Source organism: Streptomyces sp. KL116D (assembly GCF_030766975.1).
Classification (GTDB): Bacteria; Actinomycetota; Actinomycetes; order Streptomycetales; family Streptomycetaceae; genus Streptomyces; species Streptomyces longispororuber_A.
The window spans coordinates 1-42,208 of the sequence record NZ_JASERH010000112.1 but is presented as its reverse complement, the minus strand read 5'-3'; the positions used below and the strand labels follow the sequence as shown (position 1 = coordinate 42,208).

Here is a 42,208-nt window from a genome sequence, read left to right as displayed (position 1 = left end):
TGCGGGGTGACGCCGACGCAGCGGCCCGCGGCGATCGCGTCGAGGCCAGTCGTCCACGTCGGCCGTGTACTCCACGGCGGGGCGCGCCGCGCGCGGCCACAGCCCGACCGTCGTGGTGCCGGTGCGGCGGTCCACCGCCAGGGTGCGGGCCCGGATCTCGGCGAGCGGCACGGACCGCCGGCGCGCCCACGGGTCGTCGGAGGGCCATCGCCACGTAACGCCGCTCGTGGCACCGTGGCGTGGCCACCGCGTACCGGCTCGGGTCGACCCGCCGCCGTGCGCACGACCGCGAGAATCGCAGGCGCCCTCGGCGAGCCCGGCCGTGGGGCTGTTGTGGCGGACCAGGAGCAGTTCGACGTCCGGGTAGCGCTCCCGCCAGCGCCGCTGGAACTCGGCGGTGTGCCGGCCGAGCAGGCCCCACGCGTGCCCGATGCGCAGCCGGGTGTGCCCGGTCGTCGCCTCCTGACCAGGTCGTCGGCGTCGGCCAGCAGGTGCCGGGCCCGCTGGATGGCCTGCACCCCGGCCGTCGTCGGGAGCGATCGCCCGGCTCGTCGGTGCAGCAGGCACACCCGGAGGACGCGTTCCAGGGCGAGCGGGGTGCGGGAGACCGCCGCCACCAGTGACGTGCCCAGCTTCGATCGCGGCGTCGGTGAAGCTGCCCGGAAGGTCGACGATCGCGATCGGAGCACCGCAGTGCGCTTGAGCTCCAGCCGCGCCGCCCGCCCGGCGTCGTCGCTTCTCGTGATGCATACGGTCAGCGTATAGACAGCGCGCCGGATGCATTTGCGTGTCAAGCGCACGATTTATCGTCGGACCGTGGACCTGAGACACGGCCCGTACACGGACAGTCGACGGCGCACCGGCACCACGGGCGCGCGGCAGCAGTCTGGCGCTCATGCTCGGCAGCGGGGCTCTCGGAGCCAGGTGGGCGCGTCGCTGGCCGCGCTCGCCCCGTCATCGGCCCGGTGGGCGTGGTGGCCGTACGCCAGTGGTGGCCGCCGCCGTCCTGCTGGCGGCGGGGCGGCCCCGGCCGCGCGCGTTCACCGCGGCGCAGTGGCGGCCGGTGCTCGGCCTCACCGTGGTGTTCGCGACCTGAACCTCACCCTGTACACGGCCATCGACCGGATCGGGCTCGGTGCTCGCGGTGACGCTGCGGAGTTCCTCGGCCCGCTCGGCGTGGCGGCCCTCGCCGGCTCGCGGCGCCGCACCGACCCGGGCTGCGCGCTCACGCCGCGCTGCCGCCGCCGCGGGATCGTGGTGCTCACCCGGCCGCAGGGCCGGCACCGAAACTACCTCGGCATCGGCCTGGCCCTGGTCGCCGCCGCCTGCTGCTGGGCCGCGTACATCCTGCTCAACCGCACGGTCAGGGGCGCGGCCGCCGGGGCTCGCCGGGTCGGCCGCGGCGGCCGGCGTCTCCCGGGCTGCTGTACGTGCCGGTCGGCGTCGCGGTGCTCGTGCTGCACCCGCCCACCGCGCTCGCGCGCTGCTCGGCGCGCTCGCGGCGGTGCTGGGTCCTCCGCGGTGCCGCGTTCCCCGCCGACCTGCTGGCACCGCGCCGCGTGCCGGCCCCGCTCCTTCGGCGTCTCTCTGCATGAGCGTCAACCCGGTCTACGCGGCCCTGATCGGCCTGCTGGTCCTCGGGCAGCGGCTCGACGCCGCGTCCTGGGCGGCGATCGCGGTGATCGTCACGGCCAACGCGGTGGCCATCGGGACGTCGGCCCGCCGCTGACCTGCGTCACCCGCGGGTCGCGGCCCCGCAGCGCTCGCCGTCGGACTCGTTCATCCGCTGGTCCATCGTCGTACTGCGGTCGTACGGGTCGACGGACGGGCCGTCGCCCGCCTGCCGTTCGGAGCCGAACTCGGGGACGAGACGGCCGCCGGAGGTGTCACAGCCTCCGTTGGTCGTGCACGCTGTACGAGACGGCGGAGAACGTGCCGGGCTCCGTGACGATCTTCGCCGGGTCGTCCCAGCTCATCACGACCTCGCGCCGCACGATCGTGCGGGCCACCTCGGTGCTGTCCCGCCCGGGCCGCGTCACCGGGTACATCGTACGTCACGTCGGTGCGCACCTCGACCGCGCCGCGCTCGCCCTCCTCGTACGTCACCCGGCCGCGGGTCTTGATCACGTCGCCGACGAGCCGGGCCTTGGTCCGGTCGAAGCGGCTGAACAGGAGCAGCGGGTTGTTCTTCCGGCTCGGCGAGGTCAGGGACGTCGTGAGGAACTTCTGTACGTCGCTCTGGTGCGGGCTGGAGGTAGTGACGATCGCTCTTCGCCGGCCGCCCGCCGCGTTGCAGCGTCCGGGTCGAGGCTGGACGCGACGAGGGAGGTCCCGGCTGCGCTCCAGCGTCCGCGCCACCTGTGCCTTGCTCATCCAGCCGGTGGCCCGGGCCGACGGCATCCCGATCCCGGCGGCGCCGTCGCCCCCAGCGTGCGGCGGGCGACCTCTGAACGGCTCGCGTCCAGGGTGGGCGTCCCGGCGGCCGCGGGCGGCGGACCGGCGGGGGCGCGCGGACTCCGCGGCGAGCGGCGCGGCGTCCTCGCCGCCGCCCCGAACCAGCCGGTCACCCGCCCCGGGTCCAGGGCCACGACCACCAGCGCCACGGCGGCCAGCACGCCGAGCACCGGCCAGATGCGTCTGCGGCGGGGCGCGGCGGGCCGATGGCTGCGCCACTCGGGCGGCCCCGGTTCCTCCCGCAGCCGCCGCGTCACCATGCGGGCCCGCGCCGACGGCTCCTTCGGGGCGTCCTGCACCCCCTCCTCCGACTCCCTGAGGAACTGCTCCCATTCCTCGTCGGACACGGACGAACCGCCTTGTTCACCTGCGAGTTCACGCTGCACATGCCGACGTCACGGCGACGTGCCGGACACATACGTGCCCGACCTGCGGCGAGCCGACCCGCAGGGCCAGGCCGTGGCGCGGACTGCTGGAACCGCGGCCCGCCCCGGGGACGTCAGCTCCCTGAACGGCGGGTAGTCCGTCTCGTAGCCGAAGTAGCGCGGCCCGGCCAGCGCCAGACCGCCGGTGACGTCCAGCGCGCGGGTCACTGCAGCGGGCGGCGAGCACGGAGACGCGCAGACCGTAGCGGAGCCCTTCCGTGGTGACCGGCTCACCGTCTCGCTGTCCAGGACGCAGATCAGGTCCGGCGTCGTCGCGACGGTCACCCCGTCCCGGGTGGCCAGCAAGTGCTCGTTCTGGAAGTCGAGTTCGAGCACCCCGGTCCGTGTCGGCGCCGGTCCCGTCGATCTTGGCGCGGCCCCGTGCGAAGCACCCTCCGTGCGCCGCGAGACGTCGACCACCTTGCCGGTGAGCAGCGGCGCCGTCGGCACATCGTGACGGCCGCCGCCACTGCGGTCGCTGTGCTCGGCGCGCGCCGTGCGGACCCGCGGCGCCGAGGTTCTCGGCGAGGGTGAGGGTCGCCGGGACCAGCCCGTCGGCCAGCTGAATTCGCCGCGCAGCACCGTGTCCGCACAGGAGATCTGGCAGCCCAGCTCCACGCAGACCGCACGGGCGATCGCCTCCGCCGCGTGGTTGTCGGTCGCCTCCACGATGATCGTGTTCCCCTTGTCGTCGGCCAGCGCCATCGGGGGGAGTTGGAGACGCCGATCAGCCCAGGCAGCACCATCTGCGCCTCGGGGAAGGCGCGGCCCATCGCGTCGCCGTCGACGATCGGCAGCCCCGCCTCCGGCGGCGCAGGCGATCGGCAGCATCAATTGACGCCGCCCACCTCGATGGGCGCGATGTGGAGTGGCCGGACGGCCGAGTGCTTCTCCAGGGCGCACCCAGCGCAGCCAGTTCCTCGCCGCCGTTCGGGACGCGCTCCAGCAGCACGGTGGGCGCCCATCCGGAGACCGGCACGACCGTCGCGTCGGCCGGCACCTCGTCGATGTCGACATTGGACCGACCCGTTGCGCCGGATCGCCTCCGGGCCCGGCAGCTTGCCGATGTACGGGTCACCGCCGCCCGTGCCGAGGATGCCGGCGCCGCGCGCGATGTCGTCCAGGTTGTCGAGTGGTCGCTCTCACGCTCTCGCGCGGGCCGCTCCGGTCTTGATGTATGGTTCAGGTCGAGGTCGCCGACCGCGCCGGCCGGATGCGGGTCGCGCCCGCCGGGCGGATAGGCGAGACCTCCTCGATGTCGACGACGCGCGCACGCCGTGCCGCGCCGCGCCCGGCAGTCTCGGCGCGGCCCACGGCCTCCTCGCGGGCGCTGCGCGAAGCACCTCGGCTCCCGCGCGCTTCGACAGTGGAAGGCCGGTCGACCTCGCAGCGCCGACCTGGGCGATGGCCGCGCCGGCCGCGTTTCAGCGACGCCGAGATTGCCCGGGCAGCCGCACGTCGTCGAAACCGGGCAGCGACTCAGTACGCGACGAGCCCGCCGCCTGCACCGCGACCACCGGCAGCGGCGCCAGCTCGACGTGCGCATCCGGTCGACGCTCTCCGCGAGCCGCCCGGCGATCCTGGCCAGGGCGCGGTCGACGAACTCCCGGTCCAGGTGGGCCACCCGGGACGCGTCACCGATGTCGGCGCCCCCGCGGCCACCGCCAGGTCGGTCGCGGTCAGGGTGGCGCCGCCGAAGACCAGCGCCTCCTCGGTGAGGCCCGGTAGCCGACCGAGCGCGCGGGCCCGTCTCGCCGTCCTCGCCGACCAGCGACCGCCGCCGATGCCGAGCGAGAGGACGTCGGGGATGCGGAAGTTGGTGCGGATGCCCGCCGCCTCGCTCTCCCCGGCCGCCTCGCGCGGGAAGCCGCCCTGGAGGATGCCGACGTCGGCCGTGGTGCCGCCGACGTCGACCACCGCGCAGTCCGCGAGTCGGACAGGAACGCCGCGCCGCGCATCGAGTTCGTCGGGCCCGACGCGAACGTCGCCACCGGATAGCGTACGCGCGAAGTCCACGTGCCCATCAGCGTGCCGTCGTTCTGCGTCAGGAAGAACGGCGCCGTGATCGACACCTCCGCGGGGCCCTTGCCGAACGACTCCACGATGTGCGTGGCCAGATCGCGCAGCGCCGCGTTCACGATCGTCGCGTTCTCCCGGGCCAGCAGCCCGATCCGGCCCAGCTCGTGGGAGAGCGAGAGGTGACGCCGTCGCCCAGCTCGGCGCGCTGGGATCTCGGCGGCCCGCCGCTCTCGTCGTCCTCCGCGACCGGCGAGAAGACTGAGCGAGATCACGACCGAGCGCAGGCCGCTTCGCGGCGATGTCCGCCGCCGTCCTGCGCAGTTCGTCCGGGTCGAGCGGGAGGCGGGCGGCCGTCGAACTCCCGGCCGCCGTGGCACAGATAGCCGTGCCCGCCGACCGCGGCGCGCTGCCGCTCAGGGCCAGTCCGTCATCGGCGGCAGCGCCGTCGCCGGCAGTCGAGCCGGACCGCCGCGACGGGTGCGAGCCGGGCGCCCCTCGATGAGCGCGTTGAGGAAGTGGGTGGTGCCGATCATGACCGCGGACACCTGGTCCACGGGCGGGTCCAGGGCCCGGATCGCCGCCGTCACGCCGGAGGTGATGTCCGGCGTCGTCGGAGACTTGGCGGCCGAGATCACCCGGTCGTCGTCCCCGAGCGGGGGCGGCGTCGGTGTTGGTCCCTCCGACGTCGATTCCGATGCGCATGCTGCTGCTTTCCTTGGTGGGTGCGGGAGTTGGTCGCGTACGGAGGGTCAGGCCGCCGCTTCTGCCTCGGCCTGCGCGGCCGGAGCGGGCCGGCTGGGTCACCGGCGAGCTCACGGGCGCCGCGCACCAGACCGAGTGCGCCGCACGCCACGTGGCGAGCCCCGCGAGGGACGAGCGAGTTGAGCGCGGGGATGCCCCACCACTGGTAGTGGTCGCCGAGCCAGCCGACAAGGGAGGCGAGGGCCCGCAGCGCGATCGTGGCGGGCGCAGGACGGCTCGGTGTCGGGCGGCCGGCCCAGCGCGCGCAGGCGTCGAGCTGCGGGCCGCCACCGCTTCACCACGAGGTACTTCGGCGACCATGATCCTGGCGACCGCCGGGGTCAGGACCACCGCAGGATCGTCAGGAGAGTCCGTGAAGTGGTCGAGGATCCCGGCGGCGGCCGCGGGCCGAGCCGAGCGCGACGACTGACCGTCGTCGCCACCCGCCCAGCCGGATCCCGGACAGCGACTCGACTGCGCTGGTCAGCCCGAGCGCCGAGGAGTACAGGTTCCAGTTGTTGATCTTCACGGTGGCGGAGACCAGCACGATGACCCCGACCACGCCGGAGCTGGACGTGATGATCGCGATCAGGTCCGAGGACTTCACGGCGTACGCGAGCAGCACCCCGGCCAGACCGAGCACGTACTCGCCCAGCGAGATGCCCACGAGGGTCTTCATGCTTGACGACGTCGCCGGTCCGAGCGTGTTGTAAGCGCGTCGTGTCGGGCGTCGTGACCGCCTGGTGCTACTGAGCCCGCGACGATGCGCGGCGCCCGCGTGCTGATGCGCAGATGTGCGCGCCGAACGGCGCCAGGCCGACCAGCCGGTGAAGCAGTGCCGCGATCAACACGGTCAACTGCCGCCACGCGAGAGACACACCGGAGGTGATGGCGGGCCGCGACGTGACGGACCGCGTCCAGCCCATCGCCAGGCCGCGCAGCACCCAGCAGCGTGACCGACCCGCAGACTCGAGCTACTGCTTTGCGCAGCGAGACTCTGGACGGCGCGATCGACCTGGCGAACACCGCGGTCTGCACGCCAAACCCTGGCCCACGATGGCACCGCGATGACCAGAGGCCGATGACTCGTCGACCCACCGCTGAAGCCGGTCCAGCGCACCAGCACCGACGTCGACAGGCCCTCGCGCATGCCGGCGATGCCGACGATGAGAGTGCAGACGACCCTCCAGGATCACCGAACCGAGCGTGGCAACGCTCAGAACGCGCCGGAGCGACAGCGCGCGCCCAGCGTCGCGCCGAGCAGGAATCCGGGTGAGGTCGGAGAGCTGGCCGAGGCGCTGCACGGCCACGTTGAACCAGGAGTAGCGGGCGGACGTCGGGACCCGTTCGAGCGGGTAGTCTCGTCCCGTGCCGGCGGCGGGTCCGGTCTCGGGCGCCCGGGCGGGCGCCGTCGTCGAGTTCGTCATGGGGGACAGTCCTTGAGGGAATCGGGACAGGGCAGGGAGCACGGCGGGCGTGACGCCGAAACCACCGTGTGGCGAGCGGGAGTTGTAGGCTGCGAGGGGAGCGGTCGGGCTTACAGGGTGCGGGCGGGCCCGACGCGCGGGGCCCGCAGGAGTACCGCACCCGGCAGGTACGGCACGTACTCCTCGGGATCGAGCACGGTGCGCACCCGCCGGGGATCGGCCTTCGGCCCGCACGGCACTGGCTCCGGGCCAGCTCGCGCACCCTCGTCCCGTACGGCGTCCAGCGCGTCGGGCCGGCGCACGATCCGCTCGCAGGAGCCGCCCACCGGGAGGCCGCGGCGCCGAACGCGCCCGCCACGTCGCCGTGTTCGGGACGCACCACGTCACAGCCGGGCAGCGCCGCGTCCGGCACCCGGTGCGCGCCGCCGCCGACGAGGACCACCGGGAGACGGCCCGCGGCGGGCTGCATCCGGTCGGCCGCCCTCGGCGATGTCGCGGTGCGCGGCGGCGTCGACGGTGAGCAGATCGGGGAAGCGCAGGATCACCGACGCCGCCGATGTGCTCGCCCGGCGCGGCCTCGCGCGGATAGCCGCCGCTCAACACGCCCACCCGGCCCGCCGTTCACCGACGTCGACGACGACCGCGTCGCCCACCCCGAGCGAGCAGCCCGGCGCCGCGCAGCGTGCACGCGGGGCCGGAGCCGAGGCTGAGACCGGGCTGGCGGCGCAGGTAGTCGAGGCTCATCAGGGTGCCGTCGTGCCGGGTGACCAGCACGCCGGCGCCCGGCGCGAGCCTGAGGCCGGGCAGTGCCGCCGTCAGCTCGTCGGCGACCCGCCACGAGCACGCAGAGTGCCGCGTCGAGCACCGTGGCGTTCTCGCGCTGGATCAGGCCGAGCGCGCCGATCTCGCCGGACAGCAGCACCGGGCACGTCCGGCCCGGCCCGCTCCCGCAGGGATCCGGGCGGCGGCCCGTTCCTGGGCGCCGTCCGCGGGCGAGAACACCGAACTGACCGCGAACGCCTCGGCCCGGCCCGCGAGCCCGGCCCCCGAACGCGGCGACCGCCGCCTCGTCCAGCGGGGCCCCGTCCAGCGGCGCCAGACCACTGCCGCCCGCCACGTTCGCCACCCCGGCGCACACCGCCGCGCGCAGCTCCTGGGGCCAGCCGAACAGCGGCCGCACGGTGTCGGCGGCGGCGCCCCGATCCGCAGGACTCCCACCTGCGCGAGCCCGGACCGCTCGGTCACCGCACGGGCCGCGACCCGCAGCCCCACGGCCAGTGTCACGGCGCGGGCCCGCACCTCGGCCGGCAGCTCCTCGACGGCGGCGACCAGCGAACCGATCGCGTCGCCCGGCCGGGACGGCACCTTCACGGCGGCCACCGGGCGGGTGTCGTCCAGCAGCACGGCGTCGGTGCTCGTGGGACCGACGTCCACTCCGACGGTGACGGTCACGGCGCCACCTCCCGCTTCAGACCGGTGAGCCCGAAGGCATCCGGGCCGGCCAGCCGCAGCCCCGCCTCCGTGTACCAGACGGCCGCCGACGGGAACGTCACGAGCCGCACCCGCAGCCCGTACCGCACCTCCTCGACCGGCACCGCCCAGCCGGTGCGCGCGTCGATCAGGGCGATGACGTCCGGCACCAGCGCCAGCGCCCGGCCGTCCTCCATCGCGGCCACGAACTCGCTGCGCGCCCGCAGCAGCACTGAGCCGCCCCGCGTCGGCACCGGTGCCCTCCAGGAGGACGGAGGCGGCACCGTCACCGGGCCGCTGCACCGACGCGACCTTCCCGGTGAGGACCGGGTCGAGACCCTCCCGCCGCGGCCGAGCGCGAGCGCCGTCGTCACCGAACCCCTGCACCGCGTGCCGGGCGGCCTGCCCGGCACTGAGCGGATAGTCGGCGGAGACCACGCGCCCGCCGAACACGGCGACGACCGGCCGCGCCAGCTCCTCCAGGAACGCGCCGTCGACGTCGTCGAGGACGACGGTGCGCCCGTACTCGTCGGACAGCACGGCGGGGGAGGGCGACAGACCGGCGAGCTCCAGCACGTTCTGGTCCAGGCGCGGGAAGGCCCGGCCGATGGAGTCCGCGTCGAGCAGCGGCACCCCGAGCCGGGCCGCCCACGACACGGTGAAGCAGCCGTTCTGCCCGCCGATCTCACCGCACATCACGGCCGCGACCGGCCGCCCGTGCAACTGCTCGACGCGTGCCGCCAGCCGCCCGGCCTCCGCCCGCCCGCCGATCCGCTCCGCGGCGACGGCGGGCGAGCCGACCAGGCTGACGGGCAGCACCAGCGCGTCCTGGGGCAGCTCCTCCGGCGCCACGACGGGCACCGGACCGCACTCCTCGATCGCCTGCGCGGCGACGGGCAGCGTGTGCGCGACGGGGCCGCCGCCCCCGGAACCGAGGACGGCGCAGCCCCGCGCGAAGTCGGTGAGGGCCTGCGCGTCCAGATGCATGCCCTCAGCGTACGGAGCCGCGCCGCCCGTCCCATGGGCCGACGGCCCAAGGTTGCGCCATGCGGTGTGCGCGCAGCACACTTCCGGCATGCCGACCCTCGCCGAGCTGCTCACCGCCCCGGGCCTCACGGGCCTGCACCACCTGGCAGGACCGCTCGACGCCGCACCGGTGACCGGCGTGCTCGGAGACCGCGCCGACCGCATCCCGGCGGTCCCGCCCGGCACCGTCGCGATCCTGCTGTCCGCCGTCCCCGGCCACCTGCTCGACGTGGCGGTACGACGCGGCGGCGGCCGGCGCCACCGCGCTCGTGCTCGCCGGGGACACCCGACGGCGCGCCGCCCTCCTGCGCACGCCCGACGCGTACCCTGGGCGTCGTCCCCGGCGCGTACCTGCCTGCCGCCCCGCCCCGCGCGGGCCTCGGACGACGCGGCCCGCGCCACGCCCCGCTCCTCGCCGACCGCGGCCGGGTCGCCGTCCTGAGGCCACCGGCGATCTCGCCGCGCTCGTCGTCGCGGTCGACCGGGCCGTCGCCGGGGACGCCGCCGACGCACTGGGCCCGGGTCGCCGCCGCCGCGCAGCAGCTGCCCGGGGGACGCGGGCGACCCGGAGCGGGCCGCCGCCACGGCCGCATGGGCCCTCGGCGTGCCCGTCGAACGCCGCGCCCCCGGGCCCGGCGAGACGGGGCGAGCGCACCGGGGCCCGACGGCGAGATCGCCCTCGCGGCGCCGGGACCGTCCCGGCACGCCGGCACCGCCGCCCGCTGCGTCCTCGGCATGGCCGTCCTCGCCGCGGCCGGCTGGCCACGGCGACCTGCCCGTACGCTCCCGGGGGACACCTCCGCCGAACTCCCTCGCCGCGCCGCAGGAGCGCACCGCGGGCTCGCCGCGCGCGGCCGGGCGCTCGGCCTGCCGGTCGACGGCCACCACACGGCGCTGCGCGTCGAGCGCGCCGGGACCGCCGCCCGCCGACCGCTACCACCTCCTCGACAGCCTCACCGGGCAACTGCTCACCTGGCCGCGCGCCCCCAACGACGGCATCGCACTGGCACGCGGCCCTCGTCGACGACGCCCTCGTGCTGCTCGGCACCCGCGCGGCGGCGCCCGGCCCCGAGGCCCGCAGGGCCGCCCTCGCCCTGGCCCGGCGCACCCTCGACACGCTCGGCGCCCACCACCCCTCGAGGCCGGGCTGCGCGGCGGCCTCGGCGCCGCGCACCGCGGCCCCTCGGCATCCGCACCTCGGCCCGCGAGGCCCGCGCGGCCCTCCTGGCGCCGCCCGACGGCACCTCGGTCAGCGCCCACGACGCGGCGGGCCTCGACCGCATGCTGCTGGAGTGGTACGCCTCCGACACGGCCCACGAGGCGACCACCGAACTCCCTCGCGCCGGTCCTGAAGCTGGGCCGGGACAAGGCGGAACCCCTTCTGCGCACCCTCCAGGCCTACCTCGACCACAAACAACTCCCCGGGCCCGCGCCGCCGACCTGCTCCACCTCCACCGCAACGCCGTCGGCGCCCGCATCCGCCGCATCACGGACCTCACCGGCGCCGACCTCACCGACCCTGGACACCCGCCTCGCTCCTCCAACTGGCGTGCCGGGCACGGCTGCCTGGGGATGCGGTCCCTGAGGCGCCCCGGACGCCCCGGCCTCCCCTGGACCCCCTGGAATCCCTGGGCTCTAGAGCCAGTCCCGCCGCTTGAAGATCATGTACTAGGCTGACGCAGACGACCCCATGAGGCCGATCGCGAACGGGTACCCGAAGTGCCAGCCCAGCTCCGGCATGTTCTCGAAGTTCATGCCGTAGATCGTGCCGACGAGGGTCGGCGCGAAGAGGATGGCGGCCCACGACGAGATCTTCTTGATCTCCCCGTTCTGCTCGAACCCGGCCTCCGCCAGCGCCCGCATCTCCGCGTTCTGCTGCTGCGTCACCAGCGTCGCGTTGACCGTCAGGATGTCGGTGAGCGCCTGGCGGAAGCCGTCGACGCGTTCGCTGGTGTGCGTGACGTGGTCGGCGACGTCGCGCAGGTAGCGCTGGAGCTCCTCGTCCGTGCCGTACTTCGCGAAGCCCGCCATCAGGCCGTGCAGCATGCCGACCAGCGGGCGGGTGGAGCGCGCTGGAACTCGACCATCTCGCGGGAGAGTTCGTAGATGCGGCGGGAGACCTCAGGGGGCGCCGGAGAAGACCTCCGTCTCGATCTCGTCGACGTCGTTCTGGACGCCCGCGACGACCGGGGCGTAGCCGTCGACGACCGCGTCGAGGATCGCGTACAGCACCGCCTCGGGGCCCAGGCGGGAGCAGGTCGGGGCTCTCTCCATGCGGCGGCGGACCGCCGAGAGGTCGGGGGCCGCGCCGTGCCGCACGGTGATCACGAAGTCCGCGCCGACGAACACGTGCAGCTCGCCGAAGTCGACCTCCTCGGGGGCGTCGAGGTAGCGGGGCGGCGCGCAGGACGACGAAGAGCGTCTCGCCGTACCGCTCCCAGCTTCGGCCGCTGGTGGGCCTCCAGCGCGTCCTCGACGGCGAGCTGGTGCAGGTCGAACTCGGCGGCGAGGGACTTGAGTTCGGCCTCGGTGGGCCGGGCCAGACCGATCCACGCCATGGTGCGGGGCTTCTGCGCAGCTGCCGGTAGGTGTCCGTCAGCGTCGCGGGGCTCGCCACCCGCACGCCGTCCCGGTACAGCGCCGCGCACGATGCTGTCGGCGCGGCTCCCGCCGCGGCGGCCGGTTCGGGGGCCGGTGCGGTGGGCGGCTCGGTGCGCGGGCGCGGGTCCGTCCCCCGGCGCCAGGTGTAGCGGCGTCCGTCCTGCCGTCGCGGCATCGCCGCCTCCTTCCGTCGGGTTGCGGGCAGCGTAACCAGCGAAGGTGACGCACCGGCAGCGGCATCGCGGACAGTGGCTGACCGCGACTCCCCGCTACGGTCCCCGTATGACGACGAAGCCGATGACCGCACGCGCACTGGGCCGGGCCACCCTGAGCGGCAGCTGCTGCCGCGGCGCAGCCCGATGAAGACCGAGGAGGCCGTCGCGCACCTCGTCGGACTCCAGGCGCAGGAGGTCCGCTCGCCCTATCTCGCGCCTCGCCGCCCGGCTCGACGGCTTCACGCCCGCCGACCTCTCCGACGCCCTGGAGGAGCGGCGCGTCGCCCGGATCGTCACCTCTGCGCTCGACGATCCATCTGCACACCGCCGACGACTGCATGACGCCGCGTCCGCTGGTGCAGCCCTGCCCGCGAGCGCGAGCTGCGGATGTTCCGCAAGGGCCTGGCGGGGGTGGACCTGAGCGGCTGCACAGCTGTCGCGGACCTACGTCGAGGAGGAGCCGCGCACCCCGAAGCAGATCAGGGAGCACCTCCTGGCGGAGCGGCCCGACGCCGACCCGCAGTCCCTGTCGATCGCCGCCCGCTGCGGCCTGCCGCTGGTCCAGGTCACCCCGCGCGGACTGTGGCGGCGCAGCGGCGGCGTGCGGCTGACCACCGCCGAGCAGTGGCTCGACCAGGAACCTGTCGCGACGCCCGCGCCCGACGACACGATCCTGCGCTACCTCGGCGCCTTCTGACCCGCCTCCGTGAAGGGACTTCCAGCAGTGGGCCGGGCTCACCCGCACCAAGGAGGCCTTCGGAGCGGCTGCGGCCCCGCCTCGTGACGTTCCGCGACGAGCACGGCGTCGAGCTCTTCGACCCGCCCGACGCGCCCCGGCCCGACGAGGACACACTCCCGGCGCCGCCCCGGCTGCTCGCCGAGTTCGACAATCTGCTCCTGTCGCACGCCGACCGCACCCGCGTCGTGCACGAGGCCGACCGGGGCCGCAACTGGCAGGTCAACACCGCCTACTTGACGTTCCTCGTCGACGGGATGCTCGCCGGCCTGTGGACGCTCGCCGAGTCCGCGACGGGATCCACCCTCACCCTCGAACCCCTTCGGGAAGCTCACCCGCGCCCAGCGCGACGAGCTCGTCGCCGAGGCGGAGCGCACCGCGGCCGTCCTGGAGGCGCCGGGCCCGGTCACCGTGGACTTCGGCACCGTACGCACATGAGGACGCGGGAAGGCTCAGTCCGCGCGGCCCGTCGCCGCCACCGTCACCCCGAGGCCGATCAGCGCGAAGCCACCCGTCCCGCCGATCATCGAGAGGCGTCGGTCCGAGCGCGCGAACCAGGAGCGCGCCGCCGACGCGGTCAGCCCCCACAGCGTGTCCGTGACCAGCCCGATGGAGATCGGGATCAGGCCCAGCAGCAGCATCTGCCGGGACCCGGCCCGCGTCGTGGTTCACGAACTGCGGCAGCACCGCCGCGAAGAACACGATGCCCTTCGGGTTGGTCACGCCCACCAGGACCCCGTCGAGCACGGTCCGCAGATCCTCGCGGGCGGGCCCGGCCGGCCCCTGGATGTCCGACGCCTTCATGTCCCGACGGTGCCGGAACGCTCTGGACGCCCAGGAACACCAGATACGCGGCGCCCGCCAGCTTCACCGCGACGAACAGGCCCGCCGAGCGCTCCACGAGCGAGCCGATGCCCAGCGCCACCGCGACGACCAGCAGGTACGAGCCGACGACATTGCCCAGCGCCGTCGCCACCGCCGTGCGCCGCCCTGTGCGCGAGCGCCCGGCCGATCACGAACAGCACGCTCGGCCCCGGGATCACGATCACCAGCAGCGACATCGCCGCGAACGCCAGACACCGGTCGGTCGACACCATGGGCAGCCCCCATCCCTTCCAAGACCAGTGAAGACCATCCCACTGACAACGGGCCCCGGTCCCGCGTTCTAGGGTCCCGTCATGGAACTGCGTCAGCTCGCCTACTTCGTGACCGTCGCGGAGGAACTGCACTTCGGGCGCGCGGCCGAGCGGCTGCACATCGTCCAGTCCGCCGTGAGCCAGCAGATCCGCCGGCTCGAACGGGAGCTGGGCACCGACCTGTTCGACCGTTCGCCCCGGCAGCGTGCGGCTCACCGGCGCCGGCGAGCGGCTGCTCCCCGAGGCGCGGACCGTGCTCGCCGCCGCCGAACGGGCCCGGGCCGCCGTCGCCCGCCGCACCGTGCTGCGCGTCGGCACCAGCACCGGGCCTGGCGCACACCTGGACCGGGTGCTCGACGCCTACGCGGAGCTCGCACCGGGGACCGGCGTCGAGCTGGTGTCCGCGCCGGCGCGGAGCGGACGGCCCAGGTGCGCGACGGCGCCTGACGCGGCGTTCTGCGGGCCGGGCCCGACGGCCCGGAACCGGTGGCAGGCCTGCGCGCCGTGCCCGTGTGGCAGGAGCCGCTGATGGCGGCGCTCCCGGCCCGGCACCCGCTCGCCGCCGCACCGGACGTCGCGTCGTCGCCGACCTCGCCGGACTCCCGCTCGGCCTCACCGAACGGCGCAACCACCCCGCCCTGGGTGGACCTCGTCGTCGGCGCCTGCCACGACGCGGGGCTTCACCCCCGCGCGCGGGCCGCGCACCGGCACGCTCCAGGACACGCTCGCCACCATCGGCGCCGGGGCGAGCCCCCTGTGGACCGTCGTGTACGCCTCCCACGCGCGCGTCGTGCACAGCTCCCGCGTCGCGTTCGTACCGTTCCGGTCACCCGGGCTCGCCCTGACCACGGTGCTCGTCGTCCGGGACGGGAGGGGGGACAGCGACGACGCGCCCTCGCCGCGTTCCGAAGCCTGCTCGAAACCGCCGCCGAACAGCGACGATCACGATCACTGATCGCTGCGGTCGCGATCTGCCCCTTGGCCGGGGCCCGGCGCCGCGATGGACTGGATCCGTCAGCGGGAGCCCCCTGACCACCGCTCCGAAAGGGAGTTCAGTCATGCCGATCGTCACCGTCCAGCAGGGTCCGCGCGACGTCGAGGCCAAGCGCGAGCTGGTCAGGCGGATCACCGACGCCTTCGTCGACTCCTACCAGATCCCCGCGGAGACCGTCAGCGTGTGGATCCACGAGGTCCCGAAGAGGACAGCTGGGGCTCGGCGGGCAAGCTCACCGCCGACAGTAGGCACGTGACGGCCGCGGCGCGGGCGGGGCCGCTACGGCAGCAGCCCCGCCCGCCGCGCCGCCACCACGGCCTCGCCCCGGGTGTGCGTGCCCAGCTTGCGCATCGCGGACCGGAGGTAGCCCTTGACGGCCTCGGGCGCAGCCCGAGCCGCTCCGCCGCCACCGCGTTCGTCGCACCCCCGCCACCCACGCCAGGACGTCCACCTCGCGCGGCGCGAGCACCACCGTCGCCGCCCGCTCCAGCGGCGCGGCGGCCGACGCCAACCGGCCGCACACCGCGAGGAGTTCACCGCGCAGCGCCGGGTCGACGATCCTCGGGGCGAGCGCCCGCAGCGCCCCCGTGCGCGCTGACCTCCTCCACACGCGGCGGAGCCCTCGGCCGCCGGGGCGGGACGCGGCGGCCAGCAGCGTCTGCGCCTCGTCCCGGACGAGGAGCGCCTGCTCCATCGCGGGCCGCCGCCACCCGCGTTCAGCGCCCGGTCGCCCAGCGGCTGGGCCGCGCGCAGCGCCGTACAGCACCCCCGCACCCGGCGCCGTACGACGACGGGCACCCGCAGGACCGAGCGCAGGCCCTCGGCCGCGACCGCCGTGTCGTACTCGTGGCTGATGTGCCGCGAGCCCTGGTAGTCGGTGACGGCGCAGGCCCTGGCCAGGGAGAGGGCCTTGCCGCCTGAGCCGTTGCCCGCGGCGATGGCGAGACCGCACAGCGCGGACGTCGTCGCCCCGCTCAGCTCGGCGATCCGGACCTGGCCGGTGCCCGCGGTGAGCCCGCCGAACGCCACCGGCAGCCCTCGTGCCCCGGCGCAGTCGCACCAGCGCCGCGCGCATCTCTGCCCCCTCGGCGGGTCCTGCGCTCACGTTCCATCCTTGCCGTGCCGGTCACCCCCGTTCGGGGGTGGCGAGATCTCCATCACGGACTACACGATGAGGACACGGTCCGCAATGACGCGGGACGCGGGACATGAGGACTCCAGGAGCGCACATGACGACGGCGAACGGACCCACGCAGCAGTTCCGTACGGCCCGTGACTTCCTGTTGCAGCACGCCCAGGACTACGAGACGGCGTACGAGGGCTTCGCCCTGGCCCCGGCCCGACCGGTTCAACTGGGCCCTCGACTGGTTCGACGTCATCGCGGAGGGCAACGGGCGCACGGCCCTGCACATCGTCGAGGAGGACGGCCGCGAGATCACCATCTCGTACGGCGAGATGTCCGTGCGCTCGGACCAGGTCGCGAACTGGCTGCGCGCCCAGGGGTCGGGGCCGGCGACCGGATCCTGCTGATGCTCGGCAGCCAGCAGGAACTCTGGATGACGATGCTCGCCGCGATGAAGCTGCGCGCGCGTCGTCATCCCGGCGACGCCCTGCTGGGCTCCGCCGATCTGCGGGACCGGATCGAGCGCGGCCGTGCGGCGCACGTGATCGTGCGCGCCGAGGACGCGGCCAAGTTCGACGACGTGCCCGGCGACTACACCCGGATCGCCGTCAAGGACACGGGCGCGGACCCCGTGCCCGGCTGGCTCGACTTCGACGACGTCTTCACCTCGGGCACGAGCGCGCACTTCGAGCCCGACGGCGACACCCGCGCCGACGACGCGCTGCTCTCTACTTCACGTCCGGGACGACGGCTCCGCCCCAAGCTCGTCGAGCACACCCACGTGTCGTACCCCGTGGGCCACTTGGCGACGATGTGACTGGATCGGCCTGCGCCCCGGCGACGTCCACCTGAACATCTCCTCGCCGGGCTGGGCCAAGCACGCCTGGTCGAACTTCTTCGCGCCGTGGAACGCGGAGGCGACCGTCTTCCTCTACAACTACACGCGCTTCGACGCGGGCCGGCTGATGGCCGCGATGGACCGTGCGGGCGTGACCTCGTTCTGCGCGCCGCCCACCGTGTGGCTGCATGCTGATCAGGCCGACCTCACCCAGCTGCGCACGCCGCCGCGGGAGGTGGTCGCCGCCGGCGAGCCGCTCAACCCCGAGGTCATCGAGCAGGTCAAGCGCGCCTGGGGGCGTCACCATCGGGACGGCTTCGGGCAGACCGAGACCGCCGTACAGGTCTCAACAGCCCCGGCCAGCTCCTCAAGTCCGGCTCCATGGGACGCCCGAGTCCCGGCTTCAAGGTCGAGCTCCTCGACCCGGTGACCAGCCGGCCCGGCGCCGACGAGGGCGAGATCAGCCTCGACCTGTCCGCCCACCCCGTCGGCCTGATGGTCGGCTACCACGGCGACCCGGGCGCACCGCGGAGGCGATGGCGGGCGGCTACTACCGCACCGGCGACATCGGCTCCCGGGACGAGGACGGCTACCTGACGTACGTGGGGCGCGCCGACGACGTGTTCAAGGCGTCCCGACTACAAGATCAGCCCGTTCGAGCTGGAGAGCGCGCTCCTGGAGCACGGGCGGTCGCCGAAGGCGGCCGTCGTGCCCGCCCCCGACGAGCTGCGGCTCGCCGTCCCGAGGCGTACGTCGTGCTCGCCGAGGGGGTACGAGACCGGGCCCGGACACCGCCAAGTTGCTGTTCGAGCACTCCCGCGCCGTGCTCGCCCCGTACAAGCGGGCTGCGCCGCATCGAGTTCGGTGAACTGCCCAAGACGGTCTCCGGCAAGATCCGCCGCATCGAACTGCGCGAGGCCACGGCGAAGGGCTCGGCCGCCGGAGTACCGCGGGAGGACTTCCGGTGACGGACCAGCAGCAGGAACTCTCGTACGCGCACGGGACCAGCGAGGTCCCGCTCCTCGGCGACACCGTCGGCGGCAACCTCAGCGCGCCGTCGCCGCCTGGCCGGGACCGGGAGGCGCTCGTCGACGTGCCCAGCGGACGCCGCTGGACGTACGCCGAATTCGGCGCGGACGTCGACCGGTTGGCGCGCGGGCTGCTCGCGCGCGGCGTCGCCAAGGGCGACCGGGTCGGCATCTGGGCGGTCAACTGCCCCGAGTGGGTGCTCGTCCAGTACGCGACCGCGCGCATCGGCGCCGTCATGGTCAACATCAATCCGGCCTACCGTGCTCACGAACTCGCCTACGTGCTCAAGCAGTCGGGGGTGTCCGTGCTGGTGTCCTCGCCCGGGCACAAGGGCACCGACTACCACGCGCTCGTCCGCCAAGTAGCGCCCGACTGCCCCGAGTTGCGGGACCGCGTCTTCATCGGCGAGCACAGCTGGGGACGCCCTCTTCCTCGGCGGCTCCTCGGTACCGGACGAGCAACTGGCCGCCCGTGAGGCCGAGTTGTCCTGCGACGACCCGATCAACATCCAGTACACCTCAGGGCACCACCGGCTTCCCGAAGGGCGCCACGCTCTCCCACCACAACATCCTCAACAACGGCTACTGGGTGGGCGAGACGGTCGGCTACACCGAGCAGGACCGGGTCTGTCTGCCCGTGCCCTTCTACCACTGCTTCGGCATGGTGATGGGGAACCTGGGCGCCACCTCGCACGCCGCCTGCATCGTCATCCCCGCGCCGTCCTTCGAGCCGGCGGCGACGCTGCAGGGCCGTGCAGGAGGAGCGGTGCACGTCGCTGTACGGCGTGCCGACGATGTTCATCGCCGAGCTGAACCTGCCGGACTTCGCCTCCTACGACCTGAGCAGCCTGCGCACCGGCATCATGGCGGGTTCGCCGTGCCCGGTCGAGGTGATGAAAGCGGGTCGTCGCCGAGATGCACATGGCGGAGGTCTCCATCTGCTACGGCATGACCGAGACGTCCCCGGTCTCCCTCCAGACCCGCCGCGACGACGACCTGGGCGCCGCACCGGCACCGTCGGCCGCGTCCTGCCGCACATCGAGGTCAAGGTCGTCGACCCGGTCACCGGGGGTCACGCTGCCGCGCGGCGAGGGCCGGCGAGCTGTGCACCCGCGGCTACAGCGTGATGCTCGGCTGCTGGGGGAGCCGAGAAGATCCGCCGAGGTCGTCGACGCCGGACGCTGGATGCACACGGGCGACCTGGCGGTGCTCCGCGAGGACGGCTACGCGCAGATCGTCGGCCGCATCAAGGACATGATCATCCGCGGTGGGGAGAACGTCTATCCGCGCGAGATCGAGGAGTTCCTGTACGGGCATCCGCGGATCGCCGACGTGCAGGTGGTGGGCGTACCGCACGAGAAGTACGGCGAGGAGGTGCTGGCCTGCGTGATCCTGCGCGATCCGGCGGGCCGCTCACCCTCGACGACGTCCGCGACTACTGCCGCGACCAGCTCGCCCACTACAAGGTGCCGACCCGGCTGCGCGTCCTCGACGCGTTCCCGATGACCGTCAGCGGCAAGGTCCGCAAGGTCGAACTCGGGAGGGTACGGCGAGTTGTAGGACCATGGCGGGTGCCGGGCGTCACAGGTCCCGCCGCATGCAGACCCTCGGCCACCGGTCGAGACCGTGCGCCGCCTCGGCCGCGCGGATCCGGCGCAGGCCCGGCGTGAGCTCGGCCGCGGCGAGCCGGCGAAAGCCCAGACGCTCGTAGTACGGGGCGTTCCACGGCACGTCGGTGAAGGTGGTGAGGGTGAGACCGGCCAGGCCCCGGTCGCGCGCGCAGTCGGCGGCGTACGCGACCAGGGCCCGGCCCACCCCGCGCCGGGCGGCGTCGGGTGCACGGTGACCTGCTCGATGTGGAAGGCGCCGTCCACCGGCTCGCCGACCAGGTACGCGATGGCGGGCCCCGACTCCTCGTCGACGGCCACCCAGGCGTGCCCCGCGTCGGCGTACCGGGTCAGCTCGGCCACGGTGGGCGGCTCGTCGTCGGCGATCGCGTCCATGCCGAGCGTGCGGAAGACCTCTCCGCGGCCGTCTCGATGTCCTGGAGGCGGGGGCAGGTCGGGGCGAGGTGGCGTCGCGAATGATCACCGGGTCAGTATCGCCGCGCCGCCGGGTGGCGCCCCAGCGCTTTACGCGCCGCCCGCGATGAGTTCGTCCGCCGGGCTGTTCACCGGCTGGGGCACCCGGCCAGATCCAGGACGAAGAGCGGGACGCCCAGGTCGTCGGCGCGGGTGCGGGCCTCGTCCGCGTATCCGGCCAGCGAGAAGTAGACGCACGTCGCCGACTCGGTCATCGACTGGAGCCACAGGCACTCCACGTCCCGCACCGTCGCGGGCCGCACCGACAGCTCCCGCCTGGGCGACGACGCCGCGGGCCGCGAGACCGATGCCGGACGGCGGGCGCTGGTCGGCGCGGCGGACGTCCCGGTAGCCGAGCCAGCGCAAGTAGAGCGCCGCGGCGGTCACCGCGTCCCGCGCCGTGCGGATGGCGACGGGCTGGAACGCGGGGGCGGGGCGTCGGCGCCGTCCGGGAGCAGCAGGATGTGCGACGGCGTCGCGGGCGCATGGTCGTCGCTCTGCACCGGGACGCGCAGCACCGTGCCGCAGTCGCAGCCGACCTCGGGCACCGGCCACCGGTCCCGGCGGCCGCACGCAGCGCAGCGTGACCCAGTCGTCCGCCCAGGTGCGGTCGCTGACCGGTTCCGGCCGCGGCGCCGCGCACCAGGGCGCAGGGCCACCGGGGCGCCGCAGGCTCACGGCAGTACGGCGGGCGTGCAGAGGTGCTCGCGCCGGCACGCCGGGCACCCGCACGCACTGGGTTCGGCCACGGCACACCCCTGGGTCGCACGGTTTCCGATCGACGTCGGTCTCATCATCCCACCTTGACGGCCTCCGAGACCCTCTACATTGCTTCCATATAGCGAACCTACGCTCGCATAGTGAAAGTGCACGGAATTCAGAGCTCGCCGCGGGGCGCGACGGGCAGCGCGAATCCGACAGCCGGACAGCAAAGCAGTCAGTCACAGCAGAAGTCGGGAGCACTCATGGCTCGAATGACCTCGCCGCCCGCGCGGCCGTTGAGATCCTCAAGCGCGAGGGCGTCACGAACGCGTTCAGCGTGCCCAGTGCCGCCATCAACCCCTTCTACAAAGGAGCTCAAGAGAGCGGTATCGACCACAGCTCGCCCGCCACGTCGAGGGCGCCTCGCACATGGCCAGAGGGCTCGCAGACCCACGCAACTCGGGGTCTGCATCGGTACGTCCGGCCCGGCCGGCACCGACATGATCACCGGTCTGTACTCGGCGACCGGCGACTCGATCGATCCTGTGCATCACGGGTCAGGCCCGAGCCACCTGCTGCACAAGGAGGACTCAGGCGGTCGACATCGCCACGATCGCCAAGCCGGTCGCGAAGATGGCGGTCACCGTCCTGGAAGGCCGCGCGGGTCCCCGGCGTCTTCCAGCAGGCGTTCCACCTGATGCGCTCGGGCCGTCCCGGGCCCGATCCTCATCGACCTGCCGATCGACGTCCAGCAGACCGAGATCGAGTTCGACGTCGAGACGTACGAGCCGCTGCCGGTCTACAAGCCGGCCGCGACCCGCGCCCAGATCGAGAAGGCCGTCAGGCTCCTCGTCGCCTCCGAGCGTCCGCTGATCGTGGCGGGCGGCGGCATCATCAACGCGGACGCGAGCGACCTGCTCGTCGAGTTCGCCGAACTCACGAGCACGCCCGTCGTGCCCACCCTGATGGGCTGGGGCACCATCCCCGACGACCACGACCTGAACGCGGGCATGGTCGGCCAGCGGAACCGGCCACCGCTACGGCAACGCCACGTTCCTGGAGTCGGACTTCGTCCTCGGCATCGGCAACCGCTGGGCCAACCGGCACACCGGCTACAAGCTGGACGTGTACCGCGAGGGCCGCACGTTCGTCCACGTCGACATCGAGCCCACCCAGATCGGCAAGATCTTCGCCGGACTACGGGATCACCTCCGACGCCAAGGCAGCCCTGGAGCTGTTCGTCGAGGTCGCGCGCGCGAGCTGAAGACCCGCGGGCGGGCTGCCGGACCGCGCTCCGCGTGGGTCAGCCTCACCTGGAGCGCAAGGAGACCCTCCTGCGCCGCACGCACTTCGACGACATCCCCATGAAGCCGCAGCGCGTCTGCAGGGGAGATGAACAAGGCGTTCGGCAAGGACACGCGGTACGTGACGACCATCGGTCTGTCGCCAGATCGCGGGCGCAGATGCTGCGCGTCTACAAGCCGCGCCACTGGATCAGCTGCGGCCAGGCGGGCCCGCTCGGCTGGACCATCCCGGCCGCGCTCGGCGTCTCAAGGCCGACCCGGACACCCAGGTCGTGGCGCTCTCCGGCGACTACGACTTCCAGTTCGCGATCGAGGAGCTGGCGGTCGGCGCCCAGCACCGCATCCCGTACGTCCGTCCTGGTGAACAACGCCTACCTGGGCCTGATCCGCCAGGCGCAGATCGGCCTGGACATCAGCTTCCAGGGTCAACCTGGGTTCGGAGAACCAGAACGGCCCCGGGCTCGGCGTCTACGGCGTCGACCACGTCAGGTCGCCGAGGGGCCCCTGGGCTGCAAGGCGATCAGGTGACGGACCCGGACGAGCTCAGCACCGCCTTCGAGCAGGCCAGAAGCTCGCGCAGGAGCACCAGGTCCCGGTCGTCGTCGGGCGATCCTGGAGCGCATCACCAGACATCTCGATGAGCACGGCCGACATAGCGCGGTCAAGGGGTTCGAGGAGATCGCGACGGAGCCGCCGCGCACGTCGATCCGTCCGCTGAAGGTCTGATCCAGGCCTGACACGACGCCGAAGGGCGGGTCACCGGTGCACCGGTGACCCGCCCCTTCGGCACGCAGCCACTTCCGGCGACGCACGGCGTGCTGGACGCAGAGCGCGAGGACGAGCGGCCCCCACAGCGTCGCGGGCAGCACGCAGACGTCGAACAGCAGCTCCCAGGCGACTCGTGGCCGCCAGCGCCTCGAAGCCCGGCACGCCCAGGACGCTCAGCAGGAAGCCGCCCCACATCATCGTGGCGCCAGGCCCGCCCAGGACGGCCGGGACCAGCACCACGGTCCGCGGCAGCCGTTTCCCGCCCACCAGCGGGACCCGGGCCGGCACCACCTCGCCCCCAGCCCCGGACAGGCCCGAAGCAGAGCAGCGCGAGCGCCTCGGTCAGCAGGCTCAGCCCGAGACGTACGGCACGGAAGTCCACAGGCTGCCGATCGAGCCGGTGCCCGAGCCCATGTCGAACCCGAAGGCGAACGGCAGCCGCCACGAGGCACTGGGGGAGCAGGACGAGCGGGATCAGACGAGCGACGCGCTCGGCCCAGCAGGGGCACGGGGCGGGCGGTACCGGTGGCCGGGCGACGGTGGACGGGAGGCGGGGCGACCGCGGTCGTTGTCATGCCCTCACGCTCCCGCGCCCGGCGCGCGGACACGTCACCCGCGCGCCGGACCGCCTCCACCGCATGGCGGAGCCCCGGGTACGGACCGTCGTACCCGGGGCTGGTTCGAGGAGGTTGGTGCCGTCCGACGGCGCGCGACTGGCGGGACATGCATGCGCGCCACCGGACGGAATCCGGTCCCACGGAGGGATGTGGCTGGGACCGCGGCGGCGGGCGACGGGTCCCGGGGACCGACTGCCTCAGGTCGACAGTGGTCCCGGAACCTTCACCACCGCACTGGTTCGCACCGGCCGCCGCGGTCCTCGTCCTCCGGCACCATGCGCAGACCACCCCCTCATCCGGGTCGTGCGCATGGTGCGGGGCTACCCGTGTGCAGAGCTGACCTCCCGTCGGGCCCCATGCACGGTCAGAGAGCTCAGTCCTCGCGCAGGGCGCGGACCGCTTCCTCGACGCGCTTGCCGTAGTCGGCGTCGGCGGCGTGGAAGTGGGCGAGGTTCTTCTCGATGTCGTCGCGCGAGACGCTGGGAGAGACCGCCCGCGATGTTCGCGACCAGGCGTCCTTCTCGTCCTCCGACATCAGGCGGTACAGCTCGCCCGCCTGGAAGAAGTCGTCGTCCTTGGTGTGGGCCGGTGCCTCGTGCGTACCCGTGTAGCCGGAGACCGCGAGCGGCGCGGCGAGCGCGCGGCCGGTCTCGACGGGGCCGTCGAAGTTCGGCTCGTAGTTCTTGCGGCTGCGGGCGTAGGCGTTGGACGCCATGACGCCGTCGCGGCCGTAGTTGTTCGCCTCGGTCGCCTTCGGCGCGTTCACCGCGAGCTGCGTGTGGTTGCACGCCCAGGCGGTAGCGGTGCGCGTCGCGTAGGCGAACAGGCGGCCCTGGAGCATCTTGTCCGGCGAAGGGCCGATGCCCGGCACGAAGAGTTGTTCGGGGGAGAACGCGGCCTGCTCGACCTCCGCGAACACGTTGTCCGGGTTGCGGTCGAGGACCAGGCGGCCCACGCGCTGCAGCAGGTAGTCCTTGTGCGGCCACACCTTGGTGAGGTCGAACGGGTTGAAGCGGTACTCGGCCGCCTCGGCCGCCGGCATGATCTGCACGTAGAGCGTCCAGGACGGGTTCACGCCGCGCTCGATGGCCTGCAGCAGGTCCGTCTGGTGCGAGTTCGGGTCCTTGCCCGCGAGCTCGGCGCCCTGCTCGGCCGAGGGCTGCGGATGCCCTGGTTCGTCTTGAAGTGGTACTTCACGAAGAAGGCTTCGCCCTGCTCGTTCGTCCACTGGTAGGTGTGCGACCGTGCGCCGTTCATGTGGCGGTACGACGCGGGGATGCCGCGTCGCCCATCAGCCAGGTGATCTGGTGCGTGGCCTCGAGGGCGTGCGCCCAGAAGTCCCAGACGTTCTCCGGCTCCCTGCTTGCCGTGAACGGGTCGCGCTTCTGGGAGTGGATGAAGTCGGGGGAACTTCAGCGGGTCCTTGATGAAGAACACCGGGGTGTTGTTGCCGACGAGGTCGTGGTTGCCCTCTTCGGTGTAGAACTTCAGGGCGAAGCCGCGCGGGTCTCGGACGGCGTCCGCACCCCCGAGGTTGTCGGCGACGGTCGAGAAGCGCAGGAAGACCTCGGTGCGCTTGCCGACTCAGTGTTCAGGAAGTCGGCGTACGTGAAGCCGGTGACGTCGTCCGTCACCTCGAAGTAGCCGTAGGCGCCGGAGCCGCGGGCGTGCGCACGCTGCTCGGGATGCGCTCGCGGTTGAACCGGGCGAGCTTCTCCAGGAGGTGCTGGTCCTGGAGCAGGATCGGGCCGCCCACGCCTGCGGTGGCGGAGTTCTGGTTGTCGGCGACAGGGGCGCCTGACTCGGTCGTGAGCACGCGCTTGGGCATGGTGGAGAGGCGACCTTCCGTGCAGTGGCTGCTGACGATTGGCTGACGATGTGGGGGAGCGTAAGGGACTGAACAGCTACGTCAACAGTTTGTTGAAGTTCTGGATGGAGCTTGTTCAACATTTTGTTGAATCAATGGGCATGGGTGTTCCGGGCCGCGGCGACGCCTGGGCGCGACAGGACACGTGTCGGCGCCGCCACGGCCCGGAAGTCTGAGGCCTTACGCGACCTGGTTGCCCGAGGCGCTCGACCGAGCGGAGCAGGGGCCGGAGTGGTCCAGGCCGCCGTCGCCCTGGGCGCGCGGGCAAAGGCGACCAGCTGGGCGACCACGCCGCCGACCGGCAGGGCCGCGCCGACGTTGCGGGCGGCGTCGGTGACGATGCCCATGTCCTTGTGGTGCAGGTCGATGCGGAAGCCCGGCGCGAAGTCGCGGGTTGAGGAAGTTGTCCTTCTTCCGCGTCAGCACGGTGGAGCCGGCCAGGCCGCCGTTGAGGACGTCGAGCGCGGCCTTGAGGTCCACGCCGGACTTCTCCAGGAAGACCACGGCCTCGGCGCACGCCTGGATGTTCACGGCGACGATCAGCTGGTTGGCGGCCTTCACGGTCTGGCCCGAGCCGTGCGGACCGCACAGCACGATGGTCTTGCCGAGGGCGTCCCAGGAGCGGCTTGGCCTCGTCGAAGTCGGCCTGCCCGCCGCCGACCATGATGGACAGCACGGCCTCGATGGCGCCGGCCTCGCCGCCGGAGACGGGGCGCGTCGATGACGCGAGATGCCTTCTCGCTTGGCGTTCTTTGGCCAGGTCGACCGAGGTCTGCGGGGGTGATCGACGACATGTCGACGATCAGGGCGCACCCGACGGCGTTCTCCAGGATGCCGTCGGGACCGTAGGCGATGGCCTCCCGACCTGCGGGGAGCGCCGGAACCATGGTGACGATGACGTCGGCGTCGCGTGACGGCCTCGGCGATCGACTGCGGCCGTGCCGCCGGCCGCGGCGAGGCGGTCCAGCTTGTCCTGCTCCAGGGTGAAGCCCGTGACCGTCGTAGCCGGCCTTGAGCAGGTTCTCCGACATGGGTGAGCCCATGATGCCGGAGGCCGATCCACGCGACCGCCGGGCGGGAGCTGGACTGGAGGTTGTTGCTCATGAGGGTGACTCCAAAAGCGTTGGTGCGACAGTGGGTTGAGGGTCGCCTCAGGCGGCGCGGTGGGCGTGCGGCAGCCAGCCGAAGGACTCGGCGCTCGGGGCGTCGCCCGGCTAGCACTCCAGGCCCACGTAGCCCTCGTAGCCGGCCTTCGTGAGCTGGTCGAGCAGCTCCTCTCAGGGGCAGCGGTGCCGGTGCCCGGCGCGCCGCGGCCCGGGTTGTCGGCGATCTGCACGTGCGCCGTCTTGTCGGCGTAGGCGTCGATCACGGCCGGCAGGTCCCTCGCCGTTCATGGACAGGTGGTACAGGTCCATCAGGAACTTGGGCGTTGCCGAGGCCGGTCGCCGCGTTCACCCTTGTCCACGATCTCGATCGCCTGGGGCGCTCACGATCGGGCACTTCGGCGACTCCGGCTTGTTGAGCGCCTCGATGAGCAGCACGGCGCCGACGCGGTCGGCCGCGCGGGGCGGCCAGCACGCAGGTTCTCCAGGGCGAGTTCGTCCTGGACGATCCTCGACGCCCTCCCACGCGGTTGCCGTACAGAGCGTTGGCGGCGCCTTGCAGCCGAGAGGCGGCGGAAGTCCGCCGCGACGTCCGGTTCGCGCGGAACTTCTCGCTCTCCTCGCCCGGGACCGACAGGGCTGCCCCGGTCGGGGCCCCGGCAGCTGCCCCGCGTAGAAGTTCGAGGCCGGTCGGCGCTGGACGCCCGCGTGCGTCATGATGGCGTCGCGCAGGGCGTCGAGCTCCGGACCGCTCGGGTGCGGGCGCGCGTCGACCAGGGCCACCACAGCTCGACCGCGGTGAAGCCCGCCGCGGCGGCCGCTCGGGGCGCTCCAGGAGCGGGAGCTCGGTGAAGAGGATCGACAGGTTGACGTTGAAGCGCTGGTCTGCAGAATCCCATCGGGGTCGGCGCTCCCTTCGGGTTCGATGTCGTTGAGCTTCCGTATTGCGGAAGTTCGTTTCTGCGTGATGGAAGATTGCCTCCGGCTGGTGGCAGCTGTCAAGGGGCTGCCGGAAAAACCCCGGACGGCGTTGGGTTGAGCGCGTGCGATTGAGTGTGGAGTTCACGACCGAGGCCCTTCGACCTGGACGAGGCGCCGCAGCACGCGGTCGTCGCCCGCGACGTCGTGCAGGGGGCCGACCTGGACTTGCGCGGTCGACGTGGGACCGTTCGGCAGCACCGCGCCGAGGGGAGGCCGACCGCGTGCTAACACCGCGGTCGACGCGCTGCTGCGCCAGGCGCTGGCGGCCGCCACCCGGGTCTCGCTCAGGTCAATGTGATCGGTGAGGGTGCCGGAGCCGGGAGGGCGATAAGTGACCGGGCTCGTTGACGATGCCTCGACCCCTTCGTCAGGGCGGTCAAGCCGCTCGTGGACGCCATGGGGGCGAGATGGTGCCGCCGCAGGAGGCGGGCAAGGACGACGTCGTGCTCAGCTGGGAGGGCGCGGACGTGATAGCCGTCCGGCTGCCCCAGCTGGCCGACTCCTGGACCACATCCTGGCCGCGATGGAGCGCAAGGAGCGCAAGCCGCTCGCACGAGCTCGACCGCAGGAGAAGCGGGAGGTCGTGCGCGTCCTGGAGGCGCGCGGCGCCTTCTCCGTACGGCACGGGAGGTGGAGACGGTCGCCCGGCGCGCTCGGCGTCTCCCGGTTCCGTGTACAACCTCCAACCGGGAGAAGGCGCCCTGACTAGGACGACCTCCGCGAACACGAACGCCGTCCGTTCCCTACCGGGCGGCGGTTTTCATCCGCTCGGTTTTCAACAAAGCGTCGCCGTGTTTCCGAGGGCGTTAGCTATCCGCAGCCCACGTCCAGCACCGGGCGCGGAGGCACCCGGCGGCTGGGATCGTCGGCTACGTATCGGGGAGATCACCCGGTTCCACCTCGGACGAGAGCACGGCCGCGGCCGAAGCTCCACAGCGTGTGTGCTTCATCGGCGTGGGGAGCAAGATCCTCGCCCAGCGCCCCTTCCTTCCACCGAGCCCTCTTCACGAGCAGCGACGCCGCGATGGCCAGGCTGACCGCCGAGGACCTCATAGAGGCGATGGCAGGGCACCCGCCGATCGGCCGCCAGGCCCGGCGACCCGACCTCGTCGCGCGAGCAACGCCGGCATGTCAGGAAGCCTCCGAACTCAAGGCGGGATGCTCGAACGGAACCTGGCCTGGGACCGGTTCGGACGTCTTCCTCATCTGCGCCACCGGAGCCGCCGCGGGCAGATGCTCGACGCTCAAGGCGCGGATCGGCAACTCGGCCGAGCAGGAGCGGGAGATCGTCCGCACCGAGCTCGGCAAGATCAACCGTACGCCTCGCGCGCCTCGTGGAAGAAGGAACAACGCCTGATGAGCACCGAGACCACCGCTTCCGGTGTCCACGCACATCCTGGACGCGGCATCAGGACGCCCCGCCGAGAGTGGCGTCGCCATCTCCCTGCGGCGCGCGCCGGTTCGGGCGCCGCCTGGGTGGCGCTCGGCGGCTCGGCCACCGATGCCGGACGGCCGCTGCAGGACCTGCCGGCACTGCCCGGAGGAACCCTGTTCCGTCTCGACTTCGAGACGGAAGCGTATTCGACAAGAGCAAAGCCGATGCGCAGCAGGACGCCCCCCGCGAATCAGGACAGCGACACGTTCTTCCCGGAGGTGGCGTGCGTTCGCCGTCAAGCCGGGCGACACTACCACGTGCCGCTGCTGCTCAACCCGTTCGACCTCCGTTTACCGAGGGAGCTGAACTACCATGCCCACGATTCCCGGGGATCCGAACCAGTACAGCGAAGGCGGACCGCGTTGTCAAGATCACGCAGGACGGCGATGACACCACCACATCGGGACCTGAACGTCTCCCGGTCGCCTCAGCGGTGACCTCGACGACGATGCACCTCGCAGGTCGAACGCCAACTGCCTGCCGACCGACACACCAAGAACACCTGCTTCGCCTTCGCCAAGACACAGCATCGAGTCGGCCGAGCAGTACGGCATCGCGCTGGCGCGGCACTAAATCGGCAAGCCAGCCGTCCATCCACCACGCGCGCGCATCCGCATCGAGGAGTACGCCTCAGGAGCGCATCGCCGGCTCCGACGCGGGCCAGCTTCATCGGTGCCGACGAGGTCAAGCACTCCTTCGTCCGCAAAGGGCCAGGAGACGCCTGGTGCAGGTGACATTGACGGCGAGAAGTTCGAAAGTCCTGTCCGGGCTCCAGGACCTGACAATGATGAACACCACGAACTCCGAGTTCTGGGGCTTCATCAGGACAAGTACGACGCTCCAGGAGGACTGCGACCGCATCCTCGCCACGTCCCTGTCGACGTGGTGGCGCTTCTTGGACGGGTGCGAGACGACCAGCGCACCCCGAGCTGGAACAAGTGCCACGAGCAGGCCAGGAAGCACATCCTCAGGCCTTCGTCGAGACGTACTCGCTGTCGCTGCAGCAGACCCTGTTCAAGATATGGGCTCGCGGGTCATCAACAACCGCACACCGAGATCGACGAGATCCGCTGCGCGCCGAACAGCACCACTTCCGCCAGGACCTCTCGGCGTTCGGCCTGGAGAACGAGGCGAAGGACGGCGGCGCCGTGTGCTGGGCCGCCGACCCCGCCCTACGGCCTGATGCGAGGCCACGATTCTGCAGGACGGCGCGGAGCAGCGCATCCCGGTCGACATGACCAACCTCTGACGCCGGACCAGGCGTTCCGGACCGCAGTAGCACATCACCCCGCAGTCGGCGGGGGTGCGCCACACCGGAGGGCATCGCAATGGCAGTGCCAGCAAGGGGCCGGCTGAAGCCGAGGGCCCGTGTTCTGACTCTTTTGACCCGCCGGACGCCTCGACGCAGAGTGCACCGGTGGACGAGAAGCTCCACGTCGCGGCTCGTCCCCGCCGCACTCCAGCACATCGCCACTTCATGTACGCCGGCGTCGTCACCGCTCATCATCGGCCCAGGCCGTCCGGCTCCGACACCGCGGGCCAGACCCGGCTGATCGCCGCCTCCCTGCTCATCGCGGAGCGTGGCCACGCTCCCTGCAGACGCTCGGCGTCAAAGGAGCTTCGTCAGGAACCGGCTGCCCTTCGTCAACGCCGCGTCGTCGGCCGGCATCGCACCGATGCTGGCCATCGCCGAGATAACGCCCAGGGCGACCAACTCCCCCGCCATCACCACAGGGCGGTCGTAGTCGCAGACGTCTTCTGCCTCGCCATCGGCCCGTTCTTCGGACGGCTGCTGAGGTTCTTCCCGCATCGTCACCGGCGTCGTCATCACCCTCATCGGGGTGACCCTGATGCCCGTGCCGGTCGGCTGGGCTGGGGCGGCGACAAGACCGCCGACGGCGACATGCGCTTCCTCGCCCTGGCCGGCCTGCCCTCGTGGTGATCCTGCTGATCCAACGCTTCGGCCGCGGATTCGTCCAACCGTCGCCCTGCTGTTCGGCCTGTTGATCGGAACGCTCGCCGCGATCCCGTTCGGCATGGCGGAACCTCGCCCTCGGATCCCGCGCCCGTGGCGCTTTCCCGACGCCGTTCGCCTTCGGCGCCCCGAGGGTTCCAGCCCGCCGCCATCATCTCGCTTTCTGCCTCGTCATGCTCGTCCTGATGACCGAGTCCAGCGCCGGAATGCTCGCCATCGGCGAGATCTGCGAAGCGCGACTGCAACGGCACGACCATCACCCGCGGTCTGCGCACCGACGGCATCGCCACCTTCATCGGCCCGGTCTTCGGCGGCTTCCCGACCTCCGCCTTCGCGCAGAACCATTGGGCGTCGTCTCGCTCACCAGGTGCGCAGCCGGTACGTCGTCGCCGCTCGCGGGCGGCGCCCTGCTGATCCTCGGCGCCTTCGGTGCGCTCCGGCGCGGTCGTCTCCCTGGTCCCCATGCCGGTGCTCGGCGGCGCGGGCATCGTGCTCTTTCCCGGCTCCATCGCCGTCCAGCGGCATCCGCACTCTCCGAGGCCGGCCTCTCGACGACAGCTCCAACATCATCCTGGTCGCCCGTCTCGCTCGGCGCGCGGGCATCATCCCGCTCGCCGCACCCACCTTCTGCGCCGACTCTCCCGGCCTGGGCGCAGACCGTGCTCGGCTCCGGCATCAGCGCCGGCGCACTCTCGTCGCCGTCTCGCTGAACCTCTTCTTTCCACCATTCCGCACCTGCGGCAGGCGCTAGCGCCACCGCGGCACTTCCAAATCCTCCTAGGGTCCTGCCGCAAAGCCCAATCGCCACTCACGAAATGAAGGGAAGCACCATGGCGCTACCACGGCTTCTTCTGCGGCAGACCGCATCGTCCTCGAGAACGTCGCCATCGCGACGGTCGACGCGCGCACGACACCGAGTGCACGCCTCGGGACACATCGTCGTCGCGGGCAACAGGATCGGAGTCCATCGGCGCGGGCAAGGCGCCCGAGGGCTCGAGAACGTCGTGCGCCGCATCGACGGCGTACCGGACACCTGGCCACCCCGGCCTGGTCAACACGCAGTACCACCACTTCTACCGGTGGATCACCCGCGGCCTGGCCACGGACCACAACCTGTTCAACTGGCTGGTGGCGCTGTACCCGACGTGGGCGCGCATCGACGAGCATGATGACGTACGCAGCGGCGCAGGGCTCCCTCGCGATGATGGCCACGCGGCGGCACCACCTGCCATGGACCACCACTACGTGTTCCCGCAGGGCCTCGGGCGACCTCTCCGTCGATCATCCGCGCCGCCTCCGAGATGGGCGTGCGCTTCACCCTGGCCCGCGGCTCCATGGACCGCAGCGAGAAGGACGGCGGCTCTGCCGCCGGACTTCGCCGTCCGAGACCCTCGAAGGCGCCCTCGCCGCGACCGAGGAGACCGTCAAGAAGCACCACGACGCCTCTTCGACGCCATGACCCAGGTCGCCGTGGCGCCCTGCTCGCCCTTCTCCGTCTCCACCGAACTCCTCAAGCAGGGCGCCGAGCTGGCGCGCCGCCTCGGGGTGCGTCTGCACACCCACGGCAGCGAGACGGTCGAGGAGGAGAAGTTCTGCCACGAGCGTTCGGCATGGGCCCGACCGACTACTTCGAGTCGACCGGCTGGCTCGGCGAGGACGTGTGGATGGCGCACAGCGTCCACATGAACGACTCCGACATCGCCGCCTTCGGCCGCACGAAGATGGGCGTGGCGCACTGCCCGTCCTTCGAACGCCGCCTCGCGGCGGGCATCGCGCGGGTCCTCGACATGCTCGCCGCCGGCGTCCCGGTCGGCCTCGGCGTCGACGGCACCGCGCCGAACGAGTCGGGCGAACTCCACACCGAACTGCGCAACGCCCTCCTGATCAACCGCCTCGGCGCTTCACCGCGAGGCCGCCCTCAACGCCCGCCAGGCGCTGCGCCTGGGGACGTACGGAGGCGCCTGGGCACTTTCGGCCGCGCCGCCCAGATCGGATCTCTGGAAGCGGGCAAGCTGGCCGACCTGGTCCTGTGGAAGCTGGACACCTTCTGGCCCACTCGTCCATCGCCGACCCGGTCACCGCGCTCGTCTTCGGCGCGGCCGCCCCTGGTCACCCCTCTCTCCTCGTGAACGAGCGGGCCGGTGGTGGGAGAACAGCCGCCTCCTGCATCGTCGACACGAGGACGCCATCGCCCGCTCCACGCGGGACGAGGCATGCGCCTCGCGCGGATCGCCGCGCAGGACTGATCCCGAAATCTCCGGTCAGGGGGACGGCCTCGACCGAGGCTCGATCCTGCCGGCGGGCAGCTCGAGTGCCGCGAACGTGGTCTTAAAGCCTCACGCGTTCCCGGGGCGGTCAGTACTTACCTGGGCGCACGACAGCTGAACACCGAGAGCACCTCCAGCACCACCTTGCACCCACCTCCCAGAAGCGAAAAGCGCCGGCAGACCGTCCCGCTGGAAAGACAACCGGAGGAGCCGCAGTGGCGACAGAGCCCAGGTTCACCAAGCTAGCGGCACCACGCCGACGCGTCCGCAGAGGCATACCAAACGACATCCGGCCGACGAGGAAGCTGCCGCCGCTGAAGATGGCGACGACCGGCCTCCAGCTACGTCGCGGCGATGTGCCGCGGGCGTGGTGGCGCGCGCTCATCGTCGGCGCCGCGATCGGCCTGAGCCCGAAGGACCTCACGTTCCTCACCGGCGCCTGTCTGTTCCGCGGCCGGTCTGGCGACCTTCCTGCACGGGAACGCTCGGCATCCTGGAAGATAGGCGCGCGACTTTGCCGTTCGTGAACACGGCGTGACGTTCGCGGGCGTCGCTCCCGGATGCTCTCGCCGTCGTCGCCTCCACGAAGGACAAGTGACGACGCGCTGCCGGTCATCTTCGCGGTGGATCGTCGCCGGTGTCCTCGGATCTCGTCGCGGCACCGTTCTTCTCGAAGATGGTCCGCTGCTTCCCGCCCGTCGTCACCGGCACTGGTCATCACTATGCTCATCGGCATCTTCGCTGATGCCGGTCGCGTTCGGCTGGATGCGCCCAACGCAGGCAGCCGACTACGGTTCGATAGAAGAACCTCCGCCCTGGGCCGGCATCACGCTGCGTCGTCGCGCTGCTGCTGCGCCGCTTCACGACCGGGTTCGTCAAGCAGATCGCGGTGCTCCTCGGCCTGGCTCGTCGGCACGCTCATCGCGCCATCCTGTTCGGCGTCACGGACTTCTCACCGGTCGGTGACGCGGACATCGTCGGCTTCCCGACCCGTTCCACTTCGGCGCCCCGCAGTTCGCGGGCGCGGCCATCGTCTCGCTTCTGCGTCACGTCATGGTCGTCTCGATGACCGAGTCCACCGCCGGCATGCTCGCTCCTCGGCGAGATCGTCGACCGCCCGGCCGAAGAAGACCACACGCGGCCGGTCTGCGCGCTCGACACGCTCGGCTCGGCGATCAGCCCGCTCTTCAACGGCTTCATGTGCAGCGCGTTCGCCCAGAACACGGCCTCGTCCGCGATGACGCGAAGATCCGCAGCCGCTACGTGGTGGCCACCGGCGGCGGGTCTCCTCGTCCTCATGGGCCTGTGCCCGATGGCGGCCTCGCTGATCGCCGTCGTGCCGCGCCCGGCGCCTCGGCGGCGCGGGCGTCGTGCTCTTCGGCTCGGTCGCCGCCAGCGGCATCCCAGACCCTCGTCAAGGCGGGCCTGGAGAAGCGACAGCAACGTCCTCATCGTCGCGGTGTCGCTCGCCGTGCGCTGGATCCCCATCGCGGCGCCGGAGTTCTACCACGCCTTCCCGGAGAACTCGAAGACCATCCTGGACTCCGGGATCTCCACCGGCCGCGTCGCAGGCCGTCGTCCTCAACCTGCTGTTCAACCACATCGGCCGCGGCCGGGAGGCCGACGACGTCACCTCGCCCCATGGAGTCCGGGCGGAGCCATCGCGGAACAGCGGACGGGAGCGTCGGCCGCCGCGCACTCGATCCCGGCCGGCGCCGGGAAAGCCGGGCGCGGCGCCACGCGCGACGGTGCGGTGATCGTCCGCATGGCGCCCACGCGACCCGCACGTCCTGCGCGATGCCCTGAGCAGCCCCCGCGTGGTGCTCAGAGCCACCCCTTTGATCACCTCCGGCTGATCGAGGCCGGCGATGCACAGGAGCTACACGACGACCCGGACGCGGCCACCGAGTTCGAGAGACCTGCAACGTCCTTCTACCACTACATGGCTGACCGGCTCCGCATCGGCTGCTTTCTGCGCCTTCGGCACCGGGATCCGCTTCATCATGAACGGCGCCAACCACCGCATGGACGGCGCACGTTCTTCCCGATCATGGCGCGCCTCTGGGCCGCGCACATGGACCTGCTCACGGACCTCCCTACCCGCGGCGACACCACCGTCGGCCACGACGTGTGGTGCGGTGACAACAGAGCTCACCGTGATGCGCGGGCGTCACCGTCGGCCTCGGCGCGTGTGAGCGCGACCGGCTGGCAGCCGTCGCCGACGACACCCGCGCCGCTGCGATCGCCGGCGGCAACTCCGCCTCGCGTGATCCGCACCCCGCTTCGACCTCTCCGGGTCTCGGCGACTGCTCGAAACTCCGCTTCTGGTGGGACTGGCCCGTCGAGCACATCACGGCCCATGTCCGGGATGATCATGTCGGGCTCTGGAGCCGAGCGCTGGAGAAGGCCGCCCTCGCACTAGCCGGCGAGGACCGGCAGGTAGAACTCGACGACAGATCGCCATCGGCGTGGTTATGATGACGCCGATGATGAACACTACACTCGTGCGGATTGGGACTCGCCTCGCTTCAGGGTGAGTGCTGATGGCGCCTCACTTTCGCGAACGGAATCCCGACCTACCCTGCTGATGTGGCGGCAGCGTGCGCCAGTACGCCGTGCCACCGTCCATGATCGAGACCGCCACCGCCCGCCGAGCGGGCCGGTGACTGGGCGGGGGCCTGCGCCGCCGCCCGGATCGACGTCGACCTCGATCTGCGCGCCGTGCGCCACCGCCACGGCACCAGACCTCACCACGCGCCTGCGGGCGGACCTGCGCGCCTCGCGCCCGGACCTGCTGCGCTGGCACATGCCGAGGATCGCCCCGACGGGCACCTTCAGGCCCGGACCACCATCTCCCTCGCGCAGTAGCCGAGTCCGGCCCCGGGACCGCCGCCGCACCTGGTCGTGCGGACCCCGCCCGCCTGGGCCGACGCCGGGCAGCGGATCTCGCTGACGCTGTGGGAAGGCGCCGGCGGACCCCGCCCGACGCACTCCGCATCCGCACCCCCGCCCCGACCGGGCACTTCCGGCCTCGATCTGCACCGGCACCTGGCGGGACGCCCGGCGCAGCGGCGAGACTGTGCCGGGCGCGCCGAGCCCGACCGGGCCGCCGAAGGCGGAGCTCCTGCTGCGGGCCCGAAGGGGTGCGCCACGCGGCGCCTTCACCGTGCGCACGTAGCGCGCGGGGCCGCACCGGGTACGGCTCGTCGCGCGCCCGACGACAGCCACGCCCCGAGGCTCCGGCCGCCGGCGGCGCCCTGGCGCCCCCAGGTGGTCGCGCGGCGCTCCCGGTGCTGCCGGACGCGGCGGCCAGTGACCCCGCCCGACCTGGAGCTGCTTCAGGGCGGGTCTGGTCACGGCCGACCGGCTGCTGCACCCGCGCTGGTGGCCGCTGCCCTGGCGCCGCTTCGGCGCGCGCGCGCCGCCGGCCGACGGCGCCGCACCCGCTGCGGCCCGCCGACCCCGCACCGGGTGGAGTGCCGGGGCGAGGTCCACCGCATCGCCCTGCGCGACGTGCTGACCGCGGTCGACCACGACTCCGGACCAACTGCGCCGCGAGGGGCGGGCTGGTGGCGCTCGGCGGGCCACCGCTGCGTCTGGCGGGCCATCGATTCGGCGCACCGCAAGGTCCGGAGGCGCTGCCCGCGGTCCGGGACGGCTCGGCCACGGTGACGTCGTCGGGGCGCTGGCCGTGGTCGAGGGGCTGCTCGCCGGCCGCGGTTGCTGCGCGACGGGCGCTGCGCGAGCGAGCTGGAGTCGGCCGCGGACCGCCGCGTCGACCACGGACTGTTCCGCGCCGGGCTCACGCCGCACAGCCCGCCGCCTCACACTCAGCGAGCGCTGCGTTTGCTGCTGTGCTGCACCCCCGCCCGAGCTGTTCCGCAAGCGGGGCCCGCGCACTCCGGCCGCGTGCGGCCCTGGCCGGCTGACGGCCGACCGCACCCCACAGAACCCGGCCTCCTCGCTCAGGCCGGGCCCCAAAGTCCCGCTCACACGCCCGGTTGATGGCTGTGTGCGTCCCCGTGAACCCAGGCCGGGCCGTCCGGCGCCGCCTCGCCGACGCCGAGCTTCCGACCCTCGACTCTCCCAAGGTGATGCCCGTGAACCCCTGGCACCCTCCTGCCCGCGCCCGCCCGCACCGACGTGCCGGACGCCGTCCCGCCGTCCCGCCGGCCCGGCCGGCCGCCACCACCGAGCGCCAACTCGACTCTGGCCGGCGACCCGTGCCCTCTCCTGCGCAGCACGACCACCGAGGCGCGCGCTCCCGACGAGCAGCTCGAAGCGCTCACCCTGGCCGTCGCCGCCGATCTGCGCGTCCTGCCTCTGGGGAGAGCCCGGCATCGGGGGAAGACCGCGGCCCTCACCCAGCTGGCGGCCTCCCTCGACCTGCCGCTGACGACCGTGATCGCCAGCGTCCACGAGCCGTCGGACTTCTCTCCGGCCTGCCGATCGTGGGCGACGACCCCGGCGGTCCAAGAAGAGTCCCGACGGCCCCGCCGCAGTGGGCCGTCGAGACTCTGTCACGGCCGGGCGCGGGCCGCTCTTCCTCGACGAACTCTCCACCGCCACGCCGACCAGAGCCGCGCTGCGCGTCGTCCTGGAGCGCCGGGTCGGCTCCCTCCAACTGCCGCCCGGCGTACGGATCGTGGCCGCCGCCAACCCGCGCGCGTCGGCCGCCGACGGCTGGGAACTGAGCCCGCCGCTGGCCAACCGCTTCGCGCACCTCTACCGCGCACGACCGGAGACGTCGTGGTGCGCGGCCTCGGCGGGAGCGGCGCGCGCCGAACCGCCCCGCCTCGAACCGGAGCGGCTCGCCGACGCGGTGGCGCTCGCCCGGCGCGCGGTCTGCGGCTTCCCTGGCCGCCCGCCTCGACACTGATCCACCGGCTGCCCAGCACCGAGACCACGGCGCGCGGCGGGGCGCGGCCCTCGCCGCGACGCTGGAGGCCGCCCTGACCCTGCTCGCCTTCGGCACGGCGGCCAGCCTCCCGGAGGTCCTCCGCGCTCCTCGTGCGGGAGCGCGGTCGAGGACGGCCCCGGGCCTCGGAACTCCTCGCCCACCTGGACCGGATGGACCTCCCCGACCCCGGAGTCGCTGCTCGCCGACGGCCGCCGCCGAACTGCCGGAGCGCGGTGATCTGCGCCAGGCCGCGCTGGAAGCGGTGGTCGCGGCCGTCGGCGCCCGGCCCGAGCGGGACCGGTGGGGGAGGCCGGCTGGGCGGTCCTGGTGCGAGCCCTGGAAAGCCGGCGCTGACCTGCTGGTCGCTCCGGCCGGCGCGCCCTCGCCGGGCTGCGGCGCGACGACTGGGAGTGCGTGCCCGCCGCGGTGGAGCGGCTCACCGAGCGATCGAGGTCCTCGCCCAGGGCGCCGACCGGTCGGTGAAACGCGTCGGACCCGTCGCCGTCGCCGGGACGCGCCGATGACGGCGGCCACGCGCGGCGCCCGCTGCCCCCGGCCGATACCCAAGCCCGCGCGCGCGTCCGGTCCCGGGCGGCTTTCCGCCCCGGCCGCCCGCCGTCGACGCCGCGCCCCGACTCCCGCTCGACATGTGGACAAGCTGCTCGCGCGCGGCTGCACGCGGTGCGGGTCCGCCCCTATCTGGGCCGCCGCGCTCTTCGCGCTGCACGTGGTGGAAGGAGGACCACTTCGGTGCCGACGATGGCGGTCGACGCGCACTGGCGCTGCTACGTCTCGCCCGGCTTCGTGGCCCGCATGTCCGTCGAGGAACTCGCCAGACTCTGGGTCCACGAGGTCTCCCACCTGCTGCGCGACCACCACGCCCGGGCGAAGCGCGCCGCGAGCGAAGGTACGGGCCGGGGAGGGGCTGCGCCGCAACATCGCCGCCGGCTTCGAGATCAACGACGACATCTACGGCGACGGCCTGCCAGCCCGCAGGCGCATGCTGCCGTCGCTGCTGCGGCTCAGCCTGCTGATGGAGGAGTACCTGCGCAGAGTCGTCGATGTGTCCGGGATCGTGGCGCAGCGGCTCTGGGCTGGACTGCGGCAGCGGCGCCCACGGGCAGCGCAGGCCGTGGGAACTGTCCTGACGCGCACGTCACGGCAAGCAGCGCGACGCCGTCCGCTTCCGGGTCGCCGAGGGGTATCAAGGGCCGTCCGGGCGACGCCCGGACGGCTGGCGGCGCTGGGCCGACGAGGCGTTCCAGACTCCGCAGCCCTGGCGGCAGCTGCTGGGCGCGGCGGTCCGCGCCGCGGCAGGCGGGGCGCCCGGCGTCGGCGAGAACCACAGCTACCGCCGTCCCTCCCGGCGCTCGGCGAGCGTCCCCGAAGCGTCGTCCTGCCGAGCCTGCGCAGGACCCCGCCCCGGGTCTGCGTGGTGATCGACACCTCGGGGTCGGTGAGCGACGCCGAACTGGGCAGCGCGCTCCTGGAGGCTGGCCGCGATCGCGCGGGCGGTCGGCGGCCGGCGCGATCTGGTGTCGGTGGTGTCCTGCGACGCGGCGGCCGGTGTCGCCGTCCCGCTGTGCCGGGCCGAGAGCATGGAGCTGATCGGCGGCGGGGGCACCGATCTGCGCTCAGGTTCGACCGCGCCCTTGCGCGCCCGGCCCGACGTGATCGTGGCCCTGACGGACGGTCAGGACGCCGTGGCCGTCGGCCCAGCCGCCCTGCCGGACGGTCGTCGGCCTGTTCCCGCGGGTCGGCCGGCGGGTGAACGAGCGGGACGGACTACGTCCCGGACGGGCCGCCGGACTGGGCGCGGGTGGTCACGATCGGCTGACCACCCGCGCGGCACCGGGCGTGACTACCCGATGGAAACTGTCCCCGTACACCTTCCAGTCGAGCGGCGTGTCCAGGTTCAGGTTGCCCTGGTCGAGGAAGACCCGCTGCGCGGTGTCGACCCGGCTGTGTCGCTGTGCGCCTCCTCCTGCTTCATCGCCCACACCCGGGCGTCGAGGAAGGCGTTCAGCCACGTGACCTCGTCGCCGCCCTGCGCGGGCGGCTTCGCCTGGTTCAGCGCCCGCTTGCGAATGCTGCGGAAGCTGGTCGTCGGAGCCGTCGCCGTGCATCACGACGGCGTCGTAGTACGTGAACTGGCCGAGCGTGCCGGACGCCGTCGGCCCTGCCCTGGGCGACGGCCGGGCGGAAAGTAGACCCGGTCGCGCTCGTCGTTCTGGGCCTGCTGGAACGCGCCGTCCCCGGCCGCCTCGGCCCAGTCCTTCGGGTAGTCCGGGTCGAGGCCGTCGTGCGAGTCGGTGCCGTCGACCTCGCGCAGCGCCGGCAGGTACCCGGCGAGCGCGTTGCCGGGCTCGCGGTCGGTGTGCAGCCCTGACGAGGTCGAGCATGTCGCCGGTGCCGGAGCAGAAGCCGATGATGCCCGCGGTGTAGCCGCGGCCCTGTGTCCTCGATGTACTTGTACTGGGCCTTCCAGTCGAGCGAGGAGTTCTCCGCGCTCGACACCAGCTGCATGGCGATCTCCTTCTTCGCCGGGTCGTCGAGCCCGCCCGCACCCGCCGCGACGGGCGCGGCGTCGGCGAACTCGGGTGGTCAGGGCGAGGCCCGCCACGACGGAGGCGCCGAGGAAGGCGAGCAAGGTGCGACGGGACGTGCGTATGTGGGAGTGGGCACGGGTCCTCCTTGAGGGAGTCCGCCGGCGGGATTCGTCGGACCGCCGACTGTTAGGAAGGTTTTCCTACCAGAGATTTCGGGTGACGTATACCCGTCAAGAAGGGCTGGGAGAGGGGAGTTGGAGTGCCGGACTCCGATGGAGCCAGGCGCCGCGCGCAGCCGTTCGCGCACCTGAACAGCGATTTCGTACGTTCAGTGGCGCGGGCCGGAAGCGGGCCGGGATCACGGATCCAGGCGTCGTCGAAGGCGAACCAGTCGATCGTCCGCGGCGCGCCACCCGCATCGAGGGCGGCCCGCAGCGTGTCAGTACGCGGCCCCAGCGCTTGCGGTAGAGACCGCCGACGAGCCCGCCCACTCCCGGTTCGCGTAGTCGTGCAGCCCGGCCTCGGCCCCCTCGCGCGTCCCCCACACCGTGACGAGCGACAACTGGTCGTACGCGAGCCGGTCCCGCTCCGCCCCGTCGTGCACGCCCGCGCCTGGGCGCGCCAACTCCCAGCAGATGACGGGAGTCGGTGGCGGAGCCGGTCGAGCAGGTCCATCAGCGCGAGCCACTCCCGCGTGAGCCGGTCGAAGGCCGCCGCGTCCTGGCCGCCGTACGCCGTCCCGATCCGGGGGAGCAGGGCGCGGCTGCGGTTCGATCACCGCCTGGCGCGCCACGTCGAGCAGATCCCACCAGGTACGCCGATGAGTCCGCGCCGGACGCATCGCCAGCAGATGGCCGAGGGGCCTGCTCGAACTCGGTGGCGATCGTAGCGCAGTCGCTTCGGCGACCGTGGTGAGCGTTGCCGAGCGCGCCGTCAAGGGACGGGCGCGCGCCGAACAGCCCGTCCGCGCCCTCCCGCCCAGCCGTCCGCGCGCAGCCGTGCCGTACGCGGTGCGGCGCAGCACGTCCCAGGCGGCGGCCGCCCCGTGCGTCACGGCCCCCGTAGCGCGCCACCGCCCCATCGCGTCGAACCACGCCTTCAGGTCCAACGCCGTCCAGCCAGGCGAGTCTCGGAGGACAGCCTCGAACGCGGCCGTTGTTAGTCCGCGGGCCTCCGGCAGCAGTGCCGTGCCGCTGGCCTCCAGCGCGCCCGGCTTCGTGCGCCACCGGTCGTGAGGCAACGCAGTCACGGGTGTTGGCGCCCAGCGTCGTGTGCCCGCCGGTAAGTTCCAGATCGACGAACGCGTACGGGGTGCCGGACCAGTCCGCCCTCGCGGTCCAGTGACGGCGGGGAAACCGGTCGGAGATGCCGCTCGACGACCAGCATTCGGCGCCGGTCGTCGGCCTCCACGATCGCCTTCGGCGGG

At 72.7% G+C, this 42,208-nt stretch carries 22 protein-coding genes and 26 pseudogenes; 21 read left to right on the top strand and 27 right to left on the bottom strand.

Features of this window, described 5'->3' with window-relative positions; all coding sequences use genetic code 11:
* Positions 1-681 (bottom strand): annotated as a pseudogene (locus RBJ77_RS43705) (LysR substrate-binding domain-containing protein); the annotation flags it as partial.
* A 910-nt stretch (positions 682-1,591) separates the two neighbouring features.
* Here RBJ77_RS43705 and RBJ77_RS43700 point away from each other — a divergent pair.
* A complete protein-coding gene (locus RBJ77_RS43700) occupies positions 1,592-1,729 on the top strand; it encodes a hypothetical protein (protein WP_372350074.1) in 138 nt (45 codons plus the stop codon).
* Between the two features lie 157 nt (positions 1,730-1,886).
* Here RBJ77_RS43700 and RBJ77_RS43695 read toward each other — a convergent pair whose 3' ends face one another.
* The 13 genes and pseudogenes from RBJ77_RS43695 to RBJ77_RS43635 form a co-directional block, all read right to left on the bottom strand.
* On the bottom strand, positions 1,887-2,039 hold the full coding sequence (locus RBJ77_RS43695) for a hypothetical protein (RefSeq protein WP_372350073.1): 153 nt from the start codon (positions 2,037-2,039) through the stop codon (positions 1,887-1,889).
* A gap of 330 nt (positions 2,040-2,369) precedes the next feature.
* Positions 2,370-2,801, bottom strand: coding sequence for a hypothetical protein (locus RBJ77_RS43690; RefSeq protein ID WP_372350072.1), 432 nt, complete (start codon positions 2,799-2,801; stop codon positions 2,370-2,372).
* Between the two features lie 48 nt (positions 2,802-2,849).
* A complete protein-coding gene (locus RBJ77_RS43685; RefSeq protein WP_372350071.1) occupies positions 2,850-3,584 on the bottom strand; it encodes a hypothetical protein in 735 nt (244 codons plus the stop codon).
* Positions 3,585-3,646: 62 nt separating this feature from the next.
* A pseudogene (locus tag RBJ77_RS43680) lies at positions 3,647-3,946 on the bottom strand (DUF917 family protein); the annotation flags it as partial.
* A gap of 412 nt (positions 3,947-4,358) precedes the next feature.
* Entirely contained in the window at positions 4,359-4,796 is a 438-nt protein-coding gene (locus RBJ77_RS43675) for a hydantoinase/oxoprolinase family protein (protein ID WP_372350070.1), read from the bottom strand.
* Between the two features lie 74 nt (positions 4,797-4,870).
* Positions 4,871-4,981: pseudogene (locus tag RBJ77_RS43670) on the bottom strand (hypothetical protein); the annotation flags it as partial.
* Between the two features lie 330 nt (positions 4,982-5,311).
* Positions 5,312-5,533 (bottom strand): hydantoinase/oxoprolinase N-terminal domain-containing protein, encoded by a 222-nt coding sequence (locus RBJ77_RS43665; RefSeq protein WP_372350069.1) that lies wholly within the window; start codon positions 5,531-5,533, stop codon positions 5,312-5,314.
* Between the two features lie 467 nt (positions 5,534-6,000).
* Entirely contained in the window at positions 6,001-6,318 is a 318-nt protein-coding gene (locus RBJ77_RS43660; protein ID WP_372350068.1) for a hypothetical protein, read from the bottom strand.
* 858 nt (positions 6,319-7,176) lie between these two features.
* Positions 7,177-7,392, bottom strand: coding sequence for a hypothetical protein (locus tag RBJ77_RS43655; protein ID WP_372350067.1), 216 nt, complete (start codon positions 7,390-7,392; stop codon positions 7,177-7,179).
* Between the two features lie 295 nt (positions 7,393-7,687).
* The gene (locus tag RBJ77_RS43650; protein WP_372350066.1) at positions 7,688-7,840 is read right to left on the bottom strand and encodes a hypothetical protein; all 153 of its coding nucleotides are present in this window, start codon (positions 7,838-7,840) and stop codon (positions 7,688-7,690) included.
* A 111-nt stretch (positions 7,841-7,951) separates the two neighbouring features.
* Entirely contained in the window at positions 7,952-8,500 is a 549-nt protein-coding gene (locus RBJ77_RS43645) for a hydantoinase/oxoprolinase N-terminal domain-containing protein (RefSeq protein ID WP_372350076.1), read from the bottom strand.
* A 14-nt stretch (positions 8,501-8,514) separates the two neighbouring features.
* Positions 8,515-8,733, bottom strand: a complete 219-nt coding sequence (locus RBJ77_RS43640; RefSeq protein ID WP_372350075.1) for a hypothetical protein — start codon at positions 8,731-8,733, stop codon at positions 8,515-8,517.
* Between the two features lie 316 nt (positions 8,734-9,049).
* Positions 9,050-9,523, bottom strand: a pseudogene (locus RBJ77_RS43635) (DUF917 family protein); the annotation flags it as partial.
* 88 nt (positions 9,524-9,611) lie between these two features.
* Between RBJ77_RS43635 and RBJ77_RS43630 the strand changes: the two are divergent.
* A complete protein-coding gene (locus RBJ77_RS43630) occupies positions 9,612-10,004 on the top strand; it encodes a hypothetical protein (protein WP_372350065.1) in 393 nt (130 codons plus the stop codon).
* A 149-nt stretch (positions 10,005-10,153) separates the two neighbouring features.
* Positions 10,154-11,239 (top strand): helix-turn-helix domain-containing protein, encoded by a 1,086-nt coding sequence (locus RBJ77_RS43625; protein WP_372350064.1) that lies wholly within the window; start codon positions 10,154-10,156, stop codon positions 11,237-11,239.
* Here the strand turns inward: RBJ77_RS43625 and RBJ77_RS43620 are convergent.
* A pseudogene (locus RBJ77_RS43620) lies at positions 11,231-11,911 on the bottom strand (magnesium and cobalt transport protein CorA). The gene RBJ77_RS43625 and the pseudogene RBJ77_RS43620 overlap by 9 nt on opposite strands.
* Positions 11,887-12,120 (bottom strand): hypothetical protein, encoded by a 234-nt coding sequence (locus tag RBJ77_RS43615; protein WP_372350063.1) that lies wholly within the window; start codon positions 12,118-12,120, stop codon positions 11,887-11,889. Before RBJ77_RS43615 ends, RBJ77_RS43620 begins: the two are co-directional and overlap by 25 nt.
* 325 nt (positions 12,121-12,445) lie before the next feature.
* Here RBJ77_RS43615 and RBJ77_RS43610 point away from each other — a divergent pair.
* A pseudogene (locus RBJ77_RS43610) lies at positions 12,446-13,552 on the top strand (winged helix DNA-binding domain-containing protein).
* Positions 13,553-13,566: 14 nt separating this feature from the next.
* Here RBJ77_RS43610 and RBJ77_RS43605 read toward each other — a convergent pair.
* Positions 13,567-14,211 (bottom strand): annotated as a pseudogene (locus RBJ77_RS43605) (LysE family translocator).
* 81 nt (positions 14,212-14,292) lie between these two features.
* Between RBJ77_RS43605 and RBJ77_RS43600 the strand changes: the two are divergent.
* Together RBJ77_RS43600 and RBJ77_RS43595 are read left to right on the top strand one after the other, a co-directional pair.
* Positions 14,293-14,697 carry a LysR family transcriptional regulator gene (locus RBJ77_RS43600; RefSeq protein ID WP_372350062.1) on the top strand — a complete coding sequence of 135 codons (405 nt, stop codon included), beginning with the start codon at positions 14,293-14,295 and terminating at the stop codon, positions 14,695-14,697.
* Positions 14,698-15,308: 611 nt separating this feature from the next.
* Positions 15,309-15,500 carry a 4-oxalocrotonate tautomerase family protein gene (locus tag RBJ77_RS43595; RefSeq protein ID WP_372350061.1) on the top strand — a complete coding sequence of 64 codons (192 nt, stop codon included), beginning with the start codon at positions 15,309-15,311 and terminating at the stop codon, positions 15,498-15,500.
* A gap of 23 nt (positions 15,501-15,523) precedes the next feature.
* Here RBJ77_RS43595 and RBJ77_RS43590 read toward each other — a convergent pair.
* Positions 15,524-16,319: pseudogene (locus RBJ77_RS43590) on the bottom strand (response regulator transcription factor).
* 154 nt (positions 16,320-16,473) lie between these two features.
* On the opposite strand from RBJ77_RS43590, the pseudogene RBJ77_RS43585 reads away from it, so the two are divergent.
* The 5 genes and pseudogenes from RBJ77_RS43585 (at position 16,474) to RBJ77_RS43565 (ending at position 19,739) form a co-directional block, all read left to right on the top strand.
* Positions 16,474-18,173: pseudogene (locus tag RBJ77_RS43585) on the top strand (AMP-binding protein).
* Positions 18,170-18,709 carry an AMP-binding protein gene (locus RBJ77_RS43580; RefSeq protein WP_372350060.1) on the top strand — a complete coding sequence of 180 codons (540 nt, stop codon included), beginning with the start codon at positions 18,170-18,172 and terminating at the stop codon, positions 18,707-18,709. The pseudogene RBJ77_RS43585 and the gene RBJ77_RS43580 overlap by 4 nt, the downstream one beginning before the upstream one ends.
* Positions 18,706-18,906: pseudogene (locus RBJ77_RS43575) on the top strand (AMP-binding protein); the annotation flags it as partial. The gene RBJ77_RS43580 and the pseudogene RBJ77_RS43575, both read left to right, overlap by 4 nt.
* A gap of 121 nt (positions 18,907-19,027) precedes the next feature.
* Entirely contained in the window at positions 19,028-19,360 is a 333-nt protein-coding gene (locus tag RBJ77_RS43570) for a hypothetical protein (RefSeq protein WP_372350059.1), read from the top strand.
* Between the two features lie 58 nt (positions 19,361-19,418).
* Entirely contained in the window at positions 19,419-19,739 is a 321-nt protein-coding gene (locus RBJ77_RS43565; RefSeq protein ID WP_372350058.1) for a hypothetical protein, read from the top strand.
* A 75-nt stretch (positions 19,740-19,814) separates the two neighbouring features.
* On the opposite strand, the pseudogene RBJ77_RS43560 reads toward RBJ77_RS43565, so the two are convergent.
* Together RBJ77_RS43560 and RBJ77_RS43555 are read right to left on the bottom strand one after the other, a co-directional pair.
* Positions 19,815-20,274 (bottom strand): annotated as a pseudogene (locus RBJ77_RS43560) (GNAT family N-acetyltransferase).
* A 91-nt stretch (positions 20,275-20,365) separates the two neighbouring features.
* Positions 20,366-20,973, bottom strand: a pseudogene (locus RBJ77_RS43555) (hypothetical protein).
* 306 nt (positions 20,974-21,279) lie between these two features.
* On the opposite strand from RBJ77_RS43555, the pseudogene gcl reads away from it, so the two are divergent.
* Positions 21,280-23,046: pseudogene (gcl, locus tag RBJ77_RS43550) on the top strand (glyoxylate carboligase).
* 1,032 nt (positions 23,047-24,078) lie between these two features.
* Here the strand turns inward: gcl and RBJ77_RS43545 are convergent.
* From RBJ77_RS43545 to RBJ77_RS43530, 4 pseudogenes are all read right to left on the bottom strand, one after another.
* A pseudogene (locus RBJ77_RS43545) lies at positions 24,079-25,533 on the bottom strand (catalase).
* 131 nt (positions 25,534-25,664) lie between these two features.
* Positions 25,665-26,103, bottom strand: a pseudogene (locus RBJ77_RS43540) (NAD-binding protein).
* Positions 26,104-26,245: 142 nt separating this feature from the next.
* Positions 26,246-26,603 (bottom strand): annotated as a pseudogene (locus RBJ77_RS43535) (NAD(P)-binding domain-containing protein); the annotation flags it as partial.
* Positions 26,604-26,723: 120 nt separating this feature from the next.
* Positions 26,724-27,540 (bottom strand): annotated as a pseudogene (locus RBJ77_RS43530) (TIM barrel protein).
* Between the two features lie 190 nt (positions 27,541-27,730).
* Between RBJ77_RS43530 and RBJ77_RS43525 the strand changes: the two are divergent.
* The 5 pseudogenes from RBJ77_RS43525 (at position 27,731) to pucL (ending at position 30,340) form a co-directional block, all read left to right on the top strand.
* Positions 27,731-28,004: pseudogene (locus RBJ77_RS43525) on the top strand (hypothetical protein).
* Between the two features lie 39 nt (positions 28,005-28,043).
* A pseudogene (locus RBJ77_RS43520) lies at positions 28,044-28,365 on the top strand (transcriptional regulator).
* A 147-nt stretch (positions 28,366-28,512) separates the two neighbouring features.
* Positions 28,513-29,020: pseudogene (locus RBJ77_RS43515) on the top strand (2-oxo-4-hydroxy-4-carboxy-5-ureidoimidazoline decarboxylase); the annotation flags it as partial.
* Positions 29,013-29,397: pseudogene (locus RBJ77_RS43510) on the top strand (hydroxyisourate hydrolase). The pseudogenes RBJ77_RS43515 and RBJ77_RS43510, both read left to right, overlap by 8 nt.
* A gap of 6 nt (positions 29,398-29,403) precedes the next feature.
* A pseudogene (gene pucL, locus RBJ77_RS43505) lies at positions 29,404-30,340 on the top strand (factor-independent urate hydroxylase).
* Between the two features lie 360 nt (positions 30,341-30,700).
* Here the strand turns inward: pucL and RBJ77_RS43500 are convergent.
* Positions 30,701-31,129 carry a hypothetical protein gene (locus RBJ77_RS43500; protein ID WP_372350057.1) on the bottom strand — a complete coding sequence of 143 codons (429 nt, stop codon included), beginning with the start codon at positions 31,127-31,129 and terminating at the stop codon, positions 30,701-30,703.
* 802 nt (positions 31,130-31,931) lie between these two features.
* Here RBJ77_RS43500 and RBJ77_RS43495 point away from each other — a divergent pair.
* From RBJ77_RS43495 to RBJ77_RS43480, 4 genes and pseudogenes are all read left to right on the top strand, one after another.
* Positions 31,932-33,312, top strand: a pseudogene (locus tag RBJ77_RS43495) (8-oxoguanine deaminase).
* Positions 33,313-33,619: 307 nt separating this feature from the next.
* Positions 33,620-35,090: pseudogene (locus RBJ77_RS43490) on the top strand (nucleobase:cation symporter-2 family protein); the annotation flags it as partial.
* Between the two features lie 2,452 nt (positions 35,091-37,542).
* A pseudogene (locus RBJ77_RS43485) lies at positions 37,543-38,757 on the top strand (AAA family ATPase).
* 157 nt (positions 38,758-38,914) lie between these two features.
* Complete coding sequence (locus RBJ77_RS43480) at positions 38,915-39,841, top strand: hypothetical protein (RefSeq protein WP_372350056.1); 927 nt, start codon at positions 38,915-38,917, stop codon at positions 39,839-39,841.
* Positions 39,842-40,056: 215 nt separating this feature from the next.
* On the opposite strand, the pseudogene RBJ77_RS43475 reads toward RBJ77_RS43480, so the two are convergent.
* Both RBJ77_RS43475 and RBJ77_RS43470 read right to left on the bottom strand, forming a co-directional pair.
* A pseudogene (locus tag RBJ77_RS43475) lies at positions 40,057-40,904 on the bottom strand (chitosanase).
* Positions 40,905-41,221: 317 nt separating this feature from the next.
* Positions 41,222-41,386, bottom strand: a complete 165-nt coding sequence (locus tag RBJ77_RS43470) for an alpha-N-acetylglucosaminidase C-terminal domain-containing protein (RefSeq protein ID WP_372350055.1) — start codon at positions 41,384-41,386, stop codon at positions 41,222-41,224.
* Positions 41,387-42,208 lie beyond the last annotated feature (822 nt).

What these genes read in the sequence shown, in the direction of transcription:
- RBJ77_RS43565 (WP_372350058.1), top strand. Translation starts at nt 19,419, where the DNA reads ATGCACACGGGCGACCTGGCGGTGCTCCGCGAGGACGGCTACGCGCAG.
- RBJ77_RS43570 (WP_372350059.1), top strand. Translation starts at nt 19,028, where the DNA reads ATGTTCATCGCCGAGCTGAACCTGCCGGACTTCGCCTCCTACGACCTG.
- RBJ77_RS43700 (WP_372350074.1), top strand. Translation starts at nt 1,592, where the DNA reads ATGAGCGTCAACCCGGTCTACGCGGCCCTGATCGGCCTGCTGGTCCTC.
- RBJ77_RS43595 (WP_372350061.1), top strand. Translation starts at nt 15,309, where the DNA reads ATGCCGATCGTCACCGTCCAGCAGGGTCCGCGCGACGTCGAGGCCAAG.
- RBJ77_RS43615 (WP_372350063.1), bottom strand. Translation starts at nt 12,120, where the DNA reads ATGGCGTGGATCGGTCTGGCCCGGCCCACCGAGGCCGAACTCAAGTCC.
- RBJ77_RS43630 (WP_372350065.1), top strand. Translation starts at nt 9,612, where the DNA reads ATGCCGACCCTCGCCGAGCTGCTCACCGCCCCGGGCCTCACGGGCCTG.
- RBJ77_RS43500 (WP_372350057.1), bottom strand. Translation starts at nt 31,129, where the DNA reads ATGCCGAACGGGATCGCGGCGAGCGTTCCGATCAACAGGCCGAACAGC.
- RBJ77_RS43660 (WP_372350068.1), bottom strand. Translation starts at nt 6,318, where the DNA reads ATGAAGACCCTCGTGGGCATCTCGCTGGGCGAGTACGTGCTCGGTCTG.
- RBJ77_RS43625 (WP_372350064.1), top strand. Translation starts at nt 10,154, where the DNA reads ATGGGCCCTCGGCGTGCCCGTCGAACGCCGCGCCCCCGGGCCCGGCGA.
- RBJ77_RS43600 (WP_372350062.1), top strand. Translation starts at nt 14,293, where the DNA reads ATGGAACTGCGTCAGCTCGCCTACTTCGTGACCGTCGCGGAGGAACTG.
- RBJ77_RS43640 (WP_372350075.1), bottom strand. Translation starts at nt 8,733, where the DNA reads ATGGAGGACGGCCGGGCGCTGGCGCTGGTGCCGGACGTCATCGCCCTG.
- RBJ77_RS43685 (WP_372350071.1), bottom strand. Translation starts at nt 3,584, where the DNA reads ATGGCGCTGGCCGACGACAAGGGGAACACGATCATCGTGGAGGCGACC.